This is a genomic window from Flavonifractor sp. An9, from assembly GCF_002161245.1.
In the GTDB taxonomy this organism is placed as follows: Bacteria; Bacillota; Clostridia; order Oscillospirales; family Oscillospiraceae; genus Flavonifractor; species Flavonifractor avicola.
Map to the genome: position 1 here is coordinate 1 of NZ_NFHC01000003.1, position 57,671 is coordinate 57,671.

51 protein-coding genes and 1 tRNA gene (1 of these 52 running past the window's edge) are annotated in these 57,671 nt (G+C 60.6%); 29 read left to right on the forward strand and 23 right to left on the reverse strand.

Annotation, left to right across the window (positions count from 1 at the left end; all coding sequences use genetic code 11):
- On the forward strand, window positions 1-430 hold a 430-nt coding region (locus B5G40_RS16815), incomplete at its 5' end, for a hypothetical protein (protein ID WP_158099472.1).
- Between the two features lie 62 nt (window positions 431-492).
- Here B5G40_RS16815 and B5G40_RS03080 read toward each other — a convergent pair.
- From B5G40_RS03080 to B5G40_RS03100, 5 genes are all read right to left on the reverse strand, one after another.
- The gene (locus B5G40_RS03080; protein ID WP_143383359.1) at window positions 493-2,394 is read right to left on the reverse strand and encodes a hypothetical protein; all 1,902 of its coding nucleotides are present in this window, start codon (window positions 2,392-2,394) and stop codon (window positions 493-495) included.
- 248 nt (window positions 2,395-2,642) lie between these two features.
- A complete protein-coding gene (locus B5G40_RS03085) occupies window positions 2,643-4,553 on the reverse strand; it encodes an LTA synthase family protein (RefSeq protein ID WP_242959167.1) in 1,911 nt (636 codons plus the stop codon).
- Between the two features lie 121 nt (window positions 4,554-4,674).
- Window positions 4,675-5,250 (reverse strand): ATP-binding cassette domain-containing protein, encoded by a 576-nt coding sequence (locus B5G40_RS03090; RefSeq protein WP_087398730.1) that lies wholly within the window; start codon window positions 5,248-5,250, stop codon window positions 4,675-4,677.
- On the reverse strand, window positions 5,247-5,906 hold the full coding sequence (locus B5G40_RS03095; protein WP_242959168.1) for an ABC transporter permease: 660 nt from the start codon (window positions 5,904-5,906) through the stop codon (window positions 5,247-5,249). The genes B5G40_RS03090 and B5G40_RS03095 overlap by 4 nt, the downstream gene beginning before the upstream one ends.
- Window positions 5,907-6,015: 109 nt before the next feature.
- On the reverse strand, window positions 6,016-7,059 hold the full coding sequence (locus B5G40_RS03100) for an ABC transporter substrate-binding protein (RefSeq protein WP_087398732.1): 1,044 nt from the start codon (window positions 7,057-7,059) through the stop codon (window positions 6,016-6,018).
- A 167-nt stretch (window positions 7,060-7,226) separates the two neighbouring features.
- On the opposite strand from B5G40_RS03100, the gene B5G40_RS03105 reads away from it, so the two are divergent.
- Window positions 7,227-7,517, forward strand: coding sequence for a hypothetical protein (locus B5G40_RS03105; protein WP_087398733.1), 291 nt, complete (start codon window positions 7,227-7,229; stop codon window positions 7,515-7,517).
- A gap of 150 nt (window positions 7,518-7,667) precedes the next feature.
- Window positions 7,668-8,753, forward strand: a complete 1,086-nt coding sequence (locus B5G40_RS03110; RefSeq protein ID WP_242959170.1) for an LCP family protein — start codon at window positions 7,668-7,670, stop codon at window positions 8,751-8,753.
- A 49-nt stretch (window positions 8,754-8,802) separates the two neighbouring features.
- On the opposite strand, the gene B5G40_RS03115 is transcribed toward B5G40_RS03110, so the two are convergent.
- The 7 genes from B5G40_RS03115 to B5G40_RS03145 all read right to left on the reverse strand — a co-directional run bounded on the left by B5G40_RS03115 (window position 8,803) and on the right by B5G40_RS03145 (window position 13,255).
- On the reverse strand, window positions 8,803-8,994 hold the full coding sequence (locus tag B5G40_RS03115; protein WP_087189476.1) for a hypothetical protein: 192 nt from the start codon (window positions 8,992-8,994) through the stop codon (window positions 8,803-8,805).
- Between the two features lie 24 nt (window positions 8,995-9,018).
- Window positions 9,019-9,771 carry a peptidoglycan recognition protein family protein gene (locus B5G40_RS03120; RefSeq protein ID WP_087398735.1) on the reverse strand — a complete coding sequence of 251 codons (753 nt, stop codon included), beginning with the start codon at window positions 9,769-9,771 and terminating at the stop codon, window positions 9,019-9,021.
- A gap of 44 nt (window positions 9,772-9,815) precedes the next feature.
- Complete coding sequence (locus tag B5G40_RS03125) at window positions 9,816-10,163, reverse strand: hypothetical protein (RefSeq protein WP_087398736.1); 348 nt, start codon at window positions 10,161-10,163, stop codon at window positions 9,816-9,818.
- 66 nt (window positions 10,164-10,229) lie between these two features.
- Window positions 10,230-11,015, reverse strand: a complete 786-nt coding sequence (locus B5G40_RS03130; protein ID WP_087269790.1) for an amino acid ABC transporter ATP-binding protein — start codon at window positions 11,013-11,015, stop codon at window positions 10,230-10,232.
- 13 nt (window positions 11,016-11,028) lie between these two features.
- Window positions 11,029-11,667: an amino acid ABC transporter permease gene (locus B5G40_RS03135; RefSeq protein ID WP_087398737.1), complete on the reverse strand. Its 639-nt coding sequence runs from the start codon at window positions 11,665-11,667 to the stop codon at window positions 11,029-11,031.
- A 70-nt stretch (window positions 11,668-11,737) separates the two neighbouring features.
- Window positions 11,738-12,589 carry a transporter substrate-binding domain-containing protein gene (locus B5G40_RS03140; protein ID WP_087388748.1) on the reverse strand — a complete coding sequence of 284 codons (852 nt, stop codon included), beginning with the start codon at window positions 12,587-12,589 and terminating at the stop codon, window positions 11,738-11,740.
- Window positions 12,590-12,667: 78 nt separating this feature from the next.
- Window positions 12,668-13,255: a molybdenum cofactor guanylyltransferase gene (locus B5G40_RS03145; protein ID WP_087398738.1), complete on the reverse strand. Its 588-nt coding sequence runs from the start codon at window positions 13,253-13,255 to the stop codon at window positions 12,668-12,670.
- 137 nt (window positions 13,256-13,392) lie between these two features.
- On the opposite strand from B5G40_RS03145, the gene B5G40_RS03150 reads away from it, so the two are divergent.
- From B5G40_RS03150 to B5G40_RS03190, 9 genes are all read left to right on the forward strand, one after another.
- Entirely contained in the window at window positions 13,393-14,544 is a 1,152-nt protein-coding gene (locus tag B5G40_RS03150; RefSeq protein WP_087398739.1) for a D-alanyl-D-alanine carboxypeptidase family protein, read from the forward strand.
- A 253-nt stretch (window positions 14,545-14,797) separates the two neighbouring features.
- Window positions 14,798-16,945: a 1,4-alpha-glucan branching protein GlgB gene (glgB, locus tag B5G40_RS03155; protein WP_087398740.1), complete on the forward strand. Its 2,148-nt coding sequence runs from the start codon at window positions 14,798-14,800 to the stop codon at window positions 16,943-16,945.
- Between the two features lie 60 nt (window positions 16,946-17,005).
- Window positions 17,006-18,214, forward strand: coding sequence for a glucose-1-phosphate adenylyltransferase (locus tag B5G40_RS03160; RefSeq protein ID WP_087269779.1), 1,209 nt, complete (start codon window positions 17,006-17,008; stop codon window positions 18,212-18,214).
- The gene (gene glgD / locus B5G40_RS03165) at window positions 18,211-19,326 is read left to right on the forward strand and encodes a glucose-1-phosphate adenylyltransferase subunit GlgD (protein ID WP_087328600.1); all 1,116 of its coding nucleotides are present in this window, start codon (window positions 18,211-18,213) and stop codon (window positions 19,324-19,326) included. The genes B5G40_RS03160 and glgD overlap by 4 nt, the downstream gene beginning before the upstream one ends.
- Window positions 19,327-19,431: 105 nt before the next feature.
- The gene (gene glgA, locus B5G40_RS03170; protein ID WP_087328599.1) at window positions 19,432-20,871 is read left to right on the forward strand and encodes a glycogen synthase GlgA; all 1,440 of its coding nucleotides are present in this window, start codon (window positions 19,432-19,434) and stop codon (window positions 20,869-20,871) included.
- A gap of 114 nt (window positions 20,872-20,985) precedes the next feature.
- Window positions 20,986-23,433, forward strand: a complete 2,448-nt coding sequence (locus tag B5G40_RS03175; RefSeq protein ID WP_087398741.1) for a glycogen/starch/alpha-glucan phosphorylase — start codon at window positions 20,986-20,988, stop codon at window positions 23,431-23,433.
- Between the two features lie 114 nt (window positions 23,434-23,547).
- The gene (locus B5G40_RS03180) at window positions 23,548-24,033 is read left to right on the forward strand and encodes an RNA polymerase sigma factor (protein ID WP_087388743.1); all 486 of its coding nucleotides are present in this window, start codon (window positions 23,548-23,550) and stop codon (window positions 24,031-24,033) included.
- Window positions 24,030-25,235 (forward strand): hypothetical protein, encoded by a 1,206-nt coding sequence (locus tag B5G40_RS03185; protein WP_087398742.1) that lies wholly within the window; start codon window positions 24,030-24,032, stop codon window positions 25,233-25,235. The genes B5G40_RS03180 and B5G40_RS03185 overlap by 4 nt, the downstream gene beginning before the upstream one ends.
- Before the next feature lie 102 nt (window positions 25,236-25,337).
- The gene (locus B5G40_RS03190; protein WP_087398743.1) at window positions 25,338-25,817 is read left to right on the forward strand and encodes a hypothetical protein; all 480 of its coding nucleotides are present in this window, start codon (window positions 25,338-25,340) and stop codon (window positions 25,815-25,817) included.
- A gap of 60 nt (window positions 25,818-25,877) precedes the next feature.
- Here B5G40_RS03190 and B5G40_RS03195 read toward each other — a convergent pair whose 3' ends face one another.
- A complete protein-coding gene (locus tag B5G40_RS03195) occupies window positions 25,878-27,248 on the reverse strand; it encodes a rubredoxin (protein ID WP_087398744.1) in 1,371 nt (456 codons plus the stop codon).
- Window positions 27,249-27,446: 198 nt separating this feature from the next.
- Between B5G40_RS03195 and B5G40_RS03200 the strand changes: the two genes are divergently transcribed.
- Genes B5G40_RS03200 through B5G40_RS03210 form a run of 3 tightly spaced genes read left to right on the forward strand, consistent with a single transcriptional unit; the run spans window position 27,447 to window position 30,734 of the window.
- Window positions 27,447-28,571 (forward strand): cysteine desulfurase family protein, encoded by a 1,125-nt coding sequence (locus B5G40_RS03200; RefSeq protein ID WP_087398745.1) that lies wholly within the window; start codon window positions 27,447-27,449, stop codon window positions 28,569-28,571.
- A 4-nt stretch (window positions 28,572-28,575) separates the two neighbouring features.
- Window positions 28,576-29,976: an MATE family efflux transporter gene (locus B5G40_RS03205; RefSeq protein ID WP_242959174.1), complete on the forward strand. Its 1,401-nt coding sequence runs from the start codon at window positions 28,576-28,578 to the stop codon at window positions 29,974-29,976.
- Window positions 29,973-30,734, forward strand: a complete 762-nt coding sequence (locus B5G40_RS03210; RefSeq protein ID WP_087398746.1) for an MBL fold metallo-hydrolase — start codon at window positions 29,973-29,975, stop codon at window positions 30,732-30,734. Before B5G40_RS03205 ends, B5G40_RS03210 begins: the two co-directional genes overlap by 4 nt.
- A 34-nt stretch (window positions 30,735-30,768) precedes the next feature.
- Here B5G40_RS03210 and B5G40_RS03215 read toward each other — a convergent pair whose 3' ends face one another.
- Complete coding sequence (locus tag B5G40_RS03215) at window positions 30,769-31,236, reverse strand: GNAT family N-acetyltransferase (RefSeq protein WP_087188862.1); 468 nt, start codon at window positions 31,234-31,236, stop codon at window positions 30,769-30,771.
- Window positions 31,237-31,461: 225 nt separating this feature from the next.
- Here B5G40_RS03215 and hrcA point away from each other — a divergent pair, with 225 nt between their 5' ends.
- From hrcA to rpiB, 7 genes are all read left to right on the forward strand, one after another.
- Window positions 31,462-32,514: a heat-inducible transcriptional repressor HrcA gene (gene hrcA / locus B5G40_RS03220; protein WP_087398747.1), complete on the forward strand. Its 1,053-nt coding sequence runs from the start codon at window positions 31,462-31,464 to the stop codon at window positions 32,512-32,514.
- A gap of 16 nt (window positions 32,515-32,530) precedes the next feature.
- Window positions 32,531-33,070, forward strand: coding sequence for a nucleotide exchange factor GrpE (gene grpE, locus B5G40_RS03225; protein WP_242959176.1), 540 nt, complete (start codon window positions 32,531-32,533; stop codon window positions 33,068-33,070).
- 43 nt (window positions 33,071-33,113) lie between these two features.
- Window positions 33,114-34,973, forward strand: a complete 1,860-nt coding sequence (gene dnaK / locus B5G40_RS03230) for a molecular chaperone DnaK (RefSeq protein WP_087398749.1) — start codon at window positions 33,114-33,116, stop codon at window positions 34,971-34,973.
- Window positions 34,974-35,110: 137 nt separating this feature from the next.
- Window positions 35,111-36,271, forward strand: coding sequence for a molecular chaperone DnaJ (gene dnaJ / locus B5G40_RS03235; protein ID WP_087398750.1), 1,161 nt, complete (start codon window positions 35,111-35,113; stop codon window positions 36,269-36,271).
- 56 nt (window positions 36,272-36,327) lie between these two features.
- Window positions 36,328-38,445: a glycosyltransferase family 39 protein gene (locus tag B5G40_RS03240; protein WP_087398751.1), complete on the forward strand. Its 2,118-nt coding sequence runs from the start codon at window positions 36,328-36,330 to the stop codon at window positions 38,443-38,445.
- A 10-nt stretch (window positions 38,446-38,455) separates the two neighbouring features.
- Window positions 38,456-39,247 (forward strand): histidinol-phosphatase HisJ family protein, encoded by a 792-nt coding sequence (locus tag B5G40_RS03245; RefSeq protein WP_087398752.1) that lies wholly within the window; start codon window positions 38,456-38,458, stop codon window positions 39,245-39,247.
- Between the two features lie 13 nt (window positions 39,248-39,260).
- Window positions 39,261-39,686: a ribose 5-phosphate isomerase B gene (rpiB, locus tag B5G40_RS03250; protein WP_087188855.1), complete on the forward strand. Its 426-nt coding sequence runs from the start codon at window positions 39,261-39,263 to the stop codon at window positions 39,684-39,686.
- 35 nt (window positions 39,687-39,721) lie between these two features.
- Here rpiB and B5G40_RS03255 read toward each other — a convergent pair whose 3' ends face one another.
- From B5G40_RS03255 to B5G40_RS03280, 6 genes are all read right to left on the reverse strand, one after another.
- Window positions 39,722-40,876, reverse strand: coding sequence for an amidohydrolase (locus B5G40_RS03255; protein WP_087398753.1), 1,155 nt, complete (start codon window positions 40,874-40,876; stop codon window positions 39,722-39,724).
- Window positions 40,877-41,049: 173 nt separating this feature from the next.
- The gene (locus B5G40_RS03260; protein ID WP_087398754.1) at window positions 41,050-42,294 is read right to left on the reverse strand and encodes a S1C family serine protease; all 1,245 of its coding nucleotides are present in this window, start codon (window positions 42,292-42,294) and stop codon (window positions 41,050-41,052) included.
- Between the two features lie 15 nt (window positions 42,295-42,309).
- On the reverse strand, window positions 42,310-43,767 hold the full coding sequence (locus tag B5G40_RS03265; RefSeq protein ID WP_087188852.1) for a sensor histidine kinase: 1,458 nt from the start codon (window positions 43,765-43,767) through the stop codon (window positions 42,310-42,312).
- Entirely contained in the window at window positions 43,764-44,459 is a 696-nt protein-coding gene (locus B5G40_RS03270) for a response regulator transcription factor (RefSeq protein WP_087188851.1), read from the reverse strand. The genes B5G40_RS03265 and B5G40_RS03270 overlap by 4 nt, the downstream gene beginning before the upstream one ends.
- Before the next feature lie 333 nt (window positions 44,460-44,792).
- Entirely contained in the window at window positions 44,793-45,968 is a 1,176-nt protein-coding gene (locus B5G40_RS03275; protein WP_087188850.1) for a cation diffusion facilitator family transporter, read from the reverse strand.
- A gap of 138 nt (window positions 45,969-46,106) precedes the next feature.
- Window positions 46,107-46,898 carry a sensor histidine kinase gene (locus B5G40_RS03280; protein WP_087328568.1) on the reverse strand — a complete coding sequence of 264 codons (792 nt, stop codon included), beginning with the start codon at window positions 46,896-46,898 and terminating at the stop codon, window positions 46,107-46,109.
- A gap of 259 nt (window positions 46,899-47,157) precedes the next feature.
- Between B5G40_RS03280 and gap the strand changes: the two genes are divergently transcribed.
- Window positions 47,158-48,171, forward strand: a complete 1,014-nt coding sequence (gene gap / locus B5G40_RS03285; protein ID WP_087328567.1) for a type I glyceraldehyde-3-phosphate dehydrogenase — start codon at window positions 47,158-47,160, stop codon at window positions 48,169-48,171.
- A 78-nt stretch (window positions 48,172-48,249) separates the two neighbouring features.
- Here the strand turns inward: gap and B5G40_RS03290 are convergent, their stop codons facing one another.
- Window positions 48,250-49,089: a pyridoxamine kinase gene (locus B5G40_RS03290; RefSeq protein WP_087328565.1), complete on the reverse strand. Its 840-nt coding sequence runs from the start codon at window positions 49,087-49,089 to the stop codon at window positions 48,250-48,252.
- A 121-nt stretch (window positions 49,090-49,210) separates the two neighbouring features.
- Here B5G40_RS03290 and B5G40_RS03295 point away from each other — a divergent pair.
- From B5G40_RS03295 to B5G40_RS03315, 5 genes are all read left to right on the forward strand, one after another.
- A tRNA-Leu gene (locus tag B5G40_RS03295) sits at window positions 49,211-49,295 on the forward strand.
- A gap of 74 nt (window positions 49,296-49,369) precedes the next feature.
- A complete protein-coding gene (locus B5G40_RS03300) occupies window positions 49,370-50,671 on the forward strand; it encodes a M18 family aminopeptidase (protein ID WP_087398755.1) in 1,302 nt (433 codons plus the stop codon).
- 175 nt (window positions 50,672-50,846) lie between these two features.
- Window positions 50,847-51,548: an ABC transporter ATP-binding protein gene (locus B5G40_RS03305; protein WP_087188845.1), complete on the forward strand. Its 702-nt coding sequence runs from the start codon at window positions 50,847-50,849 to the stop codon at window positions 51,546-51,548.
- Window position 51,549: 1 nt separating this feature from the next.
- Window positions 51,550-53,859, forward strand: a complete 2,310-nt coding sequence (locus B5G40_RS03310; RefSeq protein ID WP_087398756.1) for an ABC transporter permease — start codon at window positions 51,550-51,552, stop codon at window positions 53,857-53,859.
- Between the two features lie 18 nt (window positions 53,860-53,877).
- Window positions 53,878-55,410, forward strand: coding sequence for an efflux RND transporter periplasmic adaptor subunit (locus tag B5G40_RS03315; RefSeq protein ID WP_087398757.1), 1,533 nt, complete (start codon window positions 53,878-53,880; stop codon window positions 55,408-55,410).
- Window positions 55,411-55,465: 55 nt separating this feature from the next.
- Here B5G40_RS03315 and B5G40_RS03320 read toward each other — a convergent pair whose 3' ends face one another.
- Together B5G40_RS03320 and B5G40_RS03325 are read right to left on the reverse strand one after the other, a co-directional pair.
- Window positions 55,466-56,803, reverse strand: a complete 1,338-nt coding sequence (locus B5G40_RS03320) for a hypothetical protein (protein ID WP_087398758.1) — start codon at window positions 56,801-56,803, stop codon at window positions 55,466-55,468.
- Window positions 56,800-57,267: an RNA polymerase sigma factor gene (locus tag B5G40_RS03325; protein ID WP_087398759.1), complete on the reverse strand. Its 468-nt coding sequence runs from the start codon at window positions 57,265-57,267 to the stop codon at window positions 56,800-56,802. Before B5G40_RS03325 ends, B5G40_RS03320 begins: the two co-directional genes overlap by 4 nt.
- 141 nt (window positions 57,268-57,408) lie before the next feature.
- On the opposite strand from B5G40_RS03325, the gene B5G40_RS03330 reads away from it, so the two are divergent.
- Window positions 57,409-57,671, forward strand: partial view of a M55 family metallopeptidase gene (locus tag B5G40_RS03330; RefSeq protein WP_087398760.1) — the 5' portion only. Its footprint extends 541 nt past the window's final position; only the first 263 of its 804 coding nucleotides appear in the window; its start codon is at window positions 57,409-57,411; the stop codon falls past the right edge of the window.

A 57,671-nucleotide genomic window follows, 5' to 3' on the forward strand; every position in this document is an offset into this window, starting at 1 on the left:
CACCCAGACTGCCCAGCCCTCCGTCCGGCCCTCCGCCGCTCCCGACGACAAGAAAGAGGATCAGCCGGAGGCCGCCCCCCTGGATCTGCGGTTCATCCTGATCCCTCTGGCGGTCGTGCTGGTGGTTCTGGCCTTCCCCGTCCGGCGGGCCATCGGCCGAAGCCGGCGCGAGAAGCGGTTTAGCCAGGCCAACACCAACCAAGCCGTCATTGCCGCTTATCTCTATCTGAAAAAGCTGGAGAAGTGGGGCGGACAGACTTCTGAGGAGATATTTGAACTGGCCAAAAAGGCCAGATTCAGTCCCCACACTCTGACAGAGGAGGAGCGGCAGGCCGCTGTACAGGCCGCCCATACCGTCTCCACTCAGGTGGACAAGGCCCTGCCCTGGTACAAGCGGTTCTGCTGCCGCTATATCCTGGGTCTGTGCTGACCTGATAACAGTAAGAGAGCCCGCCGCAGTATTCTGCGGCGGGCTCTCTGATTTAATGTAACTCAGAGCACCTCAAATTCCAGCCAGGTGTACTGCTTGCGCACCATCCGCAGCCGCACCCCATCCTGATAGATCTGGTCGGATTCGGCCAGCCCGTAAAGGGACTGGGCCAGGAAGGTCTGGAGGGTCTCCAGGTCGGAGGTGGGCAGGGCTGCGAAGAGCAGCCTGGACACAACCTTCACGAAATCCACCGCGCTGTCTTCGCTGAAGCTGCCGTTGATGCCGAAACAGCACTCGCCGGAGCAATCCTGGTGGATGGACTTGGCATGGAGGGCCAGATGGACGCCGGTAACGTCCTCTCCCCTCACAAGGTTGATCCGGTACTGCTTGTCCTCATTGGGGTCGTCCACCCACTCCTTCTTTTCGCTTTTCCGGCCCTGGATGGCATCGGTAAGGCCCTGGATGGACTGGGCCAGGTCGTGGGAGGTCTTGCTGTAGTTGACGATGGCCGCCTCGCCCTCCTCCTTGCCCGCCTTGTAACCCTGGGGCAGTATGGCCTGGATCTTGCGGAGGACCTCCATGGGCGAGCCCTTGAAGTGCCTGCCCTCCAGCAGCTCCAGCTGCTCGCCATGGACCATGGGCAGCCGGCCCCGGGAGCGGTTCAGCTCTTCGCCGATCTCAGTAGCCCGACTGCGGAGGGGCTGGAGCTTCTGACTGCACGCCTCCTCCATCTGGCTGATGCGGCTGTTCACCTGTCCCAGCTCGCCCTGGATCTGGTCGATCTGCTCCTGGATGGCCTTTTTCTCCTTGCCTTTGAACAAACCCAGCCCCTGCTTCTGCCGGCTGAGGTCATCGATGGCCTCCTGCTTGCGTTTGCGCTCCTCATAGACCGGATCGGCGGCCAGGTCGGCCTCCAGCTGATCGGCCTGGCGGGTGAGGGCCTCCCGCTCCTGCTCCAGGGCCGCCTTCTCCTGGGCGTGCTCGCTCCAGTACTGCTCCCGGGCGGCATCCTCCTCAACGCTGACGCGGGCCGCCTCGCACTGCCCCAGTACCGCTTCCATGTGGGCCTTCCGATGGGCGGGATCGTACCAGTCCATCCGCTTCTGCCAGGTATTGATGGTGTTGGTACGGGACTTCTTGGCCGCCTCAGTAAAGGTATAGTCCACCTGATAGCTGCCGTCAGTATAGGCGTTGGGCACGAATTTGTAGGAGCAGGAGTCCCGCACAGCGGTGGCGACTACCACATAGTTCTTGCTGATGGTAAAGTTCAGCTCGTCGTCGTAGGACAGCTGGAAAGCCCTGTCCAGCAGTGTGAGGCACCGGTCGGAGCTCTGGGTGTAGCGGTCCCATTCGTACTTGCCACGGTTAAGATCCTCCGGACCAAACTCCTCGTCGGCGTTGTTGCTGCCTCCCACGGCAGCCCCGTTGATGATGCGGCCCAGCTGGGTGGAGAAGTCGTTGGTGTAGAACTCCTCCCCGGTCTGCTCCTTCAGCATTTGCAGCTGTTCCTTCACATTTTGGGCAGAATTGAGCACATCCAGCTTATTATCCTCGCTGCGGTAGTCCACAAAATGGTTGCCGTGCATCTGCACGATGGCCGCGCCGATCTGCTGGGCGGACACCATCACCTCGATGCGCAAATCGCCGCGCGCCTCCTCAGGCACATAGGTCAGGGCCTTGATCCAGGCCACCACGCTCTCTCCGTACCGATTGTTCCGGCCGGTGGTCTGCCAGCCGGCGGCGGTACCCTTGATGGACCAGGCCTGCCAGTTCTGGGGATCTATCTCAATGATCTTGTTGGCGTAGTTTTCGGCTTCTTCGTTGTTGCTTCCCTCCAGAGCGCTCTTGGCCATACTCAGATAGTTGTCTATCTGAGCCTGATTGACCGCGTCGGTCCCTCCGGCGGAGGCAGTGGGAGCTCCGGCGCCCCCACCCTCCATCATCATCTTCCGGGCTTCTTCCACGGAATACTTGCACCCGCAGCCCTGGCAGACAAAGACGCCGTCCTGCTTCAGCAGATCGTCGCTGCCTCACATTTCACAAACCAGTTTTTTCATAATATCCCTCCATTTGATGGATCTCCCGTGAAATCGCCGTTTTCTCTACTGTATTCAATTTATTCCAAAATTTCAATATGCCGCCTGCATACCCTTTGCTGTTTTTTTGATACAACAACACGCCCCCGGAGGAAATACCTCCGGGGGCGTGTTGCTTATTCCGTCAGGCTGAAGAACTGCTCCAGCCGGTTGGACTTATCAAAGATATTGTTGTACAGCAGTACCTTGTAGGCCTCAATGGTCTCATCCAGCTGGTCGGGCAGCGCTTCGTTCTCCCCGTACCAGTTTCCTTCCGCATCCCGCACCCCCACGGTATTGATGACCGGGGCGGCCTCCCACAGCTGGGACAAAAACTTCTGGTAGCCGGTCATGGGCAGGTTGGCGGTGTCCATCAGCAGGGCGGACAGGTAGTTGAGGGAGAGCTCCACCCCCTGCTCCTCCGGGATGTCGTAGTTGGCCCACAACAGGAAGGGTACCATCTGCTTTTTCTGGGCCAGAGCGGTGTCCGGGTTCTCTCCCAGCACGTCGGTGTAGAAATTGGTGGCCACCTGGGGCTGATGGTCTCCGAAGAGGAGAATCATGGTGGGCTCCTCTACCTGGGAGAAATAGTTGATCAGGTATTCAAAGGCCTGATCGCTCTGATAGACGAGGGACAGGTACTGGTTCACCGTCTGGAATCTGCCCTCCAGGCTGCCGGTAAGCCACACCTCCCGGGGCAGGTTGTCCCAGGACATCTGGTAGCCGCTGTGGTTCTGCATGGTGACGTTGAAGAGGAACAGGGGCTCCCCCGCCTCCTTCTCCTCGTACAGCCGAATCAGATTTTCATAGTCACACTGATCGGTGACATATCCGGATTTCTCGTCTCCCCGCATATAGGTACGGTTCTGGAAGTCGCTTTCGAAATCCACCTCATCAAAACCGTAATCGCTGTACACCGCAGGCCGGTTCCAACCGGAGGACCGGTAGGGGTGGGCGGCGATGGCGGTATAACCCAGGGCTTTCATCTGGCCCACCAGGGTGGGGTCCCCGTCGGAGACATACATCTGATAGGGCACCGTACCGGCGGGCAGGTATGCGGTGGTGTTGCCGGTGAGGAACTCATACTCCGAGTTGGCGGTGGTGCCGCCGAACACGGAAGAGTAGGCATAGCCCTTGATGGTGTTCTCTGTCAGGGAGCGAATAAAGGGCATGGCGTCCTGGTTGGTCTCCACTCCCGGCAGCACAGACAGGTCGGAAAAGGACTCGTTCATAATGACGATGACGTTCACCGGCCGCACCGTCCCGTCCGGATCCGCCACCGTTACCGACAGATCATCGCTGGCGTTTTCCGTGCCCAGATCGTTCAGGGTCTGCTGGGAGTAGGCATCCGGCTTCTCCACCTTCATGTACTTCATACACACGGCAAAGTTGAGGAAGAGGCCGTTGCCACGGGTGGTCCACATGGAGGGCTCGATCCCCAGCTTCTCCACCATGCTGGTGCCGAAAAACACCGACAGGAACACCACAGCCGCCCCCGCCGAGGCCCCGAACACCTTCCAGGAGAACTTTTTCCGGGGCTCATTGGGCAGTACCTTCATGGCCAGGATCACCGCGATCATCATGATCAGGGTCACCCACTGCCGCTGGGACAGGGAGTAGTCATAGTTGCCCGCCACGTTGGCGGCGGTACCCAAGCTGAGGAAGTCTCCAGGGAACAGGGTACGCCCCCGGAAGGCGATGAGGTAGTGGTTGGCGCAGCCGAAGCCCCAGGCGATGCCCAGGCCCAGCTTTACCGCACCGCTGCGCCGGCCCCGGAGGAAGTAGAAGAACAGCTCTCCAAAGTAGTACCACACCAGATTCAGCAGGATCTGGGCGGGGGTAAAATCCTTCCAGGGATCGTTATAATTCAGATACTCCACCATGGTGAAGGAGATCAGGGGCACCACGATCAGCAGAACCATGGTGGTCCACCAGTACTGCCGGGGACTCATGGCCAGCTTGGGCCACTTCAGCCGGAACCGCCGCTTTGGGGGCGTCTGGGGCTCCGGTACCTCCTGCACCTCAGGCGTTTCAGTGATGTTGCTCATATCATTACGCTGCCTTTTTCAAAAATTCATGGTTCCCATTTTATCATAAAAGAGCGAAAGCGCAACGCGCTTTCGCTCTTTTTTAGAAAACCTTAGAAAACCTGAAAAGAATCCAAAAAGATCACATCTGCCTGAGGGGCAGCCCCTCCAGGCCGATCACCCGGTCGCACAGGGCCACCGTCTCCCGCTCATGGCTGGACAGCACCACCGGCAAACCCAGTGAGCGCACCCGCTCCAAAATCCGGGCTGTCCGGGGGGCGTCTACCCCGGCAAAGGGCTCGTCCAGCAGAATGAGCCCGCCACCGCAGGCCAGAGTCCGGGCTAAAGCCAGCCGTCTCCCCATGCCGCCGGACAGGGCGGCGGGGTAGTGCTTCTCCTCCCCCTCCAGCTCTGCCAGGGCCAGCCAGCGGGAGGCCTCCCCCCGGCGCTCCCGGGGCAGCACATCGGCAATGTGCTGCTCCACCGTCCGCCAGGGCAGCAGCCGGTTCTCCTGAAAGAGGATCACCGGGTCCGGCGGGGTAATAACTGTCCCCGCCTCCACCGGCTGGAGCCCTGCCAGTACCCGCAGCAGGGTGGTCTTGCCGCAGCCGGAGGGGCCGGAGAGAGCGGTGATCCCCGTCTCCGGCAGATCCAGGGAAAAACGGTCTAACACCGTCTTTTCCCCAAAACGAACGGTAATATCTTTGACGGATATCACGTTTTATCCCCTCCCAGCCGCCGGAACAGGATGCCCAGGGCGCATTCCAGCACAAAGCTCAGCACAATAACCACCGCCGTCCAGGCAAACAGGTCGGGGGTCTCCAGGGTAATCTTGGCCCGGTAAAGCTGGGTGCCGATGGCCAGCTTGGGCTGACAGAGCACCTCGGCGGCCACTCCCGCTTTCCAGGCCAGGCCCAGGCCGGTGGCGCAGCCGCTGACAAAGTAGGGCCGCACAGAAGGCAGGTACACCAGCCGAAATGTCTTGCCCCGGCCAAAGCGGTAGGCCCGGGCTGCCTCCAGCAGCAGGGGATCGGTCTGGGCTACCCCCTTGCTGACATTGCCCCACAGTACCGGCAGCACCATCAGGCCGGACACGATGGCGGGCACCCAGCCGGAGGAGGGGGCCCACAGCAGCACCAGCACGATAAAGGAGGCCACAGGGATTGCCCGGATCACCTTCACGGCCGGGGTGAGCACCCAGTCCGCCGCCCGGAGGGCGGAGGTGGCCGCCGCCACCAGAGCCCCCACCACCGCACCGACAGCAAAGCCCCCGAAGATGCGGCCCAGGGTCACCGCCGCCGACTGCCAGAAGGCTCCCTGTCCCGCCAGGGTCCACAGCCGCTGGGCCACCAGCAGGGGGTAGGGCAGCAGCAAGGCTCCGTGGCCATTGGTCCTTATGTCCACTAAAAAGGCCGCAAGCTGCCAAACCCCCAGCCAGAAGGCCAGGGGTATGACAGCTCGCAGTAATTTGCTCCGTTTTACATTACGGGATGTAGTAGAAGGCGTCATCGGGGATGGAACCTCCGATCGAAGTGGGGTCGGCGGCGAAAAGCACCTCATAGTAGCTGGAGATGGACTTCAGGTCCTCACCGGCCACAAAAATCATATTGGCCTGGGGGATGGCCGCGGTGGCAATGGCGGCCTTGGGCACGATGCCGTACTGCTCGATGAGCTGGCCGCCCTCCTCCGGGTTGTCCTTGATGTAGTTGATGGAGGCCTCATATTCCTGCAGGAAGGCTTCCACCGCCTCGGGGTGCTCCTGGGCAAATTCGGTGCGCACCACCACGCAGCCCATGGTGAAGGTGCCGGAGGCTCCGGACTCAGTCCAGGCGTCGCTCAGGTCGATGGCATCCCGCACGTCGCTGTTCTGCATCAGCACGGTGGTGGCAGCAGGCACAGGGAGCATACACAGGTCGATCTCGCCGGAGGCCATCAGGGCGGTGACCTCCTCGCTGGTTTTCCACTGGATGTCCACATCGGTGTCCGGGTCCAGGCCGTTCTGGGTCAGCAGGTAGTCCAGCACATACTCGGTGTTGGTGCCCTGATTGATGGCGTAAATAGTCTTGCCGGACAGGTCAGCCAGAGAGTTGACGGTATTGCCGTTCTCCAGGATGTGGAGCACACCCAGAGTGTTCAGGGCCAGCAGCTGCACATTGCCGGTCTTGTTGTACAGGTTGGCGGCCACGTTGGTGGGCAGAGCAGCAATGTCCAGCTCACCGCTGTTCAGCTTGGGCACGATATCGGTGGAGGGATCGGAGCCCATGGTCACATTGTAGTGGTTGACAGTCTCGCCGGCATCGTTGTCAGCGAGCAGCTTAGCGGCGCCCATGCCAGTGGGGCCGTTGAGCAGGCCCAGGTTGATCTCAGTTCCCTCCAGAGCAGGGGTTTCAGACTGGGCAGGAGTGGTCTCCGCCACGGGGGTGGTCTCAGCGGGAGGGGTGCTCTCCGCCGGAGCAGGATTGGAAGCGCAGGCGGTAAGGCCCAGCGCCAGGGCCACAGTCAGGCCCATTGCAAGCAGTTTCTTCATGGTACCTCGTTCCTTTCTGGGCCGTATGAACGTTTGCTCTTCATACGGTCCAGTTCAGTGTACCATGTCCCTCCAAAATGTCAACGGGCAAATTCCCCAATTCTGCCCGGGACGGACCGGGAAGTGCCCGCCAGCATAGGATAAGGGGTGAAAAGGAGGTGTTTTCTATGAACCAACCCAGCTGTCAGAGAGCCCGGGATCAGGAGGCCCGTCAGCGGGCCGCCGCCATTCTGGCTCAGAGCCAGCCTATGGAGCCTGCCATGAAGCGGTATGCCCATCCCATCCCCTGCTGGAACGCCCCTGTTTGGTCTCCTGCCTCAGTCGGAGAAGAGGCTATGGATCGGGTACTGGAGGAGCTGGCCCGGCAAAATCAGCTGCTGATGGATCTGCTGGGGGCAGTCAATTCCCTCACCGCCGCCACCCTCAGTATCCGCAGCCGGTTTGTGGGAGAACCGTAAGGTCTCCTGTCAAAAAAAGCCGAAACCGGAGAAACTTTTTCTTGTCCGGCGCCGTCTAATTCGATATAATGCGGTCATTCTAAGGATAAATGCAATACATAACGGCATATATTACCAAAGAAAGGCGTGGTGGCCATGGCCAAGCGGCTGATGAAAAAGAAGAAAGAGAAGATCCCTCTGTCCCCCGGACAGAAGGTAGCCAGGATCCTGTTTATCATTCTGGCGGTGGTAGCTGTGCTGATACTGGCCGCTATCATTATCTTCAAGCTGTTGGCCCAGCCGCCCAAGATCCAGGAGGAGGCCCCTCCGCCGAAGGAGAGCGAAAACGTCTCTCTCCAGTCGCCCGCCCCGGAGGAGAGCGCCCAGCCCGCCCGTCAGCGGAAGGAGTATACCTATACCTTCCTGCTGTGCGCCAGCGACCAGGCCAGCGGCAACGTGGACACCATGATCGTGGCTACCTATGACACGGTAAACCAGACCATCGCCATGGTCTCTATCCCCCGGGACACCCTGATAGAGGGTGTCTCCGACAAGGGAAAGCACTTCTATAAACTGTGTAATATGTATCCCTACAACGGCATCGATGCCCTGAAGGAGGAGGTCCGAAATATCGTGGGCTTCCCCATTGACTTCTACGTAAAAGTGAACACCCGGGGCTTTGTAAAGCTGGTGGACGCGGTGGGTGGCATCAATTTCAATGTGCCGGTGCATATGTCCTACGATGATCCCGAACAGGATCTGCATATCCACTTTGAGCCGGGGATGCAGTATCTCACCGGCTCCGACGCTCTGAAGGTGGTGCGCTGCCGCAAAAATTCCGACGGCCCCGGCGTCTATCCGCACAACATCTACGACGCCTATCCCGACGCCGACATCGGCCGCACCAACACCCAGCGGGAGCTTATCATGACTGTGCTCAAAAAGGCCATCTCCCAGCCCCTCAACCTGCCTACCTATTACGACATCTTCATGGAGAACGTGGAGACCGACCTGAGCGTCACCGATCTGGCCTTTTTTGCTGACAAGGGCCTGAGTTTTGACTTTGATAACGTGACCGCCACCTCCCTGCCGGGGGACGGCACAGTAAGCTATAAGGGCTGGGACTGGTGCTACGAGCTCTATCCCGACCAGGTGCTGGACATCGTCAACACCTCCGGGCTCAATCCCTACACCACCGACATCACGGCCGATATGCTGGACATCACCCAGAGCGGCACCGCCAAGCATCCCGCCTGACAGCGCAAAAAAGGACGCCGGGAGGCGTCCTTTTTTCGTGCTTTCAGGCTTACACAAACTCGTAGTCTACGAATTTGTCCTCGCCCTGCTTGTTGTCCTTGGTCTCCCCTACAAAGGTTCCCATCACATGGCAGTCGGGGCAGAAGCCGAACTCGGGCTCAGAGGCAAACTCCAGCTCATAGCGGTACTTCTTGCCGCACTGCGGACACTCATAAAAGAAATAATAGGTTCCCCAGGTCATTTGTACTTCCTCCTCTTTTTCCTGTTACTTCCCCAGCAGACCCAGACGTTCCAGGATCAAAGCGGCCTGCTCCCGGGTCAGGGGAGCGCCGGGGGCGGTGCCGTCAAACACGCCGGCATCCTTGGCCTTGTTCCAGGCCTCTTTGGCCCACTCGCTCACCGTCCGGGCGGAAATCTCCCCCTCATGGGCGGCAAAGGCCGCGTCAAACTGCTCCTGCGTCATCTCCGGTTCACCCCCCTTCAGCCGCGCTTTCACGTCGGCGCGGAGGGTATCCATGCTCTTGCCGTGCTTGGGGAACCATTGTCCCACATCGCTGTGGTTGGAGGCCAGCCCCAGCTTACAGCCTTCCGCATGGTCGATGATATCCTGCTCCGGGTCCAGGCCGTATTTTTCACACAGATAGGCGCACAGCTCCACCGCCGTGTCGTAGACCTGCTGAAAATAGGCCTTGTTTTTTACCGGGTCGTATCCGATCATGGTGCCGCCTTTGTAGGTGTGCCCGGCAGGCTCCAGGATCTCAAAACTAATATGGGTGTTATTGGCCGCGCCGCCGGCGTGCCATCCCCGCCAGTTCCAGGGCAGGGTCTCGGTGACACCCCCCTGGTGGACGATGGCATGGACACAGGCGTTCACCCCCGGTTTGTCCCAGGCCTTGAGAAAGACGTTGACGTCCGGCTGGGCCACGCCGGTGGAGTGGACCATGATCCCCTTGGGTTTGATGGTGCGCCCTGCCTTGTAGCAGTCGCTGTTGGTGAGAATATGCTCTGTGATGTGCATTGGCAACCCCTCCGGGTTATCCTATGCGCTTCACAGATTTGCGGTTATTCTTCCTTGCTTTGCTCCTCCAGTTCCGCCCGACGGGCGTCTCTGGCCTGGAGGGTCTCCTTCAGGCTCCTGGGAGGCCGGGCATTGATGGTCTCCTGCCAGACCAATACCCAGGACCGCAGCTCCTCCAGCCCCTCCTCCGTCATGGGAAAGGACTTTGTCTCCTCTACAGTGCTGTCCTGGAGCCGCCAGGGCCCCTCCCACACCTGGGCGGTGAGGGACGGGGGATTCTCCTCGTCCCCCTTCACCGGGTCCACCCGGTAGCGCATCCGGCCGCCGCTGGCGGTCCAGAAATTCTCATTTTCAAAGTGGGAAAGCACCGGCAAAAAAATGGCTTCCTCCATGGCGTCAACTCCTTGCAGTGTAAAAGCGTGGTATCCAGATTATGATACCACGCTTTTTGACCCTTTTCAATTCTCGGAATAGCGGGACAAAAACTGACGGGTCCGCTCTTCCCGGGGGCTCTCGATGACCTGACGGGCGGGGCCCTGCTCCACGATGATGCCGCCGTCCATGAAGATCACCTGGTCGGCCACATCCCGGGCAAAGGCCATCTCATGGGTGACGATGATCATGGTGGTCTTTTGCTCAGCCAGGGAGCGAATCACCTTGAGCACCTCGCCGGTGAGCTCCGGGTCCAGGGCGGAGGTGGGCTCGTCAAAGCACAGGATGTCGGGCTGGAGGGCCAGAGCGCGGGCGATGGCCACCCGCTGCTGCTGGCCGCCGGAGAGCTGATGGGGATAGTGGCCCGCCCGGTCGGCCAGGCCCATCCGCTCCAGCAGAGCCTGGCCCTGGGTGCGGATCTCCTCCAGAATGGCCTTCTTATTCTGCTTGAAGTCGGGCCGCTCCTTGGCCAGCAGCTCCCCGGCCAGAGTCACGTTCTCCAGGGCGGTGTACTGGGGGAACAGGTTGAAGGACTGAAACACCAGTCCGAAGTGGAGCCGCTTTTTGCGCACCTCTGCCTCCCGCTGGGTGGCGGGATCGTCGGCATCAAAGAGGGTCTCGCCGTTCACCAGGATCTTGCCCTGGTTGGGTGTCTCCAAGAAGTTCAGGCAGCGCAGCAGGGTGGTCTTGCCGGAGCCGGAGGAGCCGATGATGGCCAGGGCCTGTCCCTGCTCCAGGGAAAAGCTGATGTCCTCCAGCACCCGGGTGGCCCCGAAATGCTTCTCAATGTGCTGTACGTCCAAAACAGGCATGGTCCGGGCCTCCTTACTTGAAATAGTTCAGCTTCTTCTCAAACCAGCTGAACAGCAGGGTGAGAATACCGTTGGCCACCAGATAGAACACGGCGGTGTAGAACAGGGGCCAGATCATGCCCTTCTTGATGTAGGACTCACCCATCCAGATGATCTCATACACCGAGATAACCCGCACCAGTGCGGTATCCTTCACCAGGGTGATGAACTCGTTGCCCATGGGAGGCACGATACGCTTGATGACCTGAAGGAGGGTCACCTTGAAGAAGATCTGGCTGCGGGTCATTCCCAGCACCAGGCCGGCCTCCTGCTGGCCCGCCGGTACACCCTGAATACCGCCCCGGTAGATCTCGGAGAAGTAGCAGGCGTAGTTGATGACGAAGGTCACCACCGCCGCGGTGAACCGGGGCAGCAGGGGCAGATCGAACATCAGGCCCGGGCCGTAGAACACCACCATGATCTGAAGCATCAGGGGAGTGCCCCGGACGATCCACACCACAGTTTTGACTACCCAGCGCAGGGGGGTGCACCGGCTCATGGAACCAAAGGAGATCACCAGACCCAGGGGCAGGGCAAACAGGAGGGTCAGGAGAAAGAGCTCCAGGGTGACCACAAACCCCTCCAGCAGGGTGAGCGTAACAGACATCAGCATAGCATTTCCCTCTTTTGACCGGGGAAGGGCAGAGAGCGCCCGGCTCTCTGCCCAATTCCCTTAGGCTATGTTATTTTTCGATGACGGACTCCTGGACGCCGTAGGTGGTGGCCGTCTCCATGACGGTACCGGCGTCATAGGCCTCTTTCCAGAAGGTGTTGAAGGCCTCGGTCAGATCGGAGCCCTTCCGGAAGGCCACGCCGTACTCCTCGTCGTTGAGCTGCACGGTGTAGGTCAGATCGGGGTAGCTGGTGCCCTCACCGATCATGGCGCCCGCCATCAGCAGGTCGATGACGCACGCGTCGGAGGCGCCGGAGGCCACCTCCATCAGGGCATCGGCCTGGGTGGTCTTGGCCACATAGGTCAGGCCCAGTTCATCCAGCTGAGCCGCGCCCTGAGAACCGTTCTCCACGGCGAAGTTCAGGCCGCTGAGGCTCTCCACCGTCTGGTAATCTTCCGCCTTGTCAGCGGGGACCACCACCACCTGACCGTTGCGGCAGTAAGGCTCGGACACGGAGGCACCGGCCTTCACCTCGTCATTGATGGTCATGCCGTTCCAGATCACATCAATGCCCTTGGTGTCCAGCTCCATCAGCTTGTTGTCCCAGTTGATCTCGATGAACTCCACTTCCACGCCCAGGCTCTCAGCGAAGGCCTTGGCCATGTCGGCGTCGAAGCCGATCCACTCGCCGTTTTCGTCCTTGTAGTCCATGGGCTTAAAGTCAGTCATGCCAACGACGAGGGTGCCCTTCTCCTTCACATAGGCCATATCGCTCTCGGCGGCGGGGGTCTCAGAATTGCCGGCAGGGCTCTCACTGTTATTGGAAGGGGTATTGGCGGTACCGCCGGTGCCGCCACCGCAGGCGGCCAGGGTAAAGGTCAGTCCCAGCGCAAGGGCCAGAGCAGTCAGTCTCCGTTTCATGTACATTCCTCCAAACCATGTATGTCGTGGTTGCTTTCGTATGTTACCACACTAAAGCGTCGTTGTAAAGAGGAATTTTCATTTTTCTTTTTCCGATTCCACCGCACGACGGAACTCCGCTCCGGTGTTTACATTCCACAGGGCCCACTCCAGGTCAAACTCCGGCAGTTCTTCCTCCTCCAGCCAGCGGCAGTCCACCCGGTCCAGCAGGGCCTTGACCGCCCGGCGGCCCTCATCCAGGCAGGCGTTCAGGGGCTCCAGACAGCTGCGGCGGTACAGGGCAAACAGGGGTTCGGCCTCCCCGCCCCGCCGCCGGATCACACAGGCGTCCCCATTCCCCACGCCGGCCAACACACGTTCTGCCAACCCGGAGCAGGCAAAGGGCAGATCCACCGCGGCCAGGAACACCGCCTCCGCTTCGGTGCGGAGAAAGGCGGCCTCCAGCCCCGCCAGGGGACCCTGGCCCGGCCTCAGATCGGGCAGTTCCCGGCAGCCGGGATAGCGCCCCGGCCGGTCCACCGACACATAGATCCCATCGAACAGCGGGGAGAGTTCCTTCGTCATCCGGTCCAGAAAACTTTGCCCCGCCAGGGACAGGCCCGCCTTGTCACGGCCCATCCGCCGGCTCTGCCCGCCAGACAGGATCACTCCAATGGTGCGCTCCATCCTCCTGCCTCCCTGTGTTTTTCAATGATTTTGCCATTGTACCAGAAAAAATTACCCACGTCAAAAGCCGTATAGAAGCCCTTTTCCCTCCATATCCTCTCCCACAGAGCATTTCAGCATTGGAGGCGTCACACACCATGAAAAAACTGGCCGCGGCCCTGCTGGCCGCCACCCTACTGGCTCTGCCCGTCCAGGCCGCCGAGGCCGATCCATCCGCCGCTGGTGCGCCCACCGTGGATGCGGCAGGGGCTGTATTGATGGAAAAGGAGACAGGCACCGTTCTCTACGAGCAAAATGCCCACGACAAACTGGAACCCGCCAGTGTCACCAAAGTCATGACCCTGCTGCTGGTGATGGAGGCCATCGACAGCGGCAATCTGTCCAAAGACGATCTGGTCACCGTTTCCGCCTACGCCGCCTCCATGGGCGGCTCCCAGGTCTATTTAAAGGAAGGCGAGCAGATGACGGTAAACGACCTGCTCAAGGCCGTGGCGGTGGCCTCTGGCAACGACGCCTCGGTGGCCCTGGCCGAACATCTCTGCGGCAGCGAGGAGGCCTTTGTGGCCAAAATGAACGAGCGGGCCGCCCAGCTGGGCATGACAGACACCTGCTTTGTCAACTGCACCGGTCTGCCTGCGGCGGGCCATCTCACCTCCGCCTATGACATCGCCCTTATGAGCCGGGAGCTCATCCTTAACCACCCCTCCATCCGGGACTACACCACCATCTGGATGGACTCCCTCCGGGACGGCCAGTTCCAGCTGGCCAACACCAACAAACTGATCCGATTCTATGAGGGAGCCACCGGTCTCAAGACCGGCTCCACCGATGCCGCCGGCTACTGCCTGTCTGCCACGGCGGAACGGGACGGCATGGAGCTCATTGCCGTTATCCTGAAATCCTCCACCAAGGACACCCGGACGGCAGCCGCCCAGACCCTGCTTAACTATGGCTTTGCCAACTACACCCTGATGGATGTGTATCCTTCCCAGGCCCTACCCCCGGTGGATGTACTGCTGGGTGAGCAGGAGACCGTCCAGCCCGTGCTCTCCCAGCCCACCCGAATTCTGGTCAATCGTTCCATGGTCAACCAGGTAGAGACTCAGCTGGAGCTGTGTCAGGATGTGGAGGCCCCGGTGGAGTCGGGACAGACTTTAGGTAGAATGACGGTGACCGCCGGCGGTCAGGTCCTGGCACAGATCCCCATCGTGGCAGACCAGGCCGTGGCCCGGCTCTCCGCCCCCGGTATCTTCCTGCGCCTGATGCGCACCCTGCTCATGGCCGGCTGACGCCGGAAACAGAGGCCCGCCGCAGTAAAACTGCGGCGGGTCCTGCGCGTTCTTTACAAAAGATATTGCACATATTACTGGAAATTTTACACGCCGATTGGTAATCCGCATCTTGACTATCTTGCCATATGGTTGTATACTTTACACAAATAAAATCCGCGTATTTTGGATTTTATTTATTACCAATGACAAGAACCCCCAGTTTACGTCATCCCAGTTACTCTGGGGGACTGCCAACAAGGAGAGGATACCTATGGCTTCCACCAAACCGAGTACGATCCTCCATGATTTCTCACAGGGCCACGCGGTACGGGCCCAGGAGTTTATGGGCGCTCACCCTGCTGTGCAGGACGGGCAGGATGGCTGGGTCTTCCGGGTTTGGGCTCCCCACGCCCAATCAGTCGCCGTAATGGGCGATTTCAACGGCTGGAACGACTCCGATCACCCCATGCAGCTGCTCTCCGGCGGCGTTTGGGAGGTCTTTATCCCCGGCCTGAAGCAGTTTGACAACTATAAGTACGCAGTGCATACCGCCTCCGGCCGGGTACTGGCCAAGGCCGACCCCTACGCCTTCCACGCGGAGACCCGTCCCGGCACCGCCTCCAAGCTCTATGACCTGTCCGGTTACGGCTGGGGAGACGGCAGCTGGATGGATTACCGGAAGAACAATCCCATTTACCAGAAACCGCTGAATATTTATGAAGTTCATTTGGGTTCCTGGCGGCGTACCGGCGAGGACGAGATGCTCTCCTACCGGGATATTGGCAAATATCTGGTGCCCTATGTGAAGGAGATGGGATTCACCCATGTGGAGCTGCTTCCCATCACCGAGCACCCCCTGGACGCCTCCTGGGGCTACCAGTGCACCGGCTACTTTGCCGCCACCAGCCGGTACGGCACCCCCCACGACTTTATGTGGCTGGTGGACCAGCTCCATCAGGCCGGCATCGGCGTGATCCTGGACTGGGTACCCGCCCACTTCCCCAAGGACGCCTTCGGTCTGTACGAGTTTGACGGCGAACCCTGCTATGAGTACGCCGACACCCGCAAAGGCGAGCACGCCGACTGGGGCACCCGTGTCTTCGACTACGCCCGCCACGAGGTCCGTTCCTTCCTGTTCTCCTCCGCCCTCTTCTGGCTGGAGCAGTTCCACATCGACGGCCTGCGGGTGGATGCGGTAGCCTCCATGCTCTACCTGGACTACGGCCGCCAGGGCGGTGAGTGGGTGCCCAACGTGTTCGGCGGCCACGAGAACCTGGAGGCGGTGGACTTCATCCAGGAGCTCAACGGCCATGTGTTCCAGGAACACCCCGACGTGATGATGATCGCCGAGGAATCCACTGCTTGGCCCCGGGTATCCCACCCGGTGGGCGAGGGTGGCCTGGAGGGCGGCCTGGGCTTCAACCTGAAGTGGAACATGGGCTGGATGAACGACATCCTTCACTACATCAAGCTGGACCCCTATTTCCGGCAGTTCAACCACAAGGACATCACCTTCTCCCTGATGTACGCCTTCTCGGAGAACTTCGTGCTCCCCCTGTCCCACGACGAGGTGGTACACATGAAGGGCTCCCTCATCAACAAGATGCCGGGCACCAACGAGGAGAAGTTTGCCGGCGTCCGGGCCTTCTACACCTATATGCTCACCCATCCCGGCAAAAAGCTGCTGATGATGGGCAGCGAGTTCGGCCAGTGGAACGAGTGGCACTATGAGCACTCCCTGGACTGGCACCTGCTGGACCCGGACCAGGAGTGGGCAAAGCCTCACCGCCAGTTGCAGTACTACTTCAAGCAGGCCAACGCCTTCTACCTGGCCCACCCCGAGCTGTGGGAGCTGGACTTCTCCTGGGAGGGCTTTGAGTGGATCGAGGCCAACGACAACCAGGCCAACACCGTGGCCTTCCTGCGAAAGGACGCCAAGGGAGACGCCCTGGTCATCGTGTGCAACTTCTCCCCGGTGGACCGCACCGGCTATACCGTGGGCGTACCTGTCCCCGGCGTATACAGCGTCATCTTCAATTCCGACGATCTCGACTTCGGCGGTAAGGGGGGCGGCGACCATGAGCCGGTCCGCAGCCGCTATGTAGAGAGCCAGGGTCGGGAGCAGTCCATTACCATCTCCCTGCCGCCCATGAGCGCGGTGATCTACAAGTGTACCCGCAAGTTCCCCGTCCGCAAGAAGAAGGCGGATAAGGAGGAAGCCCCCAAGCCCGCCGTGCGCAAGAAGGCCGCCGCTCCCACCGTGAAGGCCCCCGCCGCCAAGCCTGCGGTCCGCAAAAAGGCTGCCGCTCCCGCGGTAAAGGAGGCTGCCCCCAAGCCTGCCGTGCGCAAGAAGGCCGCCGCTCCCGCCGTTAAGGCGGAGGCCGCCAAACCCGTGGTCCGCAAAAAGAAGGAAAAGTGACCCCTCTCCGGAGAGCCGGAGTTTATCAGTTAGTTCCAGTTCAAACTCTGAGGTGATAGAATGAAAAAGGAATGTGTCGCCATGTTGCTGGCCGGCGGGCAAGGCAGTCGCCTGCACGCCCTCACCAGCCACGTGGCCAAGCCCGCAGTCCCCTTCGGCGGTAAGTACCGCATCATCGACTTCCCCCTGTCCAACTGCATCAACTCCGGCATTGATACCGTGGGTGTGCTGACCCAGTACCGCCCCATGGAGCTCAACGCCTACATCGGCAACGGCGAGCCCTGGGATCTGGACCGCTCCTACGGCGGCGTCCACATCCTGCCCCCCTATATGCGCGAGGGTGAGAAGGGCACCTGGTACAAGGGTACCGCCAACGCCATCTACCAGAACATCAACTTCCTGGATACTTACAATCCGGATTATGTGCTCATTCTGTCTGGCGACCACGTCTACAAGATGGATTATGCCGATATGCTCCGCCGCCACAAGGAGGCTAAGGCCGCCTGCACCATCTCCGTGCTGGAGGTCCCCATGGCGGAGGCTCCCCGCTTCGGCATCATGAACGTCAACGAGAACGACGACATCTATGAGTTCGAGGAGAAGCCCAAGAAGCCCAAGAGCAACCTGGCCTCCATGGGCATCTATATCTTCACCTGGAAGAAGCTGCGGGAGTACCTCATCGCCGATGAGGAGGACGAGAAGAGCGCCAACGACTTCGGCAAGAACATCATCCCTGCCATGCTCAATGCCGGCGAGAAGATGACCGCCTATCGCTTCAAGGGCTACTGGAAGGACGTGGGCACCATTGACTCCCTGTGGGATGCCAACATGGATATGCTCTCTCCCGACAACGGCATCGATCTGTACGACAACGAGTGGCCCATCTTTGCCCGCACCCCCACCAAGCCCCCTCACTTCATGGGTAAGAACGCCAAGGTGGACCATTCCATGGTCACCGGCGGCTGCGAGGTGTACGGCACTGTGGAGAACTCCGTCCTGTTCCACTCCGTCATCGTGGAGGAGGGCGCCGTGGTGCGCTACTCCATCCTGATGCCCGGTACCGTGGTCAAGGCGGGCGCCGTGGTGGAGTATTCCATCATCGCGGAAAACAGCGTCATCGGTGAGCGGGCCCGGGTGGGCTCCTCTCCCGACGGCACTGAGGACTGGGGCGTGGCCGTGGTTGCCCAGAACCTGACTGTGGGCCCCGACGCCGTGGTCTCTCCCAAGGCCATGATTACTCGTAACGTGAAAGGAGGTGGGGTGAAATGATGAACAAACTGCACGGCATCATCTTCTCCTACCTTTCCAACCCCGACCTGCGGGAGCTGACCCAGAACCGCAACACCTGCTCCATCCCCTACGGCGGCCGGTACCGGGTCATTGACTTCATGCTCTCCAACATGGTCAACGCCGGTATCTCCGACGTTGGCATGATCGTGGATGCCAACTATCAGTCCCTGCTGGACCATGTGGGCTCCGGCAAAGACTGGGACCTGTCCCGCAAGCACGGCGGCCTGCGCATCCTGCCCCCCTTCAGCTACTCCGGCAGACGGGAAGGGATGTACCGGGGCCGTATGGACGCCCTGGCGGGCATCCGCTCCTACCTCCAGAACATCCGTCAGGATCACGTGGTGCTGGCCGGCGGCGACCTGGCGGTGAGCCTCCCCCTGAGGGATATCTTTGAGGCCCACATCCGCAACGACGCCGACATCACCGCCGTGTGCACCGGCCATCCCAAGGGCGACCCCAAGGGCTGCGACTACTTCACCATCGGCGCCGGCGGACGGATCACCGACGTGTCGGTCCATCCTCCCATCGCTCAGGGCTGTGAGTCCCTGGAGGTTTACATTCTCTCCAAGGAGCTGCTGCTCTCCCTGGTGGACCATTGCGCCGCCCACAACATCCACTCCTTCAGCATTGGTGTGCTCCAGTCCATGGTGGGCCAGCTGAAGATCGTCCCCTATGTATTCGACGGTTATGCCGCCCGGCTGCAGTCGGTGGCGGGCTACTTCGCCCGCAGCATGGAGCTGCTGGATCCCGCCGTCCGGGAGCAACTCTTCGTGCCCGACCGTCCCGTCCGCACCAAGGACCGCTCCGATCCCTCCACCTACTACGGACCCGACTCCCGCTCCTACAACTCTCTGGTGGCCGACGGCTGCATCATTGAGGGCGAGGTGGAGAACTCCATCCTCTTCCGGGGCGTCCGGGTGGAAAAGGGTGCCAAGGTCTCCGGCTGTGTGCTGATGCAGGGCACCACCATCCAGGCCGGTGCCGTGCTGAAGTACGCCATCACCGACAAGAACGTCCGGGTCAACCCGGGCCGGATGCTGATGGGCCACAGCACCTACCCCCTGTCCATCGCCAAAAACGAGATCGTCTGACCTGTATGCGGGGAGGCGGCGGCAAAACGCCGCCGCCTCCCCTTTCCTGCGGCGTCTCCCGGGAGGCGTCCCGCATCCCGGCAAATTTATGGTTGGAGGTAATGTATGAATATCCTGTTTGCCACCTCTGAGTGCGCTCCTTTCATCAAAACCGGCGGACTGGCCGACGTGGCCGGCGCTCTCCCCAAGGCCCTGGCCAAGGACGAGAACAACGACGTCCGGGTGATCCTGCCTCTGTATGAGGGGATCGGCGAAGAATGGCGCAGCCAGATGACCTTTTTGAAATGCTTCCATATCACTGTGGCCTGGCGCACCCCCTACTGCGGTATCTTTGAGCTGAAGCGGGACGGCGTCACCTACTGGTTCGTGGACAACGAATATTACTTCAAGCGCGCCTCCATCTACGGCCACTATGACGACGGCGAGCGCTTCGCCTACTTCTCCCGGGCCGTTGTGGAGTCCATGGGCTGGCTCGACTGGCACCCTGATGTGCTCCACTGCAACGACTGGCAGACCGCCCTGGTGCCCATCTACCTGCTGGAGGAGCGTCACCGCATTCCTCAGCTGTATGACACCAAGAGCGTGTTCACCATCCACAACATCGAGTACCAGGGCCGCTATGGCAGCCAGACCCTGAAGGACCTGTTTGGCCTGAATGCCGGCTACTTTAACGAGCATATGCTGGCCTATCACGGCGACGTGAACCTGATGAAGGGCGCCATCTATGCCGCTGACTATGTCACCACCGTGTCCCCCACCTACGCCGATGAGCTGCAGTACAGCTTCTACGCCCACGGCCTGGAGGGTGTCATTGCCGACAACCGCCACAAGCTGCGGGGCATCCTCAACGGCATCGACACCGAGGTGTACGATCCCTGGCACGACAAGGGCCTGACCAAACCCTTCTCGGTCAAGCAGATGGGCGGCAAGAAAAACTGCAAGGCCGCTCTCCAACAGATGTCCGGCCTGCGGGAAAATCCCGACACTCCTATTATTGCCTGCGTCTCCCGCCTGGTGAAGCACAAGGGCTTCGACCTGGTCACCGCCGCCATCCACGATATTATGGGCATGGACGTGCAGATGATCGTACTGGGCACCGGCGACTGGAACTTTGAGGAGGCCTTCCGTCAGGCTCAGAACCAGTATCCCGGCCGCTTCGCCGCCCATATCATGTACTCCCCCAATCTGTCCACCGCCATCTACGGCGGCGCCGACATTTTCCTCATGCCCTCCATCTCCGAGCCCTGCGGCCTGAGCCAGATGATCGCCATGCGCTACGGCACCATCCCCGTGGTGCGGGAAACCGGCGGTCTGCGGGACTCTGTGATTCCTTACAATAAATTTACCGGCGAGGGCACCGGCTTCTCCTTTGCCAACATCAACGCTCACGAGATGACCGGCGTGCTGGCCGACGCGGTAAACCTCTATCACAACGACCAGAGTGCCTGGAAGGGCCTCCAGAAGAACGCCATGTCCGCCGATTTCTCCTGGACCCGCTCCGCCGCTGCCTACCGGGAGATCTACAGCTGGGTCACCGGGAAGTAATGGGAAGGTTTTCCTTCTCTTGACAAATGGAATCCTGTTGTGATAAAATTCCGCTCCGCAGGGGGATTTTCCCTGCGGAGCGCCTATTTTGTTGCCATCCTAACTGTATAGGAGATGTCTGCATTGCATAAATACACAAAAAAAGAGCTGATGACCCTCATTACCGGCAAATTGCGCCGCAATTTTGGCCGTGACGTGGAGGAGGCCACCAGCCTTCATATGTTCAAGGCCTGCGCCATGGTGCTGCGGGATATCATTTCCGAGCGTCAGATGAAGTCCGAGGACAAGGTGATCGCGGAGCATCAGCGCCAGGTCCACTATCTGTCCCTGGAGTTCCTCATGGGCCGCTCCCTGATGAAGAACGCCTACAACCTGGGCGTGCTGGAGCCTCTGAAGGAGGCCATCGAGGGTCTGGGCTTCTCCGCTCCCGACCTGTTTGAGACCGAGCCCGACGCCGGTCTGGGCAACGGCGGCCTGGGCCGTCTGGCTGCCTGCTATCTGGACTCCATGACCACCCTGGATATCCCCGCCACCGGCTATTCCATTTGCTATGAACTGGGTATCTTCAAGCAGAAGATCGTGGACGGCCAGCAGGTGGAGCTGCCCGACAACTGGCTGGGCCTGGGCGACGCCTGGCTCATCCCCAAGATGGACGAGGTAGAGGAGGTCCGCTTCGGCGGCAAGGTGGAGGACGAGTGGGATGAGCTGGGTCACCACCGCATCAAGCACACCGGCTACGACACCGTGCTGGCTGTGCCCAAGGATATGGAGATCTCCGGCTACCACACCGAGCACGCCAACATCCTCCGTCTGTGGGACGCCAAGAGCCCCACGCCGGTGGATATGCACCTGTTCTCCTCCGGCCAGTATCTGAAGGCTGTGGAGCAGCGAGCCATGGCGGAGTCCATCTCCAAGGTGCTCTACCCCGAGGATAACCACTACGAGGGCAAGTCCCTGCGTCTGAAGCAGCAGTATTTCTTCGTGTCCGCCACCATTCAGTCCATCGTGCGCAAGCACCGGGCCGAATACGGCACCCTGCGCAACTTCCACCAGAAGCACGTCATCCAGATCAACGACACCCACCCCACTCTGGCCATCCCCGAGCTGATGCGCATCCTGCTGGACGAGGAGGGCTACGGCTGGGATGAGGCCTGGTATATCGTCACCCACACCATTGCCTACACCAACCACACCGTGCTGGCCGAGGCTCTGGAGCGCTGGCCCCAGCAGCTCATCGAGACCCTGCTGCCCCGGATCTGGCAGATCCTTATCGAGATCTCCAACCGGTACCAGAAGGTGCTCACCGACTACTTCCACGGCGACCTGTCCAAGGTGGCTCCCATGGCCATCATCTGGGGCGGCGAGGTCCGTATGGCCAACCTGTGCGTGTGCGCCTGCTTCAAGATCAACGGCGTGTCCGCCCTTCACTCCGACATCCTGAAGAAGGATGTGTTCCACGACGCCTATCAGCGTACCCCCGACAAGTTCACCAACGTGACCAACGGCATCGATCACCGCCGCTGGCTGGGCGAGTGCAACCCCCGCCTGGATGAGCTGATCCGGGACTGCTGCGGCAGCGACAAGTACCTGCTCCAGCCCGACGCTCTGAAGGAGCTGGAGAAGTTCCAGAACGATGCCGGCGTGCTCTCCCGCCTGGGCGAGATCAAGACCGCCAACAAGAAGGCCTTCGCCACCTGGGTGGCCCGTGAGCACGGCATCTTCCTCAACACCGACGCCATGTTCGACGTACAGGTGAAGCGGCTCCACGAGTACAAGCGTCAGCTGCTCAACGTGCTGCACATCATCTACCTGTACCAGCGGATGAAGAACGATTCCCACTTCGACTTCACCCCCCGCACCTACCTGTTCGGCGCCAAGGCGGCCCCCGGCTACGCCGTGGCCAAGCGGATCATCCGCCTCATCAACTCCGTGGCCGACATGATCGCCAAGGACCCCATCTGCAAGGACCGGCTCCAGGTGGTCTTCCTGGAGAACTACCGGGTAAGCCTGGCCGAGAAGCTGATGCCCGCCTCCGAGCTCTCCGAGCAGATCTCCACCGCCGGCAAGGAGGCCAGCGGCACCGGCAACATGAAGTTCATGATCAACGGCGCCGTGACCATCGGCACCCTGGACGGCGCCAATGTGGAGATGCACCAGGTGCTGGGCGACGAGAACATCTTCCTCTTCGGCCTGAAGGCCCACGAGGTTGCCGAGCTCAAGCACAACGGCTACAAGTCCTATGAGTACTATATCCACAACAACGACCTGCGGTCCGTGGTGGAGCAGCTCAACCTGGGCTTTGGCGACGGCATCAACTACGACGACATCGCCCGCCGGCTGCTGTTCGGCGACGGCGGCCCCGCCGACGAGTACCTGCTGCTGGCCGACTTCGAGAGCTACCGGGACGCCCATGCCCGTGCCGGTCAGGCCTATCTGGACCCCAAGCGGTGGAACAAGATGTCTCTCATGAACATTGCCCGCTCCGGCATCTTTGCCGCCGACCGCTCCATCCGGGACTACGCCAAGGATATCTGGAACGTCCCCGTCCGGGAAATCAAGTAAATCACCTGCATTTTCGCGGGCGGCCTTTGGGCCGCCCGCTTTTTTTACCCGGATGCAATCATTTGGCCCGCCGCCGCGCTTTCTAGGCAGAAGGACAAGAAGGGAGTGAACACAATGCCCACCCTCAATGGCAATTCTCTCTCCTGTGAGGAGATCCTGGACCGCTACGGCCCGCTGGTCTACCGCATGGCCATCCAGGGCACCGGCAGCGTGGCTGACGGGGAGGACGTGGCCCAGGAGGTCTTTGTGAGCCTCATCCAGTGCGACCCCCGCTTTGCCGATGAGACCCACCTGAAAGCCTGGCTCATACGGGCCACCGCCAACCGCTGCAAAAGCTGGGGGCGCTCCCCCTGGCACAGGCGCACCGTTCCTCTGGAGGAGGCCCGTCAGGCCGCCCCGCCGCCGGAGACTGGCGGCACCTGGGAGGCGGTGGCCGCCTTACCCCCCAAGTACCGCTGGCCGGTGTACCTCCACTACATCGAGGGCTATACCGCCGCCGAAATCGCCCAGCTGCTGGGCTGTCCCCGGAACACGGTGCTCTCCCGGCTGAGCCGGGCCAGAGCCAAGCTGAAAGACGCGCTGAAGGAGGAATGGGCATGAACAGCAAGGATTACCGCAGCACACTGGGCGGCGTGACCCCCTCCCCCGCCTGGCGGGAGCGCACTCTGGCCGCCATGAAAGAGGCCCAGGGACAAAAGCGGCCCTCCCGTAAGCCTCTGGCCATCGCCGCCACGGCGGCGGCTCTGGCTGTAGCAGTCAGCGGGGGCGTATGGCTGTCCGGCCGGACCGAAGTGGACCCCGACGGCCCCGGCGTGGCCCGCACCCCGGAGCCGGTGGTCACGCCTACCCCTACCATTGATCCCGAATGGATCTATTTTGAAACCTTTTCCATTGTGACCGACCCCAGCCAACTCATGGGCAACAATCCCACCGCCGGACGGCTGGAGGAACTGACCGAGCTGCCCGTCTATGAGAATCCCATCCCCACGGAGGACCAGCAACGGGTTCTGCTGAATCATCTGGCGGAGGAACTGGGCTGTACCATTGCCGAGACCGATTGGTCCCCCGGCACCGGGGAGGACACCATGGGCCGGGAACCCACTTTGAGGGCGGAATGTACCGACGGCACTCAGCTGCGGCTAAGGGGCGTGTACAGCCTGCAAATTTATGATTCTCCCGACCTGGCCGCTGTGGCCGAAGCTGCCCACAGCTATCTCATCTACAGCGCCATGACGCCGGAGGAGATGCTTTCCTCCTCCAACATACCCCCCCAGACCAGCCAGGAGACCCTGGAGGACTATGCCTATACCGGAGAATCCATGCCCACCCAGGCCACCTTCCTGCTGGACCCGGACGCCACCCTGGAGGAGCAGATCTACTCCTACAGTTTTCAGCGCATGGAAGTGCGGAATAATTCTCTGACCCTCTACCTCCAGCCCGGTAAGAGCGTTGGCACCTTCCCCCTCCGCTCCCCTGACGACGCTCTGGCCTGCTTCCGCTCCTGGGACTACTGGGGCAGCAGCCTTACCTACTACCCCGAGAATGCCCAGATCATCTTTATCTCCCTGGAGTACGATATCGGTATGGGCCAGCCCTACTCCCAGCCGGTATACCGTATTCTGTTCACACAGGACTACTGGGACATGGCTGACCGGATGTTTGACGGGGTGGACCCCTCCCCCTTTATGGGTGTAGGCATTGCCTATGTCCCCGCCATTGATCCCAAATACCAGGACGAGGTGCCCTACCGGCGGTACTTCAACGACGGTTTGGCTTATATGGGGCCGGAGGAATGGGAGTAAATCAAGCACCCTTTTGACAGAAAATCGTCAGAAAGATGTAACCCCCCTGTTACCCATCCCGCCTGCCGCACTGGTATACTGGAGCAAAAGGAGGGATGCATCATGACGGAAGATTACGCCCGTACGCTCAAACGCAGGACGCTGGTCGCCCTGGTTGCAACTTTGATTTCTCTGGTCCTGCTGGGGGCCGCCGTGTTCTGGCTGTGGTGCAGCCTGTTCGGTCCTCCCCAGTTCATGCGGAAGGACAATCCTTCCCTCTCCCCCCAGAGCGCCCAGTCTCAGCTGGACGCCGGGGCCACCGTCTGCTGCCAGGACACCGCCTATGAGGTGCCGCCCCACTCCGGCCTCAGCGAACTGCTCCACACCGACCAGTGGACCTCCACCTCCGCATTTCAAACCGAAGATGCGGAGGTGGTCATGCACTTCGGGGAGCTCTATGAACTCTCCCTCTGGTCGGACGGCAAGGCCGCCTTCTATGACGGCTACTCCGGCCACAGCACCAAAAGCTATGCCTATTACACCATCCCCACCGGCATGGTAAAGGACCTGATCACTTCGCTTACTGCTCTTGTCCCCGCGTAATCTCAAACAAAAAACGCAGGCTGCGCATAGTGCGCAGCCTGCGTTTTTTGTTTATATGATTTACTCGGCCTTCTTGAACATTTCCTTGTCCACGCCGCACAGGGGGCAGGACCAGGAGGAGGGCACCTGCTCCCAGGGGGTGCCGGGGGCCACGCCGTGGGCGGGGTCACCCTCAGCGGGATCATAGATATAGCCGCACAGAGAGCACACCCACTTGCCGCCCTCACTCTTGGGGGCGTCCACCGGCACGGTGCACAGGGCGGCCACAGACTTGGCATACTCGGCCATGGCATCCAGGTCGGCCTGGGTGGGAGTGAAGAGCACCCGAAAGGGGGCCTCGGGGGCGGCATAGCGCAGCCCCTTCAGGAAGGTGTGGAGCATGGGTGCAGCCTCGCCGCTCCAGCCGTAGGCGCCAAAGGCGCCGGCGGCCTTGCCCTTCAGGTTGATGGGATCGATGGAGGTGAGCACATCCCACACAGCCTTGGGAGCGGCGCGGTTGATGGTGGGGGAACCCACCAGCAGCACGTCGGCCTCATGGGCCAGCTTCACGCACTCGGCATAGGGCACCACGGTAACGTCGGCGGTGGTGACGGCGTAGCCCTCACCCTCCAGAGCCTTAGCGGCAGCTTCCGCCAGAGTGCGGGTGCAGCCGTAGGCGGAGGCGTACACCACGAAGGCGGTGCGCTGGGTCTTGGGAGCGGGGGTGCTCCAGGTGCGGTAGAGCTCCTTGGCCTTGCCGATGGTCTCGGTCAGGCAGGGACCGTGGCTGGGGCAAACCAGCTCCACGTCGGCGGGCATCTTGTCCAGACCGGCCAGCACGCTGGGCTTGAAGGGGCCGAAGATACCGGCATAGTAGTAGGCGAACTCGCCCTCATAGGCCTCCTTGGCGTGGATGTTCTTATCCAGCATGGTGGGCTCGCAGAAATGAGCGCCCAGGAAGTCGCAGGTAAAGAGGGTCTTGCCCTCCTTGTCCCAGGTAAACATGGAGTCAGCCCAGTGGAGCATGGGAGAGGGGATGAACTCCAGCACCCGGTTGCCCAGGTCCAGGGTATCGCCGGCAGCCACGGTACGGCAGGGCAGATCCAGGTTGGTGATATCCTGCAGGTGCTTCTTGCCCGCCTTGGTGGCGATGATCTCCAGCTTGGGGCAGACCGCCATCAGCTTGGCCACGCTGCCCGAGTGGTCGGGCTCGTTGTGGTTCATAATCAGGTAATCCACATCCTCCACAGGAATGACCTGGCGGATGTTGTCCAGATATTCGTCAAAATAGTCGGTATGTACCGTCTCGATCAGGACGTTCTTCTCTCCCGTCAGCAGGTAGGCATTGTAGGAGGTACCATATTTGGATTCCATTACGATGTCAAAGACCCGCAGGGACGGATTGAGGACGCCCACAGACCAGAGATTTTCACGCAGCTTGATGGCGCTCATGGTGGTTCCTTCCTTTCTTATTGTCAAAAATTATTTCCTAGCAGGTCACAGTATATTATCCTCTCTTCCGCTTGTCAAGCGCTATGGGATAAACTGTCACGTCTGTTTTCCACAATTCTGCCGCCTTGACTTTCCTTCTGTATAAGGCTACAATGAAGAATTGCGAAACCGCACTTTTTTTGTCTGAGGTGACTGTTCATGTCCATCTATCTCGATAACGCCGCCACCACGCCGGTTTGTCCCCAGGCGGCCAAAGCGGCCTATGAGGCCATGACGGAGGGCTACGGCAACCCCTCCTCCGGCTATGCCATCGGCCAGGCCGCCGCCGCCAAAGTAAAGGAGTACCGTGCTGTGGTGGCAGGCAGGCTGGGCTGCCTGCCGGAGGAGTTGACCTTTACCTCCTGCGGTACCGAGGGAGACAACTGGGCCATCCGGGCCGCCGTGGAGCATGGGAAGCGGAGCGGGAAACATATCATCACCACCGCCATCGAGCACTCCGCCGTGCTGGAACCCATCCGCGCTCTGGCCGCCCAAGGCTATGAGGTCACCTACTTAAAGCCGGACAAGTCCGGCCACGTCTCCATCGACGATCTGAAGGCCGCCCTGCGGCCCGACACGGTACTGGTGTCCATGATGCTGGTAAACAATGAGCTGGGTACTCTCTTGCCAGTGGCGGAGTCCGCTCAGGCCATCAAGGCCGCCCACTGCCCCGCCCTGCTCCACTGCGACGCGGTGCAGGCCTTTTTGAAGGTTCCCTTCACCCCCAGGGAGCTGGGGGTGGATCTGCTCACCATCAGCGGCCACAAGATCCGGGCGCCCAAGGGTATCGGCGCCCAGTACATCCGCAAGGGTCTGGACCTGAAGCCCCTGCTGCTGGGAGGCGGGCAGGAGAACGGCCTGCGTTCCGGTACCGAGCCCACCGCCCAGCTGGCCGCTCTGGCCGCCGCCTGTGAGGCCTGGGACACCAGCGCGCCCGCTCGTATCGCAGCTGTAAAGGCCCACGCCCTGGAGGTTCTCTCCTCTGTTCCCGGTCTGGAGGTGGTCAGTCCCGGCGACGCCCCCCACATCTGCGCCATTTCTCTGCCCGGCTATCCCAGCGAAATGCTGGTGCGGGACCTGTCCGACCGGGGGATCTACGTCTCCTCCGGCTCGGCCTGCCACAAGGGCAAACCCAGCCACGTCTTTGCGGCTCTGGGGCTGCCCAAGCGCACCCTGATGGGTGTACTGCGCATCTCCTTCTCCCCCGACAGCACCTGTGAGGAGGCCGGCGCTCTGGCCGACGCCCTCACGGAGATCACACAGACTCGGATCGCAATGAGGTGAGGATTTGTTTTCCTACATGAACCGGGGACGGGCTTTTTACCGCAATGTGGTATCATTGGCCCTGCCCATTCTGCTGCAAAATCTGTGCACCACCCTGCTGGGTCTGGTGGACACCTTCATGGTAGGCTCTCTGGGCGAGGCCCCTCTGGCCGCTGTGGCCCAGGCCAATCTGCCGGTGTTTGTCATTCAGCTGGTGATTTTTGGACTGCAAAGCGGCTCCTCGGTGCTTATCAGCCAGTTCTGGGGCAAGAAAGACACCGATACCATCAACCGGGTCATCGGCACCGGCTGCTATGTGGCGGGCGCCATCGCCGCTCTGTTCGCCATCATCATGTGCTTTTTCCCCACCCAGCTCATGGGCCTGCTCACCGACAATGAGGAGCTGATCCCTCTGGCCGCCAGCTACGCCCGCATCGTAGGCCCTTCCTACCTCTTTAACAGCCTCACCGGCGTGTATGTTGGCGCCCACCGCTCTATGGAGAACCCCAAACTGGGCATGATCGTCTTTGCCACCTCCATGGCCACCAACACTTTCCTGAACTGGGTGTTCATCTTCGGCAACCTGGGGGCCCCCGCTCTGGGGGTGGAGGGTGCAGCCTTTGCCACCCTGCTCTCCCGTATCCTGGAGTTCGGCATCACCATGACCTATGCCCTCACCAACAAGCGGTTCAAGCTCAAGCCCACTCTCATGTTCCGGCCGGGACGGCCCCTGATCCAGAAGTTTTTCCGCTATTCCGGCCCGGTGGTCCTCAACGAGACCCTGTGGGGCCTGGGCACCTCCATGCACAAGGTGGTCATGGGCCATATGGAAAACTCCACCGAGATCCTGGCTGCCCGGGCTCTGGCAGGCAATCTGGAGGATCTGTGTACCGTGGCCATCTTCGCCGTGGGCGGCACCACCGCCATCATTATCGGCCGTGAGATCGGCGCCGGGCGCCGGGAACACCTCTATGAGATCGGGGCCACTTTGAACACTCTGGCCATGATCTGCGGCCTGGTGATCGGCGGGCTGCTGGTCACCTTCACCCATACCTTCTTCCCCACCCTGGTCTATCCCTTCTTCCATCTGTCCCCCATGGCGGGAGAGATCGCCACCATGATGCTCACCATGATCGGCGTCTGCCTCCCCCTGCGGGCCTTCAACTCGGTAAACACCGTGGGCGTGCTCCGGGGCGGCGGCGACGTGCGGGCGGCCTCCCTCATCGACGTGTGCCCCCTGTGGCTGGTGGCCCTTCCCCTGTCCGCCCTCTTCGGTCTGGTGCTGAAGTGGGGTGTCTTCTGGGTGTATGTGGGCGTTATCATGGAGCAGATCACCAAATTTATTGTGGGTGTGCCCCGGTTCCGCTCCAAGGCCTGGATCAATGACGTGACCCAATATGTGAAGAAAGAGGAGGTCTCCCAATGAAGATCACCGTTCTGATGGAAAACTCCGCCCAGGATGGACTGATTCCCGAGCATGGCCTGTCCTTTTATGTGGAATACCGGGGCGGCCGCTACCTGCTGGATGCCGGAGAGTGCGGCGCGGTGGTGTACAACGCCGCCAGGCTGGGGGTAGACCTTTCAAAGGTGGACAAGGCCGCTCTGTCCCACGGGCACTATGACCACGCCGACGGCTTCAACGCCTTCTTCGCCGTCAATCCCTCCGCCGCCGTCTACGCCCGGCCCCGGATCACCGACCCGGAGATCTGGGCGGAGAAGGAGTACATCGGTGTCAACATGGGGATGTTCTGCCGGCACGAGAAGCGCTTTGACCTGGCGGAGGGACCCCGGGATCTGGCCGAGGGCCTCCACCTGATCCCCGACCAGGTGAAGCATGAGCAGTCCCTGGTGGCTGAGACCTCCGAAGGTCTGGTGGTCCTCAACTCCTGCTGCCACGCTGGAGTGGTGAAGATTCTCACCCAGCTCTCCGAGCAGTTCCCTCAAAAACCCATTCGGGCGGTATTGGGCGGCTTTCACCTGATGGGCAAGGAGGGTGTTCCCACCCTGGGCCCTACCCCGGAGAAGGTACGATCCATCGCCGCCGCCCTGCGGGATGATTTAAAGGTACAGGACATCTATACCGGCCACTGCACCGGAGATCCCGCCTACGCCCTGCTGGAGGAGGAACTGGGCGACAGGCTTCACCACCTCACCGCCGGAGCGGTGTATGAATTTGCCGACTGAATCAAAAAGGACGCGCCTGCGGCGCGTCCTTTTTTTATAATTCCCGTTCCATTCTAATATCGGACAGTTGAAACCACTTGTCAGAATACGTGACGTATTCAAATCCCAGCTTCTCATAGATCCGCAGGGCAGCCTTCAGCTTGTGGTTGGAGGTGATCACGATGGTCTTTTGTCCCGCGTCCCGGGCGGCCTGGATCACCGCCTCCATCAGGGCGGTGCCAATGCCCCGCTCCCGGTACTCCTCTTTGACGCCGAACTTCAGTGCCTCGCACACACCGTCGCCCTGAAGCTCCAGCATGACCATGCCCACAATCTCCCGGCCGCAGCGGGCCAGCAGCACACGGCCGCCCCCGGCGATAAAGCGGTGCGGATCGGCCAGCATCTCCAGGTCTACCGGCTCCAGCAGGTCATACTCCAGCAGCCAGGGCAGAGAGATGTCCTCCAGATCCTGTTTGTAGCGCTCCTCGTAGTCAATGATCTCCACGGGCACCGTTCCGTCCACAGAGACACCCCTCCTGTTTGCAAGTATTGTTCCTTATTGGATAGAATACCATTGAACCGCCGCCGCGTCAACCGCTCTGATTTGCATTCTGAAGGTCTGTCTGCTATCTTTTCTTCGTTCACATTTAATTTACAACCCTGCCTATTGACTTTTTTCCCGGACGGTGCTACATTATCTTTAGCACTCAGGTAGTATGAGTGCTAAATCAAAAGTGAGGTGGCCGCTATGGATTTAACCGAACGCAAAAAACGAATCCTGCGCGCCATCATCGAAAGTTACATCCAGTCGGCGGAGCCGGTGGGTTCCAAGGCCATTGCCTCTTCCATCGGCATGGAGATCTCTTCCGCCACCATCCGAAACGAGATGGCGGATCTGGAATCTCTGGGACTGCTGGAAAAGCCCCATACCTCCGCCGGACGCATCCCCTCTCCCAAGGGGTATCGGTTCTACGTCAACGAACTGATGGAGGAGCACAAGCTCTCCCTTCAGGAGACCGAGCGCATCAACCAGGCCCTGCGCCTGAAGATGCAGGAGCTGGACCGGGTGCTGGACCAGGCCGGCCGGGTGGTGTCTCAGTTGACCAACTACCCCGCCTTTGCTCTGTCCTCCGGCATGAGCCGGGTGACGATCCGCCGGTTTGACCTTCTGATGGTGGAGCACAACGCCTTTATCATCGTGGTAATGACCGACACCAATGTGGTGCGCAACCGGCTGATCCGGCTGCCCTCCGATTTGACGGAGGCTCAGCTGCAGATGCTCAACACCCTGCTCAACGCCACCTTTACCGGCCTGCCTCTGGATGAGATCACGCCGGAGCTGATGCGGGTGGCCCAGCACGCCGCCGGAGAGGCCTACGGGCTCATCTCCCTGGTTGTCTCCTTCGCGATGGAGGTGCTGGAGAGCCTGGAGCAGCGCACCGTCCACACCTCGGGCATCGCCCATCTGCTGGAGCTGCCTGAGTACCGCTCTTTGGAGCGGGCCCAGCCTCTGCTGAGCTACCTCTCCGAGGACGCCGATCCCGCCCGCTTCCCCGTTCCCAAGGACGCCGCCATGAAGATCCTCATCGGCCCGGAAAATGTGGCCGACGCGTTGAAGGATACCAGCGTGGTGGTGGCCAGCTACGACATTGGCGACGGGATGCGGGGTGTCATCGGTGTGGTGGGACCCACCCGTATGGATTATGCCAAAATCACCGCCCGCCTTTCCTATCTGGCCGAGGGACTGACCCGGCTGTTCGGGCAGGGCGAGCTGCCGGGCGGCAGCGACGATCTTAAATAGGAGATGAGTGCATCCCATGAGTAAGAAAGAGAAACAGCCCGAAGAGGTCACCCCTGAGGAGCAGACCGCACAGGCCGCCGCCCCCGAGGCTGCGGAGGAAGCCCCCAATCCCCTGCTGGAGGAGCTGGAGGCTCTGAAGCAGAACCTCACCGATCAGGAGGACAAGTTCCTTCGGCTGGCCGCCGAGTACGACAACTACCGCCGCCGCAGCCAGAAGGAAAAGGAGTCGGCCTGGGCCGATTCCAAGGCAGAGACCGCCGCCGCCTTCCTGCCGGTGTACGATAACCTGGAGCGGGCCCTCAAGCAGGACACCGCTGACGAGGCCTATAAGAAGGGCGTGGAGATGACCATGACCCAGCTGAAGGAGGTCCTCTCCAAGCTGGGCATTCAGGAGATCCCCGCCCTGGGCGAGACCTTCGACCCCAACCTGCACAACGCCGTCATGCACGTGGAGGACGAGAACGCCGGAGAGAACACCATCGTAGAGGTGTTCCAGGCCGGTTTCCGCACCGAAGAAAAGGTGATCCGGTTCTCCATGGTCAAGGTGGCCAACTAATTCATGTTAAAAAACAATTTACGATATATTGGAGGAATTGATTATGTCTAAGATCATCGGTATCGACCTCGGTACGACCAACTCTTGTGTTGCTGTTATGGAAGGCGGCGAGGCCGTCGTTATCGCCAACGCGGAAGGCAACCGCACCACCCCCTCTGTCGTGGCCTTCTCCAAGGACGGCGAGCGCATGGTGGGCCAGGTGGCCAAGCGCCAGGCTATCACCAACCCCGACCGCACCATCGCTTCCATCAAGCGTGAGATGGGCTCCAACTACAAGGTGAACGTGGACGGCAAGGCCTACACCCCCCAGGAGATCTCCGCTATGATCCTGCAGAAGCTGAAGGCGGACGCCGAGGCTTATCTGGGCCAGCCTGTCACCGAGGCTGTCATCACCGTCCCCGCTTACTTCACCGACGCTCAGCGTCAGGCCACCAAGGACGCCGGCCGCATCGCCGGTCTGGACGTGAAGCGTATCATCAACGAGCCCACCGCCGCGGCTCTGGCCTACGGCGTGGATAAGGAGACCGACCAGAAGATCATGGTGTACGACCTGGGCGGCGGTACCTTCGACGTGTCCGTGCTGGAGGTTGGCGACGGCGTCATCGAGGTGCTGGCCACCGCCGGTAACAACCGTCTGGGCGGCGACGACTTCGACAAGGCCGTCATGGACTGGATGGCCGCCGAGTTCAAGAAGGACACCGGCATCGACCTGACCGGCGACAAGGTCGCCATGCAGCGCCTGAAGGAGGCCGCCGAGAAGGCCAAGATCGAGCTGTCCGGCGTCACCTCCACCAACATCAACCTGCCCTATATCACGGCTGACGCCACCGGCCCCAAGCACCTGGATCTGACCCTGACCCGTGCCAAGTTCGATCAGCTGACCGCTTCCCTGGTGGAGGCCACCGCCGGCCCCGTCCGTCAGGCCATGAGCGACGCCGGCCTGGGCTCCGGCGACCTGTCCAAGGTGCTGCTGGTGGGCGGCTCCAGCCGTATCCCCGCCGTGCAGGATATGGTGAAGAAGCTGACCGGTAAGGAAGGCTTCAAGGGCATCAACCCCGACGAGTGCGTGGCCATCGGCGCTGCTCTCCAGGGCGGCGTTCTGGTGGGCGACGTGAAGGGCCTGCTGCTGCTGGACGTGACTCCTCTGTCCCTGGGCATTGAGACCATGGGCGGCGTTATGACCAAGCTCATCGAGCGCAACACCACCATCCCCGCCAAGAAGAGCCAGGTGTTCACCACCGCCGCTGACAACCAGACCTCCGTTGAGGTCCACGTGCTCCAGGGCGAGCGTGAGATGGCTCAGTACAACAAGACCCTGGGCCGCTTCAACCTGGACGGCATTGCTCCCGCCCGCCGCGGCGTGCCTCAGATCGAGGTTACCTTCGACATCGACGCCAACGGCATCGTGAATGTGTCCGCCAAGGATCTGGGCACCGGCAAGGAGCAGCACATCACCATCACCTCCTCCACCAATATGTCCAAGGAGGACATCGACAAGGCCGTCAAGGAGGCCGAGCAGTTTGCCGCCGAGGATGCCAAGCGCAAGGAAGAGGTTGATGTGCGCAACCAGGCCGACCAGGTGATCTACCAGACCGAGAAGGCTCTGGAGGACGCCAAGGACAAGATCGACGCCAACGACAAGGCCACTGTGGAGGCCGCCATCAACAAGCTGAAGGACGCCATGAAGGGCACCGATATCGAGGCCATCAAGGCTGCCACCGAGGAAGCTTCCAAGGCCTTCTACCCCATCGCTGAGAAGATGTATCAGCAGGCCAATCCCCAGGGCGGTCAGGCCGGCCCCGACATGGGCGGCGCCAACTTCGGCGGCCAGGCCGGCGGCACCAACACCGACCCCAACGTGGTGGACGCCGACTATCAGGTCGTGGACGACGATCAGAAGTAATTAAACAGGAAAACACCGCGGGCGGGGGCTTGTCCCCCGCCTGTGTGGCGTTCCGTTTTCTCCCAAACGGTGGATCGTGGAGAGCTGCTTTCACACTTCACTTTCCACGCTCCACTCTGAAACAGAGGTGAACACCAATGCCTGAACAGAAACGAGATTATTACGAAGTCCTGGGCGTAGCCAAAACCGCCAGCGAGGACGAGCTGAAAAAGGCCTACCGCAAGCTGGCCAAGAAATACCACCCCGACCTGAACCCCGGCGACAAGGACGCCGAGGCCAAGTTCAAGGAGGTCAATGAGGCCTATGAGATCCTCTCCGACAAGGAGAAGCGGGCCAAGTACGACCAGTTTGGCCACGCCGGCGTGGATCCTAACTTCGGCGCCGGCGGATTTGGCGGCGGCGGGTTCGGCGGCTTCGATATGGGCGATATCGACCTGGGGGATATTTTCGGTTCCTTTTTCGGCGGCGGCTTTGGCGGCGGTGGAAGCCGCCGGAGCAACGGGCCTATGAAGGGCGAGACCCTGCGGGCCTCGGTGACCATCAGCTTTGAGGAGGCCGCCTTCGGCTGCGAGAAGGAGATCACCCTCAACCGCACCGAGAGCTGCGATTCCTGCAAGGGTACCGGCTGCGCCCCCGGCACCACCGCGGAGGTCTGTCCCGACTGCCACGGCAGCGGCACCATCCGCATCCAGCGGGGCGGCGGCGCCTTTACCTTCGCCACCACCACCACCTGCCCCAAGTGCGGCGGCAAGGGCAAGATCATCCACCAGCCCTGTAAGGACTGCGGCGGCACCGGCAATGTGCGCAAGCAGCGCAAGATCACCGTCAGCATCCCTGCCGGTATCGACAACGGCCAGGCCGTCTCCCTCCGAGGCCAGGGCGGCGCGGGCCGCAACGGCGGTCCCGCCGGTGACCTGCTCATCAGCGTCACCGTCCGTCCCCACGAGTTCTTCAAGCGGGACGGTACATCGGTATTCCTGGAGCACCCGGTCACCTTCCTTCAGGCCACCCTGGGCGCCGAGCTGGAGATCCCCACCATCGATGGCAAGGTGAAGTGGAACCTGCCCGCCGGTACCCAGCCCGGCACCACTTTCCGCCTGCGGGGCAAGGGCATTCCCTCCGTCAACGGACGGGGCCGGGGCGATCAGTACGTCACTGTCAATGTGCAGGTCCCCACCGATCTGACCCGTGAGCAGAAGGAGGCGTTGCGTGCCTATGGCGAAGCCATGGGCGAGATTCCACCCAGTCCGGCGGACGGCGTGAAATCTTTCTTTGACAAACGCAAGAAGAAGAAATAAAATAAGAGGACGAGTACACTATACTCGTCCTCTTATTTTGTCTGTGAGGTGCTCCTATGGGACCCATTCGATACATCGTCTATCTCTTCCCCATCCTGACCATTGCGGCGCTGCTGGGCTTCTTCCTGTGGTATGCCCAGACCATGCGGGCCCCCCTGGCCCAGCAACTGGCCCCGCTCCCGGAAAAGAGGCCCTTCACCTTTGCAGGCCGGCGGCATCCCCTGGTGAAAAAGGACGCCATCCCCATGGTACTGATCACCATTGCCTATGCCGTCACCGCCTTCTTTAACCTGGGCTCCACCACCGCCCCTCAAAACCCCTGGGACTTCGGCGATGAAAAATCCGCCACCTTCGCATTTTCGGAGGAATACCTGGCCTCCAAGCTGTGGTATTTCTGCGGCCTAGGCACCGGCAAATATCAGGTGGAGATCTCCTCCGACGGGGTAAACTGGCTGTCCCTGTGGCAGCGGAAGGACAATGCCGACGATCCTGACGAGATCACCGGATACTACTGGGCTGACGGCACCGGCTACGGCGCCAGCTATGCCATGACCCAGAACTACAACCAGTTGTTCAAATGGAATGAGATCACCTTTGATAACCCCCAGTATATTCGCTATATCCGGATTACCGGTCAGGCCAACAAGGGCCTGCTGGAGCTGAACGAACTGGCCCTGTTTGACGAAAACGGCAACCGCATTTGGATCAGCGACAGCACCAATCCCCTCTTCGACGAGGCGGATACGGTACCCGAGGCCATCTCCTTTGAGAACTCCGCCTACTTTGATGAGATCTATCATCCCCGCACCGCCTATGAGCATCTGCGGGGTGTGGAACCCTATGAGATTTCCCACCCACCCCTGGGCAAGCTTATTATGAGCGTGGGCATCGCCCTGTTTGGCATGACCCCCTTCGGCTGGCGGTTTATGGGCACCCTCTTCGGGGTAGCAATGATCCCTCTGCTCTATCTGTTTTTGAAAAACCTCTTCGGCCGCACCTCCATTGCCACCTGCGGCACCATTTTGCTGGCAGTGGACTTCATGCACCTGACTCAGACCAGGCTGGCCACCATCGATACCTACGCTTTTTTCTTCATCCTGCTGATGTACTACTTCCTGTACCGGTATCTGACCCTGCCTGACGGTGCCTCCTTCAAGCAGTGCGCCCTGCCCCTCTTCCTGTCGGGGCTGTTCTGGGGCATCGGTGCTGCCTCCAAATGGACGGTAATCTACGGCTGCACCGGACTGGTGGCTCTCTATTTCATCGGTCTGGTGGTCAAACTGCGCCGCTGGCCGGAGGAATCCCGCCAGGAGCGGACAGGCTGGACGGTGAAGATCCTGGTCTTCTCGGTGCTGGTCTTTGCGGTCATTCCCGCCATCATCTATGTTCTGTCCTACCTGCCCTACGCCGCGGCCTCCGGGGACCTGTCCCTGGGAAATCTACTCAGCGAGATGTGGGAGAACCAGAAGTATATGCTCTCCTACCACAACGGCGTCACCTCCTCCCACCCCTACTCCTCCCGGTGGTACGAGTGGCTGGTCAATGCCCGGCCCATCCTGTACTACATGGACAACTCTGTGGCCGGAGTCACTACCCGCTTTGCCGCCTTCCTCAATCCTGTGGTCTGTTGGGGCGGCCTGGCAGCCATGCTGGTGTGCGCCGCCCAGGCCTTCCGTCCCCTGTGGGCCAAGCTGACCTTCTTTGGTCTCTCTGGGCTGGGCGGAGCAGCCTCCGCTGCCTGGGTCACCGGCGTTTTTGACCCGGAGACCGATACCCAGACCCGGCTGCTCTGCCTGGTGCTCATCGTGGCCCTGCTGGCCCTCTATCTGGTCCTGGGCTGGTTTGTCAGCCGCACCTTCCGGCAATCCTCTCCCATTGCATTGTTTATTCTCATCGGCTATCTGGCCCAGCTGGTGCCCTGGTTCTTCATTGGACGTATCACCTTCGCCTACCACTACTTCCCCTCGGTGCTCTTCCTCATCCTGGCTCTGTGCTATGTATTCTATACCCTGTCCAAGAAGGAAGAGATGATCCGTTGGAAACCGGCCATGTACGCCGTCACCGGCGGCGCAGCGGCGCTGTATGTGCTGTTTTACCCAGCGCTGGTGGGCATTACTTATCCCAGCTGGTACGGAACCTGCATCCTGAAGTGGTTCCCCGCCTGGCCATTTTGAGGAGGTTACCATGTTTCTCACCGATTACCATACCCACACCATTCTCTCTCCCGACGGCAGCGTGCCCCTGGCCGATATGGCCGATGCCGCTGTGGCCGCGGGGCTGAATGAGTTGTGCATCACCGACCACTGCGACCTGCTGGAGCTCTACGGAGAGCCGGTAGACCACTATGACTGGCCCCCCGCTCTGGAGCAATACGCCGCCGTGGCTCCCCGTTACGCCGGCAAGCTGACCATCCGCCTGGGCCTGGAGTTCGGTATGGCCCACCTGAATCCGGAAGTCAGCCGCACCATTCTGGACCGGCCGGAGTTGGATTTCGTGCTGGGTTCCATCCATAATCTCTGTCCTGAAAAGGGTGGCACTGATTTCTACTATGTGGACTACCCCGATCCCGCTGCCTGCTACGCCGCCCTGGATAACTACTTCTCTTCCATGGCAAAGCTGGCAGTCACCGATTTCTACGACGTGCTCAGCCACATCATCTACCCCCTGCGCTACATGGATCACCCCATCTCCCTGGACCGCTACCACGATGTGCTGGACGGTATCTTCCGGGCAGCGGCGGAACGGGGCCGCGGCATCGAGATCAACACCTGGCGGGGCCGCACTCTGAAGGAGTGGCTGCCGGTACTCAAGCAGTTCAAGGCCTGCGGCGGCGAGATTGTTACCATCGGCTCTGACGCACACACCACTGACGGGGTGGGCAAGGGCTGTGAGCAGGCCTGCCAGCTGCTGGCGGAGGCGGGCTTCCGCTATCTGGCCACCTACGAGAAGCGCAAACCTGTGTTCCACACACTGTAAGGAGGATGTTATTATGATCGCACTGGGTTCTGACCACGGAGGACTGGCCCTCAAGCGCCACGTCATGGACTATCTGGACCAGCACCAGCTGGCCTACAAGGATTACGGCTGCTACACGTCTGACAGCTGCGACTATCCCGACTTCGGCCGGGCGGCGGCTGAGGCGGTGGCCTCCGGCGAATGTGACCGGGGCATCGTCATCTGCACCACCGGTATCGGCATCTCCATCGCCGCCAACAAGGTGAAGGGCATTCGCTGCGCCCTGTGCAGCGAGCCTCTGTCCGCCGAGATGACCCGCCGGCACAACAATGCCAATATGCTGGCCATGGGCGGCGGTCTCATCGGCAACAACATGGCCGACAAGATCCTGGATGCCTTCCTCAACACTGAGTTTGAGGGTGGCCGCCACCAGCGCCGGGTGGACAAGCTGGAGCCCTGACCATTACCGCCAAAAAAGGCGCGCCTTTTTGCTGCTTATTTAACCTGTTTTCCCTCCAGGAACACGGCCTGGACCTTACCGTTCCAGTCAAAGGGATGGCCCTGGGTGACCACGATATCGGCGTCCTTGCCGGGGGTCAGGGTACCCACCCGATGGCCGATGCCGGCGATCTCAGCCGGATTGCGTGTGATGGCCGCCAGAGCCTCCTCCTCCTCCATGCCACCCCGCACCGCCATGGCCGCGCACAGGGGCAGGTACTGGATGGGGGTCTCCGGGTGGTCGGTACAGATGGCCACCCGTACCCCAGCTTTGGCCAGCAGGGCCGGGTTGGCCAGGGTCTGGCCCAACAGCTCCGGCTTGGAGCGGTCGGTGAGGCAGGGGCCGGTAATCACCGCAGCCCCCTCAGCGGCCAGCAGGTCGGAGATCTTGTAGCCCTCGGTACCGTGGACAATGACGTACTTCAGGCCGAACTCCCGGCTGAGCCGTACCGCCGTGGCGATATCATCCGCACGGTGGGCGTGGAAGTGGGCGGGCACCTCCCCCTTCAGCACCGGCAGCAGAGCCTCCAGCTTGGCGTCATAGTCAGGCATATCGGTATCCGGGTCCTCCGAGGCCTTGTCCTGCTTGTCCTGATATTCCATGGCCTTGGACAGCTCCTCCCGAATCAGGGCGGCTGTGGCCATGCGGGTCACCGGGGTCTCCTTCCGGTCGTTGTATACCGACTTCGGGTTCTCCCCCAGAGCAAATTTCATAGCCGCCGGGGCTTTAACCACCATCTCATCCACCCAACGGCCGTCGGTTTTCAGAGCCAGGAACTGCCCAGCGATGGGGTTGGCAGAACCGGGGCCGGTGAGCACCGTGGTGACGCCCCCCTCCCGGGCCTCCTGAAAGCACCGGTCCAGAGGATTCACCCCGTCGATGGCCCGCAGCTGGGGGGTGCAGGGGTCGGTGGACTCGTTGCCGTCGTCCGCTTCAAACCCCAGGGAGTCTCCAAACAGGCCCAGGTGGCAGTGGGCGTCAATAAAGCCGGGCAGGATGTGCCCTCCCCGGGCATCCATCGCCCCCTCTGCGACGGCGGTCAGCTCCTCCATGGGTCCCACCGCCGTGATCTTTCCATCCTCAAAGGCCACATAACCCCGCTGGATCACCGGCCCATCCATGGGGTGGACCACCCCGTTGACAATCATCATCTTCTTTCCGACCCCTTTCGTCAAATCTTTTGTTTGACATTTTTGGTAATTTATAGTATATTGTATTCACAGCTCACAGGAAGGACAAGTGCGATCCACGTCACCATTCAATCCATTCTTCTGTGTAATATTGGGCGTCTCCTAACGGAGACGCCCGTTTTTTCTGTCTTTGTTCAGGGAACATACTGTTCCATCAGGGTCACATCCCGCTCCAGATAGCCGCCGCTCCGCCACAGGCGGAAGTGGATCACATCGCCCGCTTCCATGCCTTCCTTCAATGCCAGCAGCTCCTCAATGGTGGTGATGCTCTGTCCATTGGCCTCCACGATCACATCGCCGGGAAAAACACCCTGCTTTTTGGCGTCGGAGTCCTGCTGTACACTTTTCACATAGACCCCCAGCGGCAGGTCATATTCCTCCGCCATCTCTTCGGTAACTGTGTAGCAGGTGATACCGATGGAAGGCTCCCCGCTGACGTAGCCCTGGCGGATCAGATCGTCCACCACCGTCTTGACGGTAGTGGTGGGGATGGCAAAGCCCAGACCCTCCACCGTATCGTCATAGGCGGACATCTTCATATTGGTGATCCCCACCACCTGGCCGTATTCATTGATGAGGGCGCCTCCCGAATTGCCCGAGTTGAGGGCGGCGGTGGTCTGGATGAGCACCATACTGTACCCGTCCACATCCACATCCCGGTTGATGGCGGAGATGATGCCGTCGGTCATGGTGCCCCGCAGCTCCTGGCCCAGGGGATTGCCGATGGCAACCACCGTATCCCCCACCTGCAGCTCATCGGAATTGCCGAACACAGCAGGATGCAGGTTCTGCGCGTCGATCTTGAGCACGGCCAGATCGGTGGGCACATCCATCCCCACCAGCAGAGCCTCATAGCTGCTGTCGTCCTGGAGAACCACCTCCACGGAACTGCAGCCCTCGATGACGTGGGTATTGGTAATAATGTAGCCGTCGGCAGACAGCACCACACCGGTGCCGAAGGAGTAGGACGTCCCCGCGTCGCCCCAGATGGACACGATGGACTGGATGTTTTCCTGGTAGATGGTCTGGAGCGTATGGGCCTCTGTCTGAGGCTGGGGCGTCAACGTCAGGGTCACATCGTCCCCCAAGGGGGCCCGCTCCACGGTGGTCTCTCCGGTCTCCTCGTCCTCCCAATCCCAGGTATCGCCCCAGTCATAGGGGGTGTTTTCGGGGGATTTATCACCAGAGTGGAATAAATCCTCCCGGGGGGACAGGGTATCACCCACCCAGCGCAGCACTACCGCCGCGACCAGCAGCAGAGCCAGGGCGCAGCAGAAGAGCACCACAGCCTTCCCCGGCCCTCTCCGGCCCGGACGCCGCCGGCGGTCCTGGTCCTCCGGCGGATAGACCCGGTTCTGGTCGTAATAGTAGCCGTGCATGGCTCCCTCCTGTCCTTATGCCAGGGTCAACGTAAAGTTGAACTCGGTCACACCGTCCTGGCTGGTCACTGTAATGTTTTCCTTGTGGTTGTTCAGAATGGTCTTGACGATATACAGGCCCAGGCCCACGCCTTCCCGGTCCACACTGCGGGATTTGTCGCTCTTGTGGAACCGGTCGAAAATCATGGCCAACTCATCCGGCGGGATGGTCTGCCCGGTGTTGCGTACCGCCACATGGGCCTTTCCGCCTTTGGTGGTGATGGAGATGCCCATGGTACTCCCCTCATTGGAAAACTTGATGGCGTTGTCCAGCAGGTTATAGCACACCTGGGTGATGGCGTCCGGATCGCCCCACACCATTACCGCCCCGTCAGGCAGCTGGGTGTCTACGTCCAGATGCCGGGCGTTGATCTTGGTCTCCAGGCTCACCAGCACCCGCAGCATGATTTCGGAGACATCAAACTGCTCCTGTGCGGTGACATTTTCCGCCGACTGGAGCCGGGACAGGTCCAGCATTCGCCGCACCAGCCGGGACAGCCGCCGGGTCTCGGAGGAGATGGTCTGGAGGGCAGCCCGCTCCCGCTCCGGCGGGATGGTGCCATCCAGAATGCCGTCGGAAAAGCCGGCGATGGTAGTCATGGGGGTCTTTAACTCATGGGAGATGTTGGCCACAAACTCGGACCGCCGCTCCTCACTCTTGGAGATGGAGTCGGCCATGGCATTAAAGGCCTCGGCCAGCTCTCCCACCTCGTCCCGCCGGTCCTCATAGCCCTTGACCCGCAGCTCATACTCGCCGTGGCCAAACTTTCTGGCGATCTCGGCGATCTCCTTCAACGGTTTGGTCTGCTTGAGAGAGGTCACAGAGCTGGTCAGGAAGGCAATGCACAGCACCACCACCGCGGTAAAGAAGAAGATGGTGGTAAACGCCCGCCACAGTTCGGTGAGGCTGGAGGCCTCCGCCGCCACATAGGCCACACCCACCATGGTCTTGACCACCTGGCCGCTGCTGCGGTCCAGTGTCTCCACCACAATGGGCGTACCGGCCACATAGCGCTTTTCAGAGAAGAACCCGCCCAGGGTGCTCATGCCGGTATATCCCCCAGACTGGGTCACCTGCTCCACTACGGTGCGGGGCAGATAGCGTCCGCCCAGGGTGTTGTAGCCCTTAACCGTTACGCCGTCGGTGGATACCACCATCTCGCCATCCGCCTCCGTGATGAGTACCACGGCGTCGGAGATCTGGGCAATGGTGGCGATCATGGTAATGTAGACGTCATCCTCCACACCCAGCCCCAGAGCCCGGGACTTGGACGTGAAGTTGGCCACATAATCGGCGTTGCGCTCCATGGATTCTTTGGTCTGACGGATGGTGTACTGATAGGACAGAGTAAAGAACGCCACACCCAACAGAGCAAAGGACACCAGGATCATACCGGCTGTCAGGATAAACTGCCGCTTATACAGGCTTCTCATGAGGCCGTCACAACCTCGAATTTATATCCTACGCCCCACACGGTCTTGAGGCTCCACTGGCTGCTGACGCCCTCCAGCTTCTCCCGCAGGCGCTTGATGTGTACGTCCACGGTGCGGGAGTCTCCGAAGTAATCGAAGCCCCACACCTCATCCAGCAGCTGGTTGCGGGTAAACACCCGGTTGGGGGAGGCAGCCAGATGGTACAAAAGCTCCAGCTCCTTGGGGGGCGTGTCCACCCGCTTGCCGTCCACCAGCAGCTCATAGGAATCCAGGTTGATGACCAGCTTGTCAAAGGAGAGTTTCTTCTCTCCCCCTCCGTTTTCGTCACCGCCGAACCGGCGCATCACCGCGTGGATGCGGGCCAGCACTTCCTTCATCTCAAAGGGCTTGACAATGTAATCGTCGGCGCCCCCCTCCAGGCCCGCCACCTTGTCCTGGGTCTCGCCCTTGGCGGTGAGCATGATCACGGGGGTCTTGTCATTCTCCCGGATCTTTTTCAGCACCGACCAGCCGTCCATAACGGGCAGCATAATGTCCAGCAGAACCAGGTCAGGCCGGAAGGAGCGGAACAGTTCCACACCCTTGCCGCCGTCGCCGGCCACCGCTGTTTCGAACCCCTCCTTCTCCAGATAGAGATGGAGCAGTTCAGCAATGTTGGAGTCGTCTTCCACGATGAGGACTTTCTTGGCCATAGTACACCGTCCTTTTCAGACTAATCAAATGGTATTCTTCCGGTATGTCCGTTTATACCTGGGCGTCTGTGCCATACTTAACCTTATTATAATGCGTAATGAACAGAGCCGGAAGGCTTGAAAGCCAAATCTTTCAAGGCCAAATAGCTTTGTTCAGGTGCAAGGTTTTTGGACAAAGTTATCCAAAAAACCTTGCACCTTCCATTGGTGCGTCTCAACGCACCAATGGAAATACGCGGCTACAGCCGCGGGAATAAACCGATTTTCGGTTTATTCATCAGACATTATTATACACGTTTCCCCACAGTGGGGGTGAACAATTTGTAAATCGCCTTATCTTGCCCCCACATAGGACCGATCCAGCTGGAGCACCACATAGCAGCCGGGCACCACCTGCTCTGCCGCCTCGGTAATGCGTCTGCGAATCTCCTCATCGCTGAGACGGCAGCGGTGGGGCACCACCACATCAAAAATCAAGTTGGAGTGTCGGGGACCACGGGTCAGGCGGAAGTCGTGGATGCTCATATCTGGGTCGATCTCCCGGACCAGCTCGCTCACCTGCTCCCGCAGACGGGCTACCTCACTGTCTCCGGTGGCAATGGGGTCCATGTGGGCGGTGGTCTCAATGCCGAATTTCTCCTGGATCTCCCGCTCGATGTGATCGATGGCATCGTGGGCCTCCATGATGTCGTCTCCCTCCGGCACCTCGGCGTGGAAGGAGCACATCCGACGGCCCGGTCCGTAGTCATGAATCACCAGATCGTGCATCCCCACCACCTGCTCGTGGGACAGAACCAGCTGCTGGATGGCCTTCACCAGCTCCGGGTCGGGGGCGGTGCCCAGCAGGGGATTCAGGGTATCCTTGGCGGCGCCCCAGCCGGCCCGCAGGATAAAGACTGCCACCACCACGCCGATCCAGCCGTCAATGCTCACATGAGCAAAGTGACCGATGAGGGTGCCCGCCAGCACGGCGGAGGTGGCCACCACATCGGACAGGGAGTCGGTGGCAGTGGCCTGCATGGCCGCCGAGTGGATACGCTTGCCCAGCTTCCGGTTGAAAAGACTCATCCACAGCTTGATCAGGATGGAGCAGACCAGGATGCCCACCGACAGGATGGAAAAGGCCACTTCCTCCGGCTGGATGATCTTCTCAATGGAGGTCTTGCCCAGCTCCACGCCCACCATTAAAATTAGCAGAGACACCAGCAGTCCCGCCAGATACTCAATGCGGCCGTGGCCAAAGGGGTGTCCGTCGTCAGCCTTCTGCCCCGCCAGCTTGAAGCCCACCAGGGTCACCACCGAGGAACCTGCGTCGGACAGGTTGTTGAAGGCGTCGGCAGTGACAGCGATGGAGCCGGTGACCACGCCGGCAAAAAACTTGCCCAGCGACAGCAGCAGGTTGAGGAAAATACCTACTCCGCCGGACAGTACACCGTAGCGCTCCCGCACCGCCGGGTCCTGTACCTGCTGATAATCTCGTACAAAATGCCGGACCAGAAAATCCGTCATATAGGCTCACTCCAAACCAAAAAACAAGATTCTTATTATTATCCCACGGAAGGCCGGTAACGTCAAGTTCCATACCGCTTTCCTGGGAATAGAAAAAGAGCGCTGCGCCAAGCGCCGCGCTCTTTTTTCATTTGTATCTTACTCCAGGTCAGCGGGTAAAAAAGCCTCGTAGGGCAATACGGCGGACAGCTCCACCATCAGATCGGAGAAACCACCCGACCGGTCCCAGTCTGTCCGCGGGGTACGCAGCACCGCGCCCCCCTCCGGCGGCCGGATGGGCAGAGAGACCACCGCCCGGGACCCCCGGTCCTCCCGCTGCTCAAATACGATAGCCCCGCCGTGGAGGGCGGCGATCCGCCGGGCCACCCGCAGGCCAAGGCCCAGGCCGTCGGGCCGGTGGAGCAGCTCCTGCTCTTTCTTCTCCTCCGGCGGCAGCAAACCGGGGCCGTCGTCCCATACGGTAAGCACCGCCCGGTCCTGGCGCACCGCCAGGCGCAGTCCGGTATGCCCCCCTTTTCCGGCCGCCCGAAAGGCATTGGAAATGAGGCCCAGCAGCATCCGCCGCAGCTGGGGGCCATCCCCGGTGGTGATGAGGCTGCCCCGCTCCTCCTCATAAGAGAACTCCAGGCCCGCCTGTCCCGCCAGGGAGGCCACCTGCTCTCCAAGGCCGCGGCACAGCCCGGCAAGGTCCAGACTGGTCCGGGTCACTGTCAATTCGTCCTCCGGCAGCTGGAGATATTCCAGATTGCCCAGCATCCGCATCATGCGGTACATACTCTGGTGGAGGATGGCCAGGTAGGGCTCATATTGGCGCCCTCCCTTCTCCTGTACCACCGGCGTCAGCAGCTGCACCGCCGCCGCCAGATTGTTCATCTGCTCCCGGAACTGCTCCACCAGCAGCAGCCCCAGATCCTCGGAAACAGGCTCCATGGGCCTCCCTCCTCCTCTCAGCTCCCAAAACACGGTAAAGTCAAAGTCAGTATAGCAAATATTTTGTCGAATCTCAAGGAATACGGTCGTATTACATCGAAACCGCCACGTTTACCGATAACCACCATATAAATTTATACAGTTTCCCCAGTAAGTTTTGCATTTTTCCTCTTTTCATTCCCGGCAGATTAGTCTATAATGTAGTCGCGCCAAAGAAAGATGTATTAAGAGGCTATTTAGAACAAAGGAGAGATTCACTATGAGCATTAAAGTGGGTATTAACGGTTTTGGCCGTATCGGCCGTCTGGTGTTCCGCGCCGGCATCAACCGCTCTGACATCGAGTTCGTGGGTATCAACGATCCCTTCATGACCCCCGACTACATGGCTTATATGCTCCGTTACGATACCATGCACGGTCAGTTCGACGGCACCATCGAGTACACCGATGACGCCATCATTGTCAACGGCAAGACCGTGAAGTTCTTTGCCTGCATGGACCCCAAGGACATTCCTTGGGGCGAGGTGGGTGCTGAGTACGTCGTGGAGTCCACCGGCGTGTTCCTGACCCAGGAGAAGGCCCAGGCTCACATTGACGCCGGTGCCAAGAAGGTCGTTATGTCCGCTCCTTCCAAGGACTCCACCCCCATGTTCGTGATGGGCGTCAACCACAACACCTACACTTCCGACATGAAGTTCGTGTCCAACGCTTCCTGCACCACCAACTGCCTGGCTCCCATCGCCAAGGTGCTGCATGACAACTGGGGCATCACCGATGGTCTGATGACCACCGTTCACTCCACCACCGCTACCCAGAAGACCGTCGACGGCCCCTCCAAGAAGGACTGGCGTGGTGGCCGCGCTGCTGCCGGCAACATCATCCCCTCCTCCACCGGCGCCGCCAAGGCCGTGGGCAAGGTTATCCCCGAGCTGAACGGCAAGCTGACTGGTATGTCCATGCGTGTTCCCACCCTGGACGTGTCCGTTGTTGACCTGACTGTCAACCTGGCCAAGCCCGCCAAGTACGACGAGATCTGCGCCGCCATGAAGGCTGCTTCCGAGGGCGAGCTGAAGGGCATCCTGGGCTACACCGAGGACGCCGTTGTCTCCTCTGACTTCCTGGGCGACGCCCGCACCTCCATCTTCGACGCCGGCGCCGGCATCGCTCTGACCGACACCTTCGTGAAGGTCGTGTCCTGGTACGACAACGAGTGGGGTTACTCCAACAAGGTCCTGGACCTCATTGCTCATATGTATTCCGTGGACCACAAGTAAGTTACTTGAATCCAAAAAAGGGACGCTGCATCAGCAGCGTCCCTTTTTTATGTTTGTCTCTCTGATGTTAGGCGGCGTTTACACCAGTTCTTTCAGCAGGGGCTCAAACTGAACCCCTTCCAGAGGCTGGGTACCCACCTCCAGGGTGCAGGCCACGCAGCGCTGTACAAAGTCCACTGCCTGCCGCACCGATCCGGGCAGCTCGTCCCCCCGCATCAGGGCGCCCAGCAGCACGCTGGCAAAAAGGTCACCGGTGCCGGGGAAGTGGGCGGGCTCCTGGTGGGCCATGGCAAAGCCGGTAGTGCCGGTGATGCGGTCAAAATAGCTCGCCCCGATTTGGCCCTCCGTCAGGCTGACACCGGTAAGCACCACCGAACGTTTGCCGTCCAGACTCAGCCGCTCCAACCAGTTCCGGATGCCCGTCTCCTCCGTGGGACGGTTGGCGTAGTCCTCGTCCAGCAGCAGGGCGGCCTCGGTCCAGTTGGGGGTGATGCAGTCGGCCTGGTCAGCCAGCTGACGCATTTTAGCGCACAGGTCTGGGGTACAGGTGCGGTAGGGCTTTCCGTGGTCTCCCATCACCGGGTCCACCAGTACCCGGGTGTGTTCTCCCCGGAACTGCTGATAAAAGCGTTCAATGATGCGGATCTGGTCCGCTGAGCCCAGGAAACCGCTGTAGATGGCGTCAAAGGTCACGCCCAGCTCCGCCCAATGGGCTGTGGTCCCCTCCATCTGGCCGGTCAGGTCCAGAAAGGTGGCTTTATCGCTGGGCGGGAAGGCGGTATGGGCAGAGAGGCTGGCGGTAAGCAGGGGGCAGCACTGGCTGCCCATAGCGGACAGCACCGGCAGCACCACCGTCAATGAGCAGCGGCCAAAGCCCGAAATATCCTGTATGGCAGCAATCCGGGGTGCAATTTCCATGGTATGGTTCCTCCTTTGGGCTGCATATGCCATTTCATTATAATGCCTTCCTGTCCCTGCCGCAACCCCCTGTCGGAATTGACATTTTCCCTCGCGGATGCTAAACTAGTGGACACAACAGGCGGGCATGATGGAATTGGTAGACATGCGAGATTTAGGTTCTCGTGCTTCACGGCGTTGGGGTTCGAGTCCCCATGCCCGCACCACGCTGCCGCGGACGTTGCCACGTTCGCGGCTTTTTATCATATCTTTGGATCTTTCACCCAGGAGGTTACCAAATATGGATACCCTGCATCAACTGATGAATTTTATTTCCCGCAGTCCCAGCCCCTACCACGCCGTGGGCAGCGCCGCCGCCCTGCTGGAGGAGGCCGGCTTCACCCGCCTGGAGGAGTGCGCGTCCTGGACCCTGGAGTGGGGCAAAGGCTATTACACTACCCGCAACCAGAGCAGCCTCATCGCCTTCCGGCTGCCTAAAACCGCTCTCACCGGCTGGCGTATGACCGCCGCCCACAGCGACTCCCCCACCTTTTATATCAAGGGCGACGTGCTGGAGGGGGACAAGCGCTACCTCCGCCTGTCTGCTGAAGGCTACGGCGGCATGAACTGTGCCTCCTGGCTGGACCGGCCCCTCACTGTGGCAGGCCGGGCCATTGTCAAAACCGCCCAGGGCGTAGAGAGCCGTCTGGTCTACCTGGACCGGGACCTGCTCACTATCCCCAGCCTTGCCATCCATCAGCAGCGGGATGTGAACCGGGGCCATGACTACAATGCCCAGAAGGATATGCAGCCCCTGTACGGCCTGGCGGGCAGCCCCTCCCTCACCCAGCTGGTGGCCCAGGAGCTGAACGTGAATCCCGAGGACATTCTCTCCACCGATTTCACCCTCTGCCCCCGGCAGCAGCCGGTGGTGCTGGGCCCCGCCGGGGAGCTGTTCCAGGCCCCCCGCATTGACGATCTGGGCTGCGCCTACGCCACCCTGGAGGGCCTGCTCACCGCCGCTCCTCAGGACAAGCTTGGCCAGGTCTACTGTCTCTTTGACAACGAGGAGGTGGGCAGCGGCACCCGGCAGGGAGCCCTCAGCTCCTTCCTGCCAGATGTGCTCTCCCGCATTGCCCATGTCCTGAAGCTGGACGACCAGCAGGTACGGCAGGCTCTGACCGGCAGTATGCTCCTCAGCGCCGACAACGGCCACGCCGTCCACCCCAACTTCACCGAGAAGGCCGATCCCGCCAACAAGGTCTACCCCAACGGCGGCGTGGTCATCAAGCTGTCCGCCAACCAGAAGTACACCACCACCGGCCTCACCGCCGGTCTGTTCAAAGCCGTCTGCCAGCAGGCCGGAGTGCCGGTGCAGATCTTTGCCAACCGGGCCGACGAGCCCGGCGGCTCCACCCTGGGCAATCTGCTCAGCCAGGCTGTCAGTATCCCCATGGTGGACATCGGCATGGCCCAGCTGGCCATGCACTCTGCCGTGGAGACCGCCGGCAGTCAGGACCCGGCCTATATGGCCAAAGCCTGCGCCGCCTTCTTCCAGGCCGGCTTTGCGCCCATCGCCGACGGCATCTATCAATTTGCATAATACCAAATCATCTGCGGTTACTTCGGAAACCGCAGATGATTTTTTATTCAGCCTTTCCCCCAGGGATTGAGAAAGCAAATATGCCGTGTTATAATATAGCATAATAGCACAAATAATTTCTCTAATTCCACCGATATCCGTATTTTTTAACCAATTTCAGGGAGGTGTCGTCCCTATGGCAGGCGTTCGGCTGGAGCACGTGTCCCGGGAATATATCATGGGCAAAACGGTGATCAAAGCGGTGGACGACATCAGCTTTACCATCCCCGAGGGCAAATACACCATTATTCTGGGGGCCAGCGGCGCCGGTAAATCCACGGTCCTCAACATTTTGGGCGGCATGGACTCCCCCACCGGCGGCAAGGTCTTTGTCAACGAGAAAGAGATCTCCGGGTTCAACAAGAAGCAGCTCACCCAGTACCGCCGGGAGAGCATCGGCTTTGTGTTCCAGTTCTACAACCTGATGCCCAACCTGACCGTGGAAGAAAATGTGGAACTGGCCAGCCAGATCTGCCCCAACCCTCTGGACACTCGGGAGGTACTGCGTATGGTGGGTCTGGACGAGCGGCGGCGGAATTTCCCCGCCCAGTGCTCCGGCGGCGAGCAGCAGCGGGGCGCCATCGCCCGTGCCCTGGCCAAAAATCCCGATGTGCTGCTGTGCGACGAGCCCACCGGCGCCCTGGATTATGTGACAGGCAAATCCATCCTGGCCCTGCTGTACGACCTGTGCAAGCAGAGCAAAAAGACGGTGGTAGTGGTCACCCACAACGGCGCTCTGGCTCCTACCGCCGACGTACTGATCCGCATGAAGAGCGGCAAGATCGAATCCTTTGAAGAGAATCCCAACCCGGTGCCCGTACAGGAACTGGAGTGGTAGCATGATCTGGAAAAACTTTTTCCGCGACCTGCGGCGCACCGCCTCCCGGCTGATCTCGGTGAGCATCATCACCATGATCGCCGTGGTGGTGTATACCGGCCTCAGCGGCATCATTTACAATGTAGACCGGCTGATGGGCGACTACTACGACACCCAAAATGTGGCCGATTACTGGATCTCCGGTGCCGGCCTGGATCAGGGGGACTGCCGGGATCTGTCGTCCATTACGGGCATTACCGGTGTGCAGCCCCGGGTGGTGCTGGATGCCGAGGACCGCTATGACAGCGATCTGACCCTCACCCTCTACGGTGTAGCCGATTTTTCCATCAATACTCCTTATATTGTGGAAGGCTCCCTGCCCCAAAACAGCCGGGAAATCTTCCTCAGCGACCAGTACGCCGCCGCCCACGGTCTGGAGGTGGGGGACTGGTACGAGATCACCCTCACCGGCCTGGGGATCCACCTGCGGCTCCAGATCTGCGGTGTGGGAAAGGACCCGGAGTGCCTCTACAACATCAACGCCACCAATCCCTCCCCCGACTTGTCCCGTTTCGCCTTCGCCTATGTGGACGAAGAGGTCCTCAGCGGGGTGATGGGAGCCAATCAATATACCCAGATCTGTATCACCACCGCCGATGACATTCCCGCCTCTGCCATCCGGGAAGCCATCGATGATGCGCTAGGCAACAAAGTGGTCAACATCCTGGCGCTGAAGGACAACCAGCCCGCCTACTCCCTGATGGAAGGTAAAGACAACCTGGTACCCATCCTCACCTTCTTCCCCACCCTGTTTTTCCTGTGCGCGGTGCTGATGATGGTGAGTACCATGAACCGGCTCATTGAAAATGCCCGTATGGACATTGGTACCTTCAAGGCGCTGGGCTATGATGACCGCACGATCATGCTCTACTACCTGCTCCACGCCCTATTGGTGGTCATCGTGGGCTTTCCCATTGGCGCGTTGCTGGGCAAATACATCTCCCAGCTTATCGTGTGGACCATTGCCACCGGCTGCGACCTGCCCCCCTACACCATTGTCCACGATTTCTCCGCCTGGGGCCAGGCGGCAGGTCTTACCGCCCTGTGCTGCCTGGGCAGCGCCTGGCTGGTGGCCCGCTCCCTGTTAAAGGAGAGTCCCGCCCAGTGTATGCGCCCCAAGCCCCCCAAAAACGCCAAGACCGTTCTGTTGGAACGGGTGGGTCCTCTGTGGCGGCGGCTGGGCTTTAACAGCAAGTACATCATCCGCAACACCTTCCGCAACAAGGTGCGGATGCTCACCTGTGTGGTGGGTATCGCCTTCTGTATGGCCCTGGTGTTCATGGCCTTTGCCATCAAGGACTCTATGGATGCCTACTCCGATGCCCTGGCCAAAAACCAAAACAAGTATGACGTAATGGCCAGTCTGAACAGCTCGGTCACCGAGGCCCAGTACAGCCGGTTGACCAACGTCCCCGGCGTTACCGGGGCAGAACTGGAGATGACCACCGCCTGTTGGATGTATACCGATGATCAGCGGACCACCTCCACTTTGACGGTGACCGAGGATACCGTCTCCCTTCACCTGTATGATCCCTACGCCACCGGCTCCCTCACCCTGCCGGAGGACGGTGTAGTGCTGGAAAAGCTGCTGGCCGATGATCTGGGGGTAGAGGAGGGCGATATCATTACCCTTCGTTTTACCGGTGACAACCATTACTATACGTTAAGGATAGCAGAGGTCAACCGCTGTGTCAGCGGCGCCTATATCAGCCGCAGTCTGTGGCGGGAGCTGGGCAAGTCCTACACCCCCACCACCGCCTATCTCACCACCCAGGATGCCGCCGCACTGGAAACAGAACTGGACCGGTACGACTTTGTGGACGGCTGGCAGAGCCGGGAGGCGGTGACGGCCGCCGCAGTGGAGAAGATGACCAACACCTCCATGGTGGTGTACATCCTCATTCTCTTTGGCGGCGGGCTGGCCTGCATTGTCATCTATAACCTGGGCATCATGAGCTTCTATGAACAGATCCGCAGCCTGGCCACCCTGATGGTCCTGGGCTTTTACGAAAAAGAGATCAAGAAATTGCAGCTGAGCGAAAACCTGATTTTTGCCGGAGCCGGTATCCTGTGCGGCATTCCTCTGGGCATTGCCCTGGATCGGTTCCTGATCCTCTCCATCACCGCCATGCCTCTGGAGGTGATCATCACCCCCATGGCCATTGGCCTGTCATGCGCGGTCACCATGATCTTCGCCCTGGGCGTCAATGTGATCATCGGGCGAAAAATGCGGGAGATCGATATGCTGGGCGCACTGAAAAGCGTGGAATAGCACACGGGGGTGTTTCTTATGAAAGTTGTGTATTGGCGGCGGGGCACGGCTCTTCTGTCTGTGCTGGGCCTGCTTCTGCTAAGCGGCTGCTCCGGCTCCGGCCAGGACGAGTATCGCACCGTCCAGCCTGATACCGGCCCGGTGGAGTACCGGGTGGAGGATACCGGCACTGTGACCTATGCCGACAACTATACCATTGTCCCCACTGTCAGCGGCACCGTGACGGAGTGTACCTTTCAGGAGGGGGACACCGTAACGGCAGGTCAGACCCTGTACACCATTGACTCCGATGCCCTGGAGGATCAGATCGTCCAGGCCCAGCTGTCGGTGGACAGCGCCCAGGTGGCCCTGGAGCAAACGGTGGCCTCTCTGGGGCAGGCCAAGGTTAGTCTGTCCCAGGCCCAGGCCGCCTGCGCTGACCTGACGGTGGTCTCTCACGCCTCCGGCTCGGTGACAGCGGTCAACGTCCATGTGGGGGATTTCATCTCCTCCGGCACGCCGGTGGCCCAGGTGGTGGACAGCGTGAATCTGAAACTCACCGTCCCCTTCGCCCTGGAGGACGCCAAGGCCCTGACACCGGGTGCTGCTGCTGTCATCTCCTTCCCCGGCAAGGCGGACACCCTCACCGGCACGGTGGTGCGGGTCTATGATACGCCGGTGGCCCTCAGCGGCAGCCGCACCGGCGTCAACGTGGAATTCTCCTTCCGCAATCCCGGCACCCTGGCCAGCGGCTCCACCGCCATGGCGTCGGTAAACGGGGTGATGTGCATGGAGGCGGGTACCATCTCCTACACCACCGAACAGTCCATCTATGCCGGTCAGTCAGGTCAGGTGCTCACTCTCTCCATTCAGGAGGGCGAGACAGTCACCGCCGGGCAGACGGTGCTCACCCTGAAAAATGACAGCCTGACCAACGCCGTGGACAACGCCCAGCTCCAGGTAGACAACGCCCAGCTCCAGGTGGACGCCGCCCAGGTTCAAGTGGACTCGGCTCAGGCCAGCCTGGACCAACTTACCGATCAGCGGGAGGACTACACCATCACCGCTCCGGCGGACGGGGTCATCCTCTCCCGCACTTCCAAGGAAGGGGATCTGGCCTCCGCCGGCAGCCCCATGGCGGTGCTGGCCCAGCCTGAAGCCCTGTGCGTCCACGCCAGTATTGACGAACAGTACATCGACCGGGTGGGTACCGGCCAGAGCGTATCCATCACCTTCACCACCGACACCGGGGAGCAGCGCACCTACACCGGCTCAGTGCGGCGGGTGGAGGACACCGGCGTCACCTCCGGCGGCGTCACCGACTACACCGTGGAGATCGCCCTGGACAACACCGACGGTCTGCGGGACGGCATGAATGTGTCGGTGTCCATCCTCACGGAGGGGAAAGAGAACTGTCTCCGTGTGCCTGCGAAAGCGGTGGATGGAGATACCGTCCAGGTCCTGCGAAACGGCAAGGCCGAGACGGTCACTGTGGAGACCAGCCTCTGGGGCAGCGAATATGTGGAGATCCTGTCCGGAATTACGGAGGAGGACGAAGTGATCCTGCCTTAAATCCATACAATAAAAAGCGCGGAACCGGACGGTTCCGCGCTTTTCTTTTAATCAACTAATCAACAGCTCCAGTAACGGGGTGGACACGGGATTGGCTGGCCGGGCTGCTGTTTACAAAGGCGGCCGTCTCCTCCAGGTTCAAGCCCCTGATAGAATAACTGACGGCCACCGTCACTCCGTCTGCCTCAGTATAATGGACGGTGAAGGGTCTATACCGCCAGCCCGGGGTATCCCCCTGGTCGTCGTCTGCATAGTAACCGATCCACTCCAGAGCCTGAGGGGTGACCACCTCATCGGGCTGGAAATCGGGGGCCAGCAGAGAAGTGCCATCGGGAAAGCGGCCCACAGAGACGCTGATATAGTCATCGCCCCGGCACCAAAGAACGCTCAGGCTGTCCTCCAACTCGTCAAAATGCCACTGGGCGCTCTCAAATTCAAAGCCCTCCGGCATGGCCTCCAGGTCGGGCAGATAGGCGGCCAGCTCCTGCTGGTAGGCCTGGGCCAGGGTCAGTTCCCCACTGCCGTAGAGCCGTGCGGTACCCAGAGCCACCGTATGGTTCCCGCCCTTAGGGGCGTCCAGGCCCTCGGCGGTAAAGCCTTTGTGGCCCACGACCAGACTGGCCAGCCAGGCGGCGGTCCCCTGGTCCTTGCTGGTACAGGTAAAGTTCACCCCCATGGCGCCGTCAAAATAATCCGCATGATAGGTGTATTCCTTAGTATCGTCCCCGTCCTGATCGTAGTAGAGGGAGTAGGTGGTGACCTCTACCCCATCCACATCCTGGACAGCGGCATCTGCATAGATCAGATCAATGATGGGCTCCCGACCGGGCCACAGCTCCAGGCGCAGGGTGTCCGCCCCCCGCTGGCCCATAATATCGATTCGCCAGGGATTCCCCTCCCCGTCGTAGATCACCGTACCGTCCAGGCCGAAGCCGGTCCAGTCCAGCGTCCAGGGCACCGCGTCTGTACCCCCCAGGACGCTGATGATCTCCTGGGCGGACAACAGCTCTATAAACCAGCCCTCAGGGTAAGCGTAATCCCCCACCATAGCGTCCGAGCCGGTGCAGTCGGGGTAGTCATAGACGGGTTGATCGGGGAAGTTGTGAGGCTGTCCCCCAAAGGCGTCCTCCACCACCAGCGTGTGATCTCCCTCCTGGACCGTCTGCTGGCTCATCTGAGGCGTGGCCGCTACCCCCGCCGTGGAGTCCGGCCCGGCCAGACTTCTCCCCCGCCACAACTGCCAGCCGCCTACCGCCGCCACCAGACAGCAGGCCGCCAGAACGCCCGCGGCCAAAGCGGGACGGGCCCGACGGGGCCGCTTTCCCTCCAACACCCGGCCCGCCAGGGATTCCGGAGCGGAGATGCGGTCCATATAATTACGATATCGGTTCATTGCATTTCTCCTTTCAGCAGCGCTCCCAGCTTTGCCCTGGCCCGGGTGAGCCGGGAGCGAACGGTACCCTCCCGCCAGCCGGTCATTTCGGCGATTTCTGCGGTCTGATATCCCTCATAATAATAGAGGTGGAGCACCGCCCGGTCCCTGGCAGGCAGGGCCCCGATGGCCTCCATCAGGCTCTGCTCCTCCGGTCCGGCCGCGGGGTAGGTGTCCAGCAGCGGGGCGGTGCGCCGCCGCCATGGTGACCGCAGGCGGCTCTTGCAGCCATTGACGGTGACCCGCAGCAGCCAGGCCTTCTCGTGGGCGGGGCTTTCAAACTCCGGCCCCTTCTCCAGGCAGCGCAGGAAGGCGTCCTGCACCGCGTCCTCCGCCTCATGGGCGTCCCCAAGAATGGCCAGAGCAGCCCGGTACAGGGTATTTTGATGGATTTGAATCAGTGCTTCCAACCGGTTGGGGTCCATGGTTCCCTCTCCCCCTTTCACCCTATATACGCTTTTAGACGGCAAATTGCTGCAATGGTTGCACAAAATAGTAGCTCCGCCAAGTTGCCTGAAGGCAAAAAACTATGATATACTGAAAAAAACACTTGGGAGGCCTGTCTTATGCAATTTTATCTCAGCGCCGACATTGAGGGCACCTGCGGCATTGCCGATTGGAAAGAGACCGAGCGGGGCTCCGCTTCTGATTATGAACCCTTCCGCAAACAGATGACCGCCGAGGTGGCCGCCGCCTGCCAGGGCGCCCTGACCGGTGGAGCGGAGGGTCTGCTGGTAAAGGACGCCCACGACTCTGCCCGCAATCTGGACGCCGCCGCCCTTCCCCGTCAGGTCCGCATCTTCCGGGGCTGGACCGGCGATCCCCTGTG

Excerpts from the sequence above, each read along its gene's own strand:
- B5G40_RS03085 (WP_242959167.1), bottom strand. The coding sequence starts at position 4,553 with ATGAGCAACATCACTGAAACGCCTGAGGTGCAGGAGGTACCGGAGCCC.
- B5G40_RS03100 (WP_087398732.1), bottom strand. The coding sequence starts at position 7,059 with ATGAAGAAACTGCTTGCAATGGGCCTGACTGTGGCCCTGGCGCTGGGC.
- B5G40_RS03105 (WP_087398733.1), top strand. The coding sequence starts at position 7,227 with ATGAACCAACCCAGCTGTCAGAGAGCCCGGGATCAGGAGGCCCGTCAG.
- B5G40_RS03110 (WP_242959170.1), top strand. The coding sequence starts at position 7,668 with ATGAAAAAGAAGAAAGAGAAGATCCCTCTGTCCCCCGGACAGAAGGTA.
- B5G40_RS03115 (WP_087189476.1), bottom strand. The coding sequence starts at position 8,994 with ATGACCTGGGGAACCTATTATTTCTTTTATGAGTGTCCGCAGTGCGGC.
- B5G40_RS03120 (WP_087398735.1), bottom strand. The coding sequence starts at position 9,771 with ATGCACATCACAGAGCATATTCTCACCAACAGCGACTGCTACAAGGCA.
- B5G40_RS03125 (WP_087398736.1), bottom strand. The coding sequence starts at position 10,163 with ATGGAGGAAGCCATTTTTTTGCCGGTGCTTTCCCACTTTGAAAATGAG.
- B5G40_RS03130 (WP_087269790.1), bottom strand. The coding sequence starts at position 11,015 with ATGCCTGTTTTGGACGTACAGCACATTGAGAAGCATTTCGGGGCCACC.
- B5G40_RS03135 (WP_087398737.1), bottom strand. The coding sequence starts at position 11,667 with ATGCTGATGTCTGTTACGCTCACCCTGCTGGAGGGGTTTGTGGTCACC.
- B5G40_RS03140 (WP_087388748.1), bottom strand. The coding sequence starts at position 12,589 with ATGAAACGGAGACTGACTGCTCTGGCCCTTGCGCTGGGACTGACCTTT.
- B5G40_RS03145 (WP_087398738.1), bottom strand. The coding sequence starts at position 13,255 with ATGGAGCGCACCATTGGAGTGATCCTGTCTGGCGGGCAGAGCCGGCGG.
- B5G40_RS03150 (WP_087398739.1), top strand. The coding sequence starts at position 13,393 with ATGAAAAAACTGGCCGCGGCCCTGCTGGCCGCCACCCTACTGGCTCTG.
- glgB (WP_087398740.1), top strand. The coding sequence starts at position 14,798 with ATGGCTTCCACCAAACCGAGTACGATCCTCCATGATTTCTCACAGGGC.
- B5G40_RS03160 (WP_087269779.1), top strand. The coding sequence starts at position 17,006 with ATGAAAAAGGAATGTGTCGCCATGTTGCTGGCCGGCGGGCAAGGCAGT.
- glgD (WP_087328600.1), top strand. The coding sequence starts at position 18,211 with ATGATGAACAAACTGCACGGCATCATCTTCTCCTACCTTTCCAACCCC.
- glgA (WP_087328599.1), top strand. The coding sequence starts at position 19,432 with ATGAATATCCTGTTTGCCACCTCTGAGTGCGCTCCTTTCATCAAAACC.
- B5G40_RS03175 (WP_087398741.1), top strand. The coding sequence starts at position 20,986 with ATGTCTGCATTGCATAAATACACAAAAAAAGAGCTGATGACCCTCATT.
- B5G40_RS03180 (WP_087388743.1), top strand. The coding sequence starts at position 23,548 with ATGCCCACCCTCAATGGCAATTCTCTCTCCTGTGAGGAGATCCTGGAC.
- B5G40_RS03185 (WP_087398742.1), top strand. The coding sequence starts at position 24,030 with ATGAACAGCAAGGATTACCGCAGCACACTGGGCGGCGTGACCCCCTCC.
- B5G40_RS03190 (WP_087398743.1), top strand. The coding sequence starts at position 25,338 with ATGACGGAAGATTACGCCCGTACGCTCAAACGCAGGACGCTGGTCGCC.
- B5G40_RS03195 (WP_087398744.1), bottom strand. The coding sequence starts at position 27,248 with ATGAGCGCCATCAAGCTGCGTGAAAATCTCTGGTCTGTGGGCGTCCTC.
- B5G40_RS03200 (WP_087398745.1), top strand. The coding sequence starts at position 27,447 with ATGTCCATCTATCTCGATAACGCCGCCACCACGCCGGTTTGTCCCCAG.
- B5G40_RS03210 (WP_087398746.1), top strand. The coding sequence starts at position 29,973 with ATGAAGATCACCGTTCTGATGGAAAACTCCGCCCAGGATGGACTGATT.
- hrcA (WP_087398747.1), top strand. The coding sequence starts at position 31,462 with ATGGATTTAACCGAACGCAAAAAACGAATCCTGCGCGCCATCATCGAA.
- grpE (WP_242959176.1), top strand. The coding sequence starts at position 32,531 with ATGAGTAAGAAAGAGAAACAGCCCGAAGAGGTCACCCCTGAGGAGCAG.
- dnaK (WP_087398749.1), top strand. The coding sequence starts at position 33,114 with ATGTCTAAGATCATCGGTATCGACCTCGGTACGACCAACTCTTGTGTT.
- dnaJ (WP_087398750.1), top strand. The coding sequence starts at position 35,111 with ATGCCTGAACAGAAACGAGATTATTACGAAGTCCTGGGCGTAGCCAAA.
- B5G40_RS03240 (WP_087398751.1), top strand. The coding sequence starts at position 36,328 with ATGGGACCCATTCGATACATCGTCTATCTCTTCCCCATCCTGACCATT.
- B5G40_RS03245 (WP_087398752.1), top strand. The coding sequence starts at position 38,456 with ATGTTTCTCACCGATTACCATACCCACACCATTCTCTCTCCCGACGGC.
- rpiB (WP_087188855.1), top strand. The coding sequence starts at position 39,261 with ATGATCGCACTGGGTTCTGACCACGGAGGACTGGCCCTCAAGCGCCAC.
- B5G40_RS03255 (WP_087398753.1), bottom strand. The coding sequence starts at position 40,876 with ATGATGATTGTCAACGGGGTGGTCCACCCCATGGATGGGCCGGTGATC.
- B5G40_RS03260 (WP_087398754.1), bottom strand. The coding sequence starts at position 42,294 with ATGCACGGCTACTATTACGACCAGAACCGGGTCTATCCGCCGGAGGAC.
- B5G40_RS03265 (WP_087188852.1), bottom strand. The coding sequence starts at position 43,767 with ATGAGAAGCCTGTATAAGCGGCAGTTTATCCTGACAGCCGGTATGATC.
- B5G40_RS03270 (WP_087188851.1), bottom strand. The coding sequence starts at position 44,459 with ATGGCCAAGAAAGTCCTCATCGTGGAAGACGACTCCAACATTGCTGAA.
- B5G40_RS03275 (WP_087188850.1), bottom strand. The coding sequence starts at position 45,968 with ATGACGGATTTTCTGGTCCGGCATTTTGTACGAGATTATCAGCAGGTA.
- B5G40_RS03280 (WP_087328568.1), bottom strand. The coding sequence starts at position 46,898 with ATGGAGCCTGTTTCCGAGGATCTGGGGCTGCTGCTGGTGGAGCAGTTC.
- gap (WP_087328567.1), top strand. The coding sequence starts at position 47,158 with ATGAGCATTAAAGTGGGTATTAACGGTTTTGGCCGTATCGGCCGTCTG.
- B5G40_RS03290 (WP_087328565.1), bottom strand. The coding sequence starts at position 49,089 with ATGGAAATTGCACCCCGGATTGCTGCCATACAGGATATTTCGGGCTTT.
- B5G40_RS03300 (WP_087398755.1), top strand. The coding sequence starts at position 49,370 with ATGGATACCCTGCATCAACTGATGAATTTTATTTCCCGCAGTCCCAGC.
- B5G40_RS03305 (WP_087188845.1), top strand. The coding sequence starts at position 50,847 with ATGGCAGGCGTTCGGCTGGAGCACGTGTCCCGGGAATATATCATGGGC.
- B5G40_RS03310 (WP_087398756.1), top strand. The coding sequence starts at position 51,550 with ATGATCTGGAAAAACTTTTTCCGCGACCTGCGGCGCACCGCCTCCCGG.
- B5G40_RS03315 (WP_087398757.1), top strand. The coding sequence starts at position 53,878 with ATGAAAGTTGTGTATTGGCGGCGGGGCACGGCTCTTCTGTCTGTGCTG.
- B5G40_RS03320 (WP_087398758.1), bottom strand. The coding sequence starts at position 56,803 with ATGAACCGATATCGTAATTATATGGACCGCATCTCCGCTCCGGAATCC.
- B5G40_RS03325 (WP_087398759.1), bottom strand. The coding sequence starts at position 57,267 with ATGGACCCCAACCGGTTGGAAGCACTGATTCAAATCCATCAAAATACC.